The sequence below is a fragment of the Nostoc sp. genome (assembly GCF_036917615.1).
Taxonomy (GTDB): domain Bacteria; phylum Cyanobacteriota; class Cyanobacteriia; order Cyanobacteriales; family Nostocaceae; genus Nostoc.
Window position 1 is genome coordinate 1 of sequence record NZ_JBALCZ010000015.1, and the last position, 44,806, is coordinate 44,806.

35 protein-coding genes and 5 pseudogenes are annotated in these 44,806 nt (G+C 41.3%); 24 read left to right on the plus strand and 16 right to left on the minus strand.

What is annotated here, in order from left to right:
* From V7K85_RS04355 to V7K85_RS04375, 5 genes are all read right to left on the minus strand, one after another.
* On the minus strand, positions 1–320 hold a 320-nt coding region (locus tag V7K85_RS04355; RefSeq protein ID WP_334811428.1), incomplete at its 3' end, for a dihydroxy-acid dehydratase domain-containing protein.
* 440 nt (positions 321–760) lie between these two features.
* Positions 761–1,405, minus strand: coding sequence for a calcium-binding protein (locus V7K85_RS04360; protein ID WP_334811429.1), 645 nt, complete (start codon positions 1,403–1,405; stop codon positions 761–763).
* A 1,121-nt stretch (positions 1,406–2,526) separates the two neighbouring features.
* Complete coding sequence (locus V7K85_RS04365) at positions 2,527–3,330, minus strand: calcium-binding protein (RefSeq protein WP_334811430.1); 804 nt, start codon at positions 3,328–3,330, stop codon at positions 2,527–2,529.
* 1,244 nt (positions 3,331–4,574) lie between these two features.
* Positions 4,575–5,306: a M10 family metallopeptidase C-terminal domain-containing protein gene (locus tag V7K85_RS04370; protein WP_334811431.1), complete on the minus strand. Its 732-nt coding sequence runs from the start codon at positions 5,304–5,306 to the stop codon at positions 4,575–4,577.
* 819 nt (positions 5,307–6,125) lie between these two features.
* Entirely contained in the window at positions 6,126–9,266 is a 3,141-nt protein-coding gene (locus V7K85_RS04375; protein WP_334811432.1) for an MFS transporter, read from the minus strand.
* Between the two features lie 761 nt (positions 9,267–10,027).
* Here V7K85_RS04375 and V7K85_RS04380 point away from each other — a divergent pair.
* The 4 genes from V7K85_RS04380 to V7K85_RS04395 all read left to right on the plus strand — a co-directional run bounded on the left by V7K85_RS04380 (position 10,028) and on the right by V7K85_RS04395 (position 13,363).
* Complete coding sequence (locus V7K85_RS04380; RefSeq protein WP_334811433.1) at positions 10,028–11,338, plus strand: histidine kinase; 1,311 nt, start codon at positions 10,028–10,030, stop codon at positions 11,336–11,338.
* A gap of 143 nt (positions 11,339–11,481) precedes the next feature.
* Positions 11,482–11,943 (plus strand): BON domain-containing protein, encoded by a 462-nt coding sequence (locus tag V7K85_RS04385; RefSeq protein WP_334811434.1) that lies wholly within the window; start codon positions 11,482–11,484, stop codon positions 11,941–11,943.
* A 186-nt stretch (positions 11,944–12,129) separates the two neighbouring features.
* Positions 12,130–12,564 carry a CAAD domain-containing protein gene (locus V7K85_RS04390; RefSeq protein WP_334811435.1) on the plus strand — a complete coding sequence of 145 codons (435 nt, stop codon included), beginning with the start codon at positions 12,130–12,132 and terminating at the stop codon, positions 12,562–12,564.
* Between the two features lie 388 nt (positions 12,565–12,952).
* The gene (locus tag V7K85_RS04395) at positions 12,953–13,363 is read left to right on the plus strand and encodes a hypothetical protein (RefSeq protein ID WP_334811436.1); all 411 of its coding nucleotides are present in this window, start codon (positions 12,953–12,955) and stop codon (positions 13,361–13,363) included.
* A 117-nt stretch (positions 13,364–13,480) separates the two neighbouring features.
* Here V7K85_RS04395 and V7K85_RS04400 read toward each other — a convergent pair whose 3' ends face one another.
* Together V7K85_RS04400 and V7K85_RS04405 are read right to left on the minus strand one after the other, a co-directional pair.
* The gene (locus tag V7K85_RS04400) at positions 13,481–15,043 is read right to left on the minus strand and encodes a metallophosphoesterase family protein (protein WP_334811437.1); all 1,563 of its coding nucleotides are present in this window, start codon (positions 15,041–15,043) and stop codon (positions 13,481–13,483) included.
* A gap of 121 nt (positions 15,044–15,164) precedes the next feature.
* On the minus strand, positions 15,165–16,136 hold the full coding sequence (locus V7K85_RS04405; RefSeq protein WP_334811438.1) for a YegS/Rv2252/BmrU family lipid kinase: 972 nt from the start codon (positions 16,134–16,136) through the stop codon (positions 15,165–15,167).
* 190 nt (positions 16,137–16,326) lie between these two features.
* Here V7K85_RS04405 and V7K85_RS04410 point away from each other — a divergent pair, with 190 nt between their 5' ends.
* Complete coding sequence (locus V7K85_RS04410; RefSeq protein ID WP_334811439.1) at positions 16,327–16,746, plus strand: lysozyme inhibitor LprI family protein; 420 nt, start codon at positions 16,327–16,329, stop codon at positions 16,744–16,746.
* A 448-nt stretch (positions 16,747–17,194) separates the two neighbouring features.
* Here the strand turns inward: V7K85_RS04410 and V7K85_RS04415 are convergent, their stop codons facing one another.
* Positions 17,195–17,872 (minus strand): response regulator transcription factor, encoded by a 678-nt coding sequence (locus V7K85_RS04415; RefSeq protein WP_334811440.1) that lies wholly within the window; start codon positions 17,870–17,872, stop codon positions 17,195–17,197.
* 233 nt (positions 17,873–18,105) lie between these two features.
* Between V7K85_RS04415 and V7K85_RS04420 the strand changes: the two are divergent.
* Positions 18,106–18,546, plus strand: a pseudogene (locus tag V7K85_RS04420) (phycobilisome rod-core linker polypeptide); the annotation flags it as partial.
* Positions 18,547–18,696: 150 nt separating this feature from the next.
* Positions 18,697–20,760 (plus strand): annotated as a pseudogene (locus tag V7K85_RS04425) (PAS domain S-box protein); the annotation flags it as partial.
* 64 nt (positions 20,761–20,824) lie between these two features.
* On the opposite strand, the gene V7K85_RS04430 reads toward V7K85_RS04425, so the two are convergent.
* The 4 genes and pseudogenes from V7K85_RS04430 to V7K85_RS04445 all read right to left on the minus strand — a co-directional run bounded on the left by V7K85_RS04430 (position 20,825) and on the right by V7K85_RS04445 (position 23,071).
* A complete protein-coding gene (locus tag V7K85_RS04430; protein WP_334811442.1) occupies positions 20,825–21,241 on the minus strand; it encodes a hypothetical protein in 417 nt (138 codons plus the stop codon).
* Positions 21,242–21,305: 64 nt separating this feature from the next.
* A pseudogene (locus tag V7K85_RS04435) lies at positions 21,306–21,872 on the minus strand (Uma2 family endonuclease).
* Between the two features lie 246 nt (positions 21,873–22,118).
* Positions 22,119–22,355 carry a hypothetical protein gene (locus V7K85_RS04440; protein ID WP_334811443.1) on the minus strand — a complete coding sequence of 79 codons (237 nt, stop codon included), beginning with the start codon at positions 22,353–22,355 and terminating at the stop codon, positions 22,119–22,121.
* A gap of 5 nt (positions 22,356–22,360) precedes the next feature.
* Complete coding sequence (locus tag V7K85_RS04445) at positions 22,361–23,071, minus strand: AlbA family DNA-binding domain-containing protein (protein ID WP_334811444.1); 711 nt, start codon at positions 23,069–23,071, stop codon at positions 22,361–22,363.
* 106 nt (positions 23,072–23,177) lie between these two features.
* Between V7K85_RS04445 and V7K85_RS36355 the strand changes: the two genes are divergently transcribed.
* The 4 genes from V7K85_RS36355 to V7K85_RS04465 all read left to right on the plus strand — a co-directional run bounded on the left by V7K85_RS36355 (position 23,178) and on the right by V7K85_RS04465 (position 27,872).
* Positions 23,178–23,477 (plus strand): hypothetical protein, encoded by a 300-nt coding sequence (locus tag V7K85_RS36355; protein WP_442940540.1) that lies wholly within the window; start codon positions 23,178–23,180, stop codon positions 23,475–23,477.
* Between the two features lie 147 nt (positions 23,478–23,624).
* Entirely contained in the window at positions 23,625–24,596 is a 972-nt protein-coding gene (gene hemC, locus V7K85_RS04455; RefSeq protein WP_334811445.1) for a hydroxymethylbilane synthase, read from the plus strand.
* Between the two features lie 131 nt (positions 24,597–24,727).
* Positions 24,728–26,170, plus strand: coding sequence for a glycogen synthase GlgA (gene glgA / locus V7K85_RS04460; protein ID WP_334811446.1), 1,443 nt, complete (start codon positions 24,728–24,730; stop codon positions 26,168–26,170).
* 613 nt (positions 26,171–26,783) lie between these two features.
* On the plus strand, positions 26,784–27,872 hold the full coding sequence (locus V7K85_RS04465) for an acyltransferase family protein (RefSeq protein WP_334811447.1): 1,089 nt from the start codon (positions 26,784–26,786) through the stop codon (positions 27,870–27,872).
* A 317-nt stretch (positions 27,873–28,189) separates the two neighbouring features.
* Here V7K85_RS04465 and V7K85_RS04470 read toward each other — a convergent pair whose 3' ends face one another.
* The gene (locus V7K85_RS04470) at positions 28,190–29,461 is read right to left on the minus strand and encodes a HEAT repeat domain-containing protein (protein WP_334811448.1); all 1,272 of its coding nucleotides are present in this window, start codon (positions 29,459–29,461) and stop codon (positions 28,190–28,192) included.
* 441 nt (positions 29,462–29,902) lie between these two features.
* Here V7K85_RS04470 and V7K85_RS04475 point away from each other — a divergent pair, with 441 nt between their 5' ends.
* The 12 genes and pseudogenes from V7K85_RS04475 to V7K85_RS04540 all read left to right on the plus strand — a co-directional run bounded on the left by V7K85_RS04475 (position 29,903) and on the right by V7K85_RS04540 (position 42,581).
* Positions 29,903–30,166 carry a hypothetical protein gene (locus V7K85_RS04475; protein WP_334811449.1) on the plus strand — a complete coding sequence of 88 codons (264 nt, stop codon included), beginning with the start codon at positions 29,903–29,905 and terminating at the stop codon, positions 30,164–30,166.
* Positions 30,167–30,448: 282 nt separating this feature from the next.
* Positions 30,449–31,249, plus strand: a complete 801-nt coding sequence (locus tag V7K85_RS04480; RefSeq protein ID WP_334811450.1) for a DUF1838 family protein — start codon at positions 30,449–30,451, stop codon at positions 31,247–31,249.
* Positions 31,250–31,593: 344 nt separating this feature from the next.
* The gene (locus tag V7K85_RS04485; protein ID WP_334811451.1) at positions 31,594–31,833 is read left to right on the plus strand and encodes a hypothetical protein; all 240 of its coding nucleotides are present in this window, start codon (positions 31,594–31,596) and stop codon (positions 31,831–31,833) included.
* A gap of 33 nt (positions 31,834–31,866) precedes the next feature.
* Complete coding sequence (locus tag V7K85_RS04490; RefSeq protein ID WP_334811452.1) at positions 31,867–32,775, plus strand: HEAT repeat domain-containing protein; 909 nt, start codon at positions 31,867–31,869, stop codon at positions 32,773–32,775.
* Between the two features lie 1,195 nt (positions 32,776–33,970).
* Positions 33,971–35,059 (plus strand): TonB-dependent receptor plug domain-containing protein, encoded by a 1,089-nt coding sequence (locus V7K85_RS04495; protein ID WP_334811453.1) that lies wholly within the window; start codon positions 33,971–33,973, stop codon positions 35,057–35,059.
* A 10-nt stretch (positions 35,060–35,069) separates the two neighbouring features.
* Positions 35,070–35,618 (plus strand): annotated as a pseudogene (locus tag V7K85_RS04500) (transposase family protein).
* Between the two features lie 284 nt (positions 35,619–35,902).
* A complete protein-coding gene (locus tag V7K85_RS04505; protein ID WP_334811454.1) occupies positions 35,903–36,259 on the plus strand; it encodes a TonB-dependent receptor domain-containing protein in 357 nt (118 codons plus the stop codon).
* 962 nt (positions 36,260–37,221) lie between these two features.
* On the plus strand, positions 37,222–37,398 hold the full coding sequence (locus tag V7K85_RS04510) for a hypothetical protein (RefSeq protein ID WP_334811455.1): 177 nt from the start codon (positions 37,222–37,224) through the stop codon (positions 37,396–37,398).
* Between the two features lie 63 nt (positions 37,399–37,461).
* On the plus strand, positions 37,462–38,616 hold the full coding sequence (locus V7K85_RS04515; RefSeq protein WP_334811456.1) for a PepSY-associated TM helix domain-containing protein: 1,155 nt from the start codon (positions 37,462–37,464) through the stop codon (positions 38,614–38,616).
* 180 nt (positions 38,617–38,796) lie between these two features.
* A complete protein-coding gene (locus V7K85_RS04520) occupies positions 38,797–39,117 on the plus strand; it encodes a hypothetical protein (protein ID WP_334811457.1) in 321 nt (106 codons plus the stop codon).
* A 641-nt stretch (positions 39,118–39,758) separates the two neighbouring features.
* Positions 39,759–42,425, plus strand: a pseudogene (locus V7K85_RS36360) (TonB-dependent siderophore receptor).
* A 24-nt stretch (positions 42,426–42,449) separates the two neighbouring features.
* Complete coding sequence (locus V7K85_RS04540) at positions 42,450–42,581, plus strand: hypothetical protein (protein WP_334811460.1); 132 nt, start codon at positions 42,450–42,452, stop codon at positions 42,579–42,581.
* Here V7K85_RS04540 and V7K85_RS04545 read toward each other — a convergent pair.
* Positions 42,566–43,174, minus strand: coding sequence for a HEAT repeat domain-containing protein (locus V7K85_RS04545; RefSeq protein ID WP_334811461.1), 609 nt, complete (start codon positions 43,172–43,174; stop codon positions 42,566–42,568). The two genes, V7K85_RS04540 and V7K85_RS04545, sit on opposite strands and share 16 nt — an antisense overlap.
* A 17-nt stretch (positions 43,175–43,191) precedes the next feature.
* Between V7K85_RS04545 and V7K85_RS04550 the strand changes: the two genes are divergently transcribed.
* Positions 43,192–43,359, plus strand: coding sequence for a hypothetical protein (locus tag V7K85_RS04550; protein WP_334811462.1), 168 nt, complete (start codon positions 43,192–43,194; stop codon positions 43,357–43,359).
* Here the strand turns inward: V7K85_RS04550 and V7K85_RS04555 are convergent.
* Both V7K85_RS04555 and V7K85_RS04560 read right to left on the minus strand, forming a co-directional pair.
* A complete protein-coding gene (locus V7K85_RS04555) occupies positions 43,354–43,848 on the minus strand; it encodes a bleomycin hydrolase (RefSeq protein WP_334690180.1) in 495 nt (164 codons plus the stop codon). The genes V7K85_RS04550 and V7K85_RS04555 overlap by 6 nt on opposite strands.
* A gap of 78 nt (positions 43,849–43,926) precedes the next feature.
* Complete coding sequence (locus V7K85_RS04560) at positions 43,927–44,484, minus strand: bleomycin hydrolase (protein ID WP_273763924.1); 558 nt, start codon at positions 44,482–44,484, stop codon at positions 43,927–43,929.
* Positions 44,485–44,806 lie beyond the last annotated feature (322 nt).

Genomic DNA, 44,806 nt, shown 5'->3' on the forward strand with positions numbered 1-44,806 from the left:
GTTTCAATGGAATCAGCAATCACTTCCCGCGACACTAGGGAATATTTCATCCCTTCAGTTCCCATCGAAATCCCATCGCTAATGGTAATCGTGCCGAACACTTGCGGCATCGCCCCGGCGGTTTTAGTACCAACTTCTGCCCTTTGTGCCAGTTGATTTATCCCCATATTACAGGGAGTGATCGTACTGTAGCCATTGGCAATGCCCACAATCGCTTTGTTGAAATCTTCATCTTTAAAACCAACTGCACGCAGCATAGCTCGATTAGGCGATCGCTGCACCCCTTGCGTTACAATTTGGCTTCTCAAATTCTCTGACATCTTTTTTCCTTCCCTGGCATCATCGCTTGTATTGCGATTGTATTATCTGATTTTCTCATGTATAAGTGGCGCGATCAAACCTTAGCAAGCATTGGTAATTCTCTATTTCTCAGATGTGCTTCTGTTACTAATTAATAGAACAGTATTAAGGAGATTGGCAGCCTTAATACCTTAATATTGAGCGTGCAACCAATATAAGCGACTTTATTACTAAAATATGCTCTGTTGGTATTTAATGTGCTATTAACCTATGCTTAAACAGAAATACCATACTTGACTTATTTAAGCCGAGTGCATTTTGTCAATGCACCTCAGTACAAAAATCAATTTGCATAATAATCACTATAAAAGGGAGAGGCAAGTTAAGCTTACCTCTCCCCGCGACTGTTAAATTATCAGAATTTTACATCCTGCCTTATTTTAAAGGCAGCTCTATGAAATTAAAGGATAATATCGCTTGCCACTAGTTGTGGTGCTCCTAGAAGCGTAATCCCAACATTAGGCGCCAGATTATCATCAGTGTTAGCTTGGAGAATACCATTTGAATAACGAACCTGACCGGGTGCGGAGAATGGGGCAGCCCCAATGAAAGTGAAGGCTTGGTTGCCCTCTATAGTAAAATTAGCATCAATGTTAGATAGATCGATTTTATCACCTGCAAAGACACCGTTTCCAGCAAAGTCAGTGATAATATCCCGTAACAAACCAGTACGACTATCTGAAACTGAGTTGAAATCGAAAATATCGTTACCTAATCCTCCAGTGAGAGAATCAGTCCCAACACCACCAGTGAGGATATCGCTGCCAGCACCTCCATTTAGGCTATCGCTGCCAGCACCCCCATTCAGGACATCGTTACCGGCATTGCCGTTGAGGATATCGCTGCCAGCACCCCCATTTAGGATATCGTTGCCAGCACCCCCATTTAGGATATCGCTGCTACCACGCCCATTTAGGATATCGTCGCCGGCATTGCCATCTAGGATATCGCTGCCAGCACCCCCATTTAGTGCAGGGCGTAAAATAAGTGGAGAACCATTGACGGTATTGTTGTCATTGAAAATGGTACCATTGATAATTGCCATTAGTGAGTTTCTCCTGAATTTAGGGGGTAAAAAAACCAACTTTATCACTTCCCCGTTAGAAAACAGCCTTGCTGATTAAGAGTATGAATTTCGTTTCATACAAAGGAAACAGTTTCAAACATTGAATTTTTTAACTTCACACTTTTATTCATCAAGTCTGAGAAAACAGAATAGGGAAATAACACGTGGCATAAATATAACTGAACTAGACCTAATTAGAACAGGTTTTTACTGTTAAGCCTGAAGACTTGAGAAGATTTGATAAGCACTGGATGTATTGATCATGTTGGCATTAAAATTGTGCCAAGAGTGATGTCATCTTTTTATCTATTCGATAGTTACAGTACTAGGCTGCTAGGAAATAAGCAGATTTCCTCCTACGGAATTGCATAGATTTTAGGACGTTTTTACTGTTTTTATGAATCACAAGACTATGATATAGTCTTCAAGTCTACTTTTTTATATTCATAAGAAATAATAATTAACCCTCTCTTTTTACTTTTGTCAAAATAAAATCTGAAATCTATGTTCAGACAGGGTTAGTTTTGCTCATTGAGATTTATTTGATGGTTTTTTTAGTTATATATAACTAAGTAATTGCCAATAAGTTAAAAGCCTTGTTGAGCGGTGCGATCGCTGCACCCCTTGCGTCACAATTTAGCTTCTCAAATTCTCCGACATCTTTTTTCCTTCCCTGGCATCATCGCTTGTATTGCGATTGTATTATCTGATTTTCTCATGTATAAGTGGCGCGATCAAACCTTAGCAAGCATTGGTAATTCTCTATTTCTCAGATGTGCTTCTGTTACTAATTAATAGAACAGTATTAAGGAGATTGGCAGCCTTAATACCTTAATATTGAGCGTGCAACCAATATAAGCGACTTTATTACTAAAATATGCTCTGTTGGTATTTAATGTGCTATTAACCTATGCTTAAACAGAAATACCATACTTGACTTATTTAAGCCGAGTGCATTTTGTCAATGCACCTCAGTACAAAAATCAATTTGCATAATAATCACTATAAAAGGGAGAGGCAAGTTAAGCTTACCTCTCCCCGCGACTGTTAAATTATCAGAATTTTACATCCTGCCTTATTTTAAAGGCAGCTCTATGAAATTAAAGGATAATATCGCTTGCCACTAGTTGTGGTGCTCCTAGAAGCGTAATCCCAATATTAGTCGTTAGATTCTCATTAGTGGTAGCTTGGAGAACACCATTTGAATAACGAACCTGACCGGGTGCGGAGAATGGGGCAGCCCCAATGAAAGTGAAGGCTTGGTTGCCCGGGATAGTAGAGTTGGCGTCGATAGTATATAGATTGATTTGGTCACCTGGTAAGTCACCGTTTCCAACAAAGTCAGTGATAACATCTCCTGAAAAAACAGAAGGACTCTCATAAATTACCTTTACGAAGAAAGTATCGTTACCTGCTCCTCCAGTGAGAATATCTTTCCCTTTCTCGCCAACGAGTATGTCGTCGCCAGCACCGCCAATAAGGGTGTCGTTGTCTATACCACCAATCAGGGTATCGTTGCCATCACCACCAGTAACTAAATCCTCGCCACGACCAGCCCTAAGGAAATCGTTGCCAGTACCGCCAATAAGGGTGTCGTTGCCAATACCCGAAGTAATGACATCGTTGCCATCACCACCGTCAACGAGATTGTTGCCATTGCCGGCGTTAATCGTATCGTTGCCCAATCCGCCGTAAATGGTGTCGTTGCCACTACCAACAATCAGGCTACCCTTGTTAATACCAGCAGTAATGACATCGTTGCCATCACCACCGTCAACGAGATTGTTGCCATTGCCGACGTTAATCGTATCGTTGCCTAATCCGCCGTTAACCGTATAGTTGGTATAGGTGCCCAATCCGCCGTTAATGATGTCGTCGCTATCAGTGCCGTTAATAATTGGCATAATGAACTTCTCCTGAATTTAGAGGGTAAAAAATTACCTCGTCACTTACCCATCAGAAAAAGGCTTTCCTAATTAAGAGTATGAATTTAGTTTCCCCTAAAGACGCAAAGGAAATACTTTCAAACATTAAATTTTGGAATTTAATGCTTTCATTTAGCAAAGCCGAGAACATAAGATGGAGAAATAACGAGTGGGAAGAGATAACTGAAGCAGACCTGATTGGAATAAGTCTTTACTATTAAGTCTAAAGACTTGAGAAGCACTGGATATATTGATGATGTTGACATTAAAATTTTGCCAAGAATCATGTTATATCCTTGTGCCCTATGTATTCTTTGGTTTCAGTAGTGGGCTGCTAGGGAATAAGCAGATTTCCTCCTACAGAATTGCAATAGAATTGCATAGGTTTTAGGGCGTTTTTACTGTATTTAGAATCACAAGACCATGATATAACCCTCAAGCGTACTTTTTTCTATCTATAAGAAAGAATAATTAACCCTCTTTTTTACTCTCGCCAGAACAAAGTCTAAAACCTTTGTTTAGATAGGGTTGGTTTTACCTATTGAGATTTGTTCGATGATTTTTGTAGTTATGTATAACGAAGTAATTGCCAATGAGTTAAAAGCCTTATGGATCAATGCAATTGCTGTACCCCTTGCGTTACAATTTGGCTTTTTAAATTCTCCGATATCTTTTTTCCTTGCGTAGCATTATCGCTTGTATGGCGATTGTATTACCGAATTTTATCATGCATACGCGGTGCGATCGAGTCTTAGCAAGCATTGGTAATTCTCTATTTTTTAGATGTGCTTTTGTTGCTGATTAATAGTGTTAAAAAGATTACCAACCTTCATATTGAGTGTGCAGCTAATATAAGCCACTTTGTTGATAAAATATGCTCTATTGGTATTTAAAGTGCTATTTATAGAAATTCTCTATGAAAATGTGCCATATATGAAGAATGAACTGCATACTCCTACGCAGAAGCAAGCTATGCGTAGGGTCTGGTTCAAAAAAATTTAGCGCAGGATCACAAAGAAATGGTATTATTTGTGCTTGATTACAGCAACACCATGCTTGACTTGTTTAAGCCGAGTACATTTTATGAATGCGCTTAAGTATAGAAATCAATTTGCATAATAATCATTATAAAAGGGAGAGGTAAGCTAAACTTATCTCTCCCTGCGACTGTTGAATTGGCAGAATTCTGCCTCCTGCCTTATTTTGAAGGCAGGTCTATTAAATTAAAGGATGAAGTCGCTTGCCACTAGTTGTGGTGATCCTACAAGCCGAACCTCAAAGTCAGCCGACAGATTTTTATCAGTGTTAGCTTGAAGAATACCTCCAGAATAACGAACCTGACCAGGTGCGGAGAATGCGCTAGCCCCAATGAAAGTGAAGGCTTGGTTGCCCGCTATAGTGGAGTTGGCGTCGATGCTATGTAGATCGATTTGGTCACCTGCAAACTTACCGTTTCCATAAAAGTCAGTGATCAGATCCCGTCCATTAGGAGGACTATCTGAAACTGAGCTGAACTTGAAAACATCGTTACCTGCTCCTCCAGTGAGAATATCAGCCCCAGTACCACCAGCGAGTGTGTCGTTGCCATAACCGCCATTGAGGAAATCGTTACCACCACCACCGATAAGGACATCGTTGCCATTACCGCCAATGAGGGTATCCTTGCCATAGCCGGCGTTAAGGATATCGTTGCCATTACCACCGTCAAGGCTATTGTTGCCATTGCCGGCGTTAAGGACATCGTTGCCATTACCGCCAACAAGCTTATCGTTGCCATTACCAGTGTTAAAGACATCATTACCATTACCGCCGTAAATGGTTTGGTTACTACTACCACTAGCGTTCACGATCTTGCCGCCGCCATTAGAAACCACGACATTGCTGCCATTGACGTTCACGAGACTACCGACAGTATTCTTGACAAGACTATTTACGTCAACAGGTAAACTTACCATTAACTTCTCCTAAACTTAGAGGGTAAAAAAATTACCTCGCCACTTCTCCATCAGAAAACGACGTTGCTAATTAAGAGTATGAATTTCGTTTCCTTCAAAAGCGCAAAGGAAACCGTTTCAAACATTAAATTTTTGAATTTTCCACTTTTATTCAGCAACGCCGAGAAAACAAGATGGACAAATAACGAGTGGGAAGATATAACTGAACTAGATTTGATTGGAACAGGTCTTTGCTGTTAAGTCTGAAGACTTGAGAAAATTTGAGAAGCACTGGATGTATTGATGATGTTAGCATCAAAATTATGCCAAGAATCATGTTATATCCTTGTGCCTTATGTATTCTATGCTTCCAGTACTAGGCTGCTAGGGAACAAACAGACTTTCTCGTACGGAATTGCATACGTTTTAGGACGTTTTTATTGTATTCAGAATACTACAAGACTATGATATAACCCTGAAGCGTACTTTTTTCTATCTATAAGAAAGAATAATTAACCATAATATTTTACTCTGATGAGAGTAAAATCATAAACCCTTGATTTCGATAGAGTTTTTTAATCTCTATCGGAATAACAAGGTGATGATAGTGAGTAAGTTGGCGGGAAAAAACTAAACCATGTAAAAGTATTTAAACGAGCAAGTAACCTGAATTCAAGCAGATTTCAGAATTTTTATAAAACTTTACATAGTTCATTTTAATAGCACCAACCTACTTACTCTGAGGGGTAATTTGTTTTATTTATAAGAAAAAGTGGCATTCATTTGTAAAGATTGAATACCACTTTGTATTTTCTCAAAATTCCTGATGACGGAAATATTTTACCCAGGTAGAGTTATCCCAGTGACTGCGATCGCACCACCAATCGCACTGGCACAAAGGGAAGCAATAGCTGTTCCAAATATCCACCAGGCAGCATTTGCAACGGTTTTTTTGCTTTCTTCGGCTTGTTTTTTAGCTTGCTTTTGGATCGCTTTCAGGCGTTTTTGTGTTTCTTTCTGGATGCGTTCGGCTCGTTGCAGTACGCCATCACGCGCCGCTTCTATTTGGTCGATGATCCGGTTAGCATCTGCCTCAGAAATATCCTCACGAGAACTGATCACAGCAACTAAGGTGTCGCGATCAAATTCGCTGAGGCGATCGCGCAATGCTTCAAATCCGGCTTGCGGATCGTCGAACACTTTCGCAAAATCTTGCTTAATCCCTTCATAGTTAAGTTCCGAACGATCCAGCGAGTTGAGATAGTTGCGAACTTTTCCAAACACCCCATCCAGCACTGATTGCACCTTTTGCTGAATCTGCTGGAATTGTTCGACAATCGAACTCCGAACAGACTCAATTTGATCGACAATTCGGTTAGCTTCCTCTTCTGAGATATCTTCGCGTTGAGATAACAGCGCCACAATTGTCGAACGGTCAAATTTCGAGGCGCGATCGCTTAAATTCCCAATTCCAGCGCGGGGAGAAGACAGCAGCAATTGCAAATCGCGTTTGATTCCTTCTGGGTTGAGTTCTTCTTTGTTGGTATTACGCAGGTATTCTTCGAGATTGGCTTCAAAATCTTGAGCTACTTGAGTGGTACGTTTTGCTAAACGTCGTGGCGCTCTTACTATATCACCAATCGCATCTTGAGCGCGATCAATGATCTGATTAACCTGCTCTTGGCTCAAGTCTCCTCGCTGACTCACGAGTTTAACCAAGGTTTCTCGATCAACCTGAGACAAGCGATCGCGAAATGCTAAGGCTCCGGCTTTGGGATCATTGAGTAATTTTTCCAAATCGCTCTTGATACCTTCTGGATCAAGTTCTTCTAAGTTGGTATTGCGGAGATATTCTGCAAGCGCTTTTGTAGTTTTTTCGTACTGTTCTTTCGCCTGTTGCGGTGCTTGCAAAATACTGTCTCGGACTGCTTCGAGCTGATCGAGAGTTTGGTTTACCTGTTCTTCGCTCAAATCTTGACGCTGACTGAGCAATTGTACCAGTGTATCGCGGTCAAATTGCGATAAGCGCGATCGCAAAAGGCTAATTCCGGCTTGCGGATCGTCTAGCAAGACTTTAAACTCACGTTTAATACCTTCGGGATTGAGTTCGTCTTTGTTAGTATTCCGCAGATAGTCTTCAACTCTTTGGCGCACTTCATCAGCTTTTGCTTTTGCTTGTTCTTGCACTTCTTTAGCACGATTCAAGATATTATCGCGGGTGCTTTCGATTTGACTAACAATATTATTAGCTTCTTCTTCGCTGATATCTTGACGCTGCTGGAGCAATTGTACAAAAGTATCGCGGTCAAATTCCCCGAAGCGGCTACTTAAATCTTCAAACCCAGCTTCTGGATCTTCCACCAACTTGGCAAAGTCCCGTTCAATTCCTTCAGGATTGAGTTCTTCTTTCCCTGTCGAACGCAGATAATCTTCGATGCGGCCACGGAAATCTTGCCCTTTTTCTCGCCCTTGGGCCTGTTTTACAGTTTCTAAAACTTCCAGGCGATCGCTTTCCATTTGTTCGGCAATTTCTTTCACTCTGGCTTCACTAATATCACCGCGTTGCTTTAGCAAGTTGGTAAAATATTCTTGATTGAGTTCTTCCAACTCCCGTCTTACAGTTGTCGGATCTGCATTCACGTCATAGATGACTTCTTTAAATTCATCTACCAGGGTAATTCGGTTAAAATGCCAAGGAAACGAATTCAATATGTAGTCTTCTACATCTGCTTTAATCGTGTTTTCGGGTGATCTAGGCAATTTTGCAGTTACTTGTTCAGTTGCTTGTTGTGTAAGCTTTTGGAGTTGTTCTGTAATTTGATTAACATCGACATCTTGAACTTTCTCTTTCAGCTTTTGCAACTGAGCTGTAATTTTGTTCACATCTATATTGGAAAGGTTTACATTGGAAAGGTTTAACTGATCCAGCACTGCTGGTGCAGCGGCGCTCAAGCCATATCGAATGGCTTGCTTAATCACACCATTGCTTTGTTTACCATTACCACCTGCGAATGTAACCAGTTGTTGAAGCCGTTCACCTAATTGCTCTGAATTCAGTTCTTCGGGCGTAGCAGAATTGAGCAAATTAATTACTTGTTCTGTGGGATTTTGGCGATTCAAAGCTTGTTTCCAACCACCTTCAAATTCGTCAGCAATCCGATTGATATCTTCTTGAGAGAAGTCTGTGCGATTGCTGATTAAATCAACAAATGTTTGGCGATTAATGTTTTGCAATAGGTCACTATCAGCAACAGATTGCAAATCTGTATCTTTAATAAGCTGGTCAAATTGACTACGAATTTCTTTGATATCCAGCTTTGGTAATTGCAGAGAACCTAAGGAACTTTGGAGCGTATTTTTAATACCTTCAGGATCAAAACCTGAAGTTAATTCCCGCCGGACTGCGGCTGTAATATCTTCAGCGGTAGAAATTAACTCCTTTTTTGCAGTATTAGCACCGATACCAGCAGTTGCTGTACCCATCAGAGCCTGAAAACCAGAAGTTACAGTACTAGCAATTGAACCAATTAAAGAACCTACTGCCGATGAACCCAACCAAATTACCAGTGAGAAATAGGTAGACCAGATGACTACACCGATAATTGCTCCAAGAAATGCACTTTCGATTAAACTAAGTTTTACCGCTAGAAAACAAGCAATAAATAATGCAAAGCTAGCGGTAATCAACGCCCAAGCACCAACTTTGGCTTGAACTTCACGAATTTTACTACCCAAACTTTCATCATCAGAATCTGAGTCAACTTCCCAAGATGAAATTCCGACAGCGACTGAAAAGTTTGTGAATAACAATTGAAAGGCAAATGCCATTAAAACCCCAGCCAGCAATGCTACCAAGAATTTAGGGCCAGAAAAAAGAACTGATGCTTCTTCTGGAGTTAGTACTTCCTGAGCTAAAGTTATCGGCGCTAATCCAAAAGGCAGCCAGTTCCATCCCCAAATAGTTAAAAGACCTTGAAACATAGGATTTCCTCAGTTGCACTCAATTAAATATCCATTTATAAAATGGCTTACTGAGCATTTTAGTTATCAATTATATAAGCTGACACTTTCTTAGGTAATAAGTTTGTTTGCCAAAAGTCGTATTTTACAAAAAATAAATATTTTTATTACTTTTTAACTAAAGAAAATAATGTATGTAAAATTAGAAATTCTGTCACAATCTAATAAAATTAAAATTAAATCTTCTTAATAAAAGTAATTTTTATAAAAATGCATCCACAGATACGGCAGGTTTTAAATGAGCGAGGTAGAGTGCCAGACGGTAGGAAATAATGTTTATTAGTGTTAATCTAAGATAGAAGCCAACCCTGGCAAGCGTTCTCTACTTACCCTCACTTTCTCTACAAAATTGGGTGAGGGCAAAACATTTAAATTAAGCAGATTCTCCCTGAAGTTAAAATCGATATATAACTATGTGTCGCTAATAAAATTACATCTTATAGATTAGATAGTTTTTTTACAGAAATTTTGTTAACTTTAAAACTCCTATTTCAGACAAAACTTTGAAAAATAAAATAGTTAATATCTAAATTTTTTGAAAACATAATTTTTTTGAGATTTCTATTAACTTACTTTAGATAAAAGCACCTATATCTAATGACAGAGATAAAATTATTCCAAACGATTGACGAAAAATAAACATAAACATGTATTAATAATGGTGATTACGAGCTATAAATATAGTGAATAATTAAATTGATTTTTGATGAGGAGAAAAAATAATGGTTGTAGGTGTACATAAACGTGGTGTTGGTGTATTTTCTAATCGTCGAGATGTTGAACATGCCCTACATGAATTGAAAAACACCGGTTTTGACATGGACAGAGTGTCTGTCATTACGCAGGATGGAGACAAAGAAGATATTGCTGGCGCTGATGTGCGCGATCGCGTTGGCGATAAATCTGACGAAGGCGCTAAAGTTGGGGCAGTTACAGGCACTGCTTTGGGCGGATTGACTGGCTTATTAGTTGGTCTTGGGACTTTGGCAATTCCTGGAGTTGGGCCAATCATGCTGGCTGGAGCCGCAGCAACCACCCTAGCTACTACCCTGACTGGAGCTGGTATTGGTGCTGTAGCTGGTGGTTTACTTGGTGGATTGATTGGTTTAGGAATTCCCGAAGAACGAGCCAAAGTTTATGACGAACGCGTAAAGCGAGGACACTATTTAGTCATCCTAGATGGTACAGATGCAGAAATCCTTAGAGCGGAAGCAATTCTAGGTCAGCAGGGTGTGGAAGAGTTTGGCATTTACGATAATCCAGATGCTACAAATGCAACCACTGGTTATGTGACTCCAACCCCTACTGCCACTGATTATGGGACTCCAACTCCTACTAGGGCTGATAGTGGTGTTGCTAAACGGGCAATTGGGGTGTTTTCTCATCGTCGAGATGCAGAAGCAGCACTTACAGAATTACGAGATGGGGGTTTTCCTTTAAATACAGTTTCTATTATTGCCAAAGATACAAACGGTCAAGGGATCGCTGGTGTAGATGTAGATAGAAACGTCGGTGCAGGTAATAAAGCAGACGAGGGTGTAAAAACTGGAGCAGCTACAGGCGGTGTTCTAGGGGGCTTGACTGGCTTATTAGTTGGTCTTGGGACTTTAGCGATTCCTGGAATCGGGCCTGTGATAGCAGGTGGGGCAGTAGCCACAGCTTTGGCGACAACAGCGGCTGGGGGTGCGATCGGTGCAGCAGCTGGGGGTATTGTTGGCGGACTCGCTGGCTTGGGAATCCCTGAAGACAGAGCGCGAGTTTATGGCGATCGCTTCCAAAGAGGCGACTACTTAGTAATTATCGATGGTACGGAAGCTGAAATCCGCCAAGCTGAAGCAATTCTTAGACGTCGAGGTATTGAAGAATTTGCTATATATGATGGCACTGATCTCGGCGCACATCGCCCAGCTTTAGATCGAGCAACCGATTACGGCACACCAGTTGTTGATCCGATTCCCACCAATTACTCAACAGGGTCTGATAGAGACGCTCCTGCTGTAGTTATTGTTGACCGTCGTGATGAAACACTTTAAGCTAAGGTAGTTGTCACTCACACTAATTTCACAAAATTGTAGGAGTAAGAAGTTGAAAACTTTGCTCCTGACTAAAAAAAACTTGCTCCTCACTTGTGCCGTAAATATCAACAAATTTCACTTTCCGATTCCGAATTCAACATATGCAAAAGCTAACTCCTTTGTTAATTAGTGGTCTTTTAGTTTTTGGTGTTGCTGCTTGTGATAACGCTTCTAAAACAAGTGAATCTGCACCCAATAATCCTAATGAAACTCCCCAAACACCGAGCGCACAAACAACACAAGCTGCTCAACAAGACGCACAAAGTGATGTCCGCAGAAGACAACTAAATGAGGATATTCGCGCCCGCGAACAGCGCAATAATGCTGCTGGTGGTGATACACAAAGAGCTTCAGGTGACCTAAAAAGTGAAGTTCGCTCTAAGTTAGAGGCAAACATACCCAAAAGTCAACTAACAGTTGATGCCGCAGATGATGGAACTGTCACTGTTGGAGGAACTGTGAACAATCAGAAGGAGTTGGCCAAAATTGAACCTGAGGCTAAAAAAATTAAAGGTGTCAAAAAGGTAATTGTTAAAGCAACTGTTGCTGCACCAAAAAAATAAGGTAGCTAACAACAAATCCAACTGAGTAGGTAGGCAAAAATAAATTTAGATGCTCTTGCTCAGTCTTAGTGGTCAGTTAGATTTATTACTAACCACTAAGAATAGACAATTGACAACTTTAATAATTATATTTTTTGATGTTCAATTCTGTTATACAAGCTCTTGTAGTCGCCGAAAATAAAAACTATGGAAACCGATCAACAGCAACGTGAATCGATCAATGCTTCCTTATCACAAGGTACGCTAGCACTTGAAGGTACAGATACTGCAAACTTGCCAAAACTACCACCAGCACGTGAACCGGAATCTCAATGGCAGCAAATTAGTAGACAAGTTTCTCAATTTTTGGAGCAACTGCCCCAATACTTAAGTAGCTTTTTTAAGGATTACAAGCAGCCTCTAATAACCGTTGCTTTAATTTTGACGGCGATTGTTACAGCTAAGGTAGTACTAGCAGTACTAAATGCAATCACTAATATTCCACTACTATCACCACTCTTTGAGTTAGTTGGAATTGGTTACGTCAGTTGGTTTATTTTCCGTTATCTACTGAAGGCTTCAAATCGGCAAGAATTAGCCGATGAAATTCAATTACTGAAAAACCAATTTGTGGGCGAATAAATTTACCAACTATTAAACTAGCCTCAGCCCAGTAGTCGATATCGTTCGCTAATTAAAGATATGCAATTCAAAGATTCAGATTCCCGACTTATCTAAAAAGTCGGGAATTTTATAATTATTCTATTTTGGATGAAAAACGCAGTCTGGGCATAATAATGTTCATTGGTGTTAGTGTCAACTTTCAGCCAAAACCCTTGTTTTACGCAATGAACGGAAATTATAAGTATTTAACCGGACTTAATATTAGTCTTTTGAATACACCAAAAGATAGAGGACATAACATTATATTTAATTAAAAATCACTTCTAAAGATAGTAGAGCCAAGATGAAAAATAGCCTAATCTAGTTACTGAAGTTATTTAATACATTCTTTAACGAGGACAAATTTATGGCTAATCAAGAAGTTAACAAAGGTATAGATTCATCTGATAGAGCCGAAGTAAATACATATGATCGCGGCATTATCCCCGCTGAAATAGCTGCTCGAATGGAAAGGGAAGGAGATGAGTACAAAACACTCCCCACAGAAGAAAAGGAGGCAGATGCATCTACCGATGATCAAACTGATTCAGAAAGTATACGCACCACTGATGGCTATACCGTAGACCAAGAAGGTTTGTCTAACAACTATGCAATTGAACCGGAAATGTACTACGAAGAACCGGGTGATGCACGCCAACAAGCAGCAGAAGAAAAGGCAGCACGTATTCAAGAACTTGCAGAAGTTAGTCAAGATGACGAGGAAGGCAAATTGACCGAAAAGGGTGACAAACGCGGTAAAGGTCCAGGAGTAATTTAATTAACACTATCCTTTTTGCTGTGTGTAATTACACGTAATAAGGCTAAATAGGCGATAAGTAGAGACGCAATCATTGCGTCTCTACTTTTATGAGTTAATATTTTCAGAAGTATGTTACTAGATGATCAACGGCTCAAGTTCACGATTATGCCATTGCCGCTGATACCATTCGGCAACTAAAGGACGGACAATAAACTTAGGCTGTCCATCACCTTTAACGTCAATGCGTAAACCTGAGTAAGGTCGTCGCTTCTGAAAACCTTGACCGTTGCGACCAATGAACAGATGCGATCGCGCCACTAATCTATTTTCATTCCCAAAAGTCTCTATCAAATCTGCTCCCTCAACCCGCTGGCGTCGCAAACTAAACCCGCTACCTCCACAAATAATCCAGTGGATATGAGAATCAGCGTGTCCTGTATCCATTGTTTCAAGGTGTTCCAAGCAGTGCGCATGACCGTTTAATACCAAATCGACCAAAGGACGCCCCTGATTTAGGGAACCTATTTCTTTAGCTACCGCATCCAGCACACCACGGAGGCGATCGCGAATTATCAGAGTTTGTCCTTGTTGCCACTTTGTCGCCTCAGTTACATAAGGAGGATGATGGAAATAAATCACCCTTCCCCGAACTTCAGAATTATTCCAAGATTGAATTAATCTTTGCTTGAGCCACTCCAGTTGTTCAGTATCAGTCAGCAGTATTTTATCAGTAGCTAGTTGCTTATCGATATCAACAATAATTTCTTCAATTTGCGACAGCTTGGCGTGCAAGTCGTCTAATTGGTCGGCTTCGGTGGGGTTTTCTGGACGAAGCTTGGCTGAGGTTTCAACGATTTGCAGCTTTTCTTGCTCTAAATCTTCACGACGTTTTTCTAAGACTTTGCGATCGGCGTCACCTTGTTTGGTTTTAGGTAGCGGTGGTGGATCGTTAAATGTATTAGAATCCAAGGCAAAGAAATCTATACCACCATAGCGAAAAGTATAGTAGCGATTGGGAAGGCGGGTGAAGTGCCCAGGTTCATAGCAAAGACAACTACCTGTATCTGTCTTGGCTGTGTAGTACTGATCTAAATGATGATTTAACTCTCCTGGAAGCTGAAACGCCTTAAGATAGTCCAGAAATGCCCGTGCGTAAGCGTCACCGGTTCCTGAGCCATGCAAGCCCACATCTAGGTCTAACCGCGATCGCAACAAGCGACGAATGGGTAATGTTGTTAGGGATGCCAGGCTCAATAAAATCGGCAAGTTATAGTAATCGTGATTTCCTGGTACAGGTAAAATGGGCAGCTTAAAAATCATCTGGTCATAGGCAATCCGTCTGGGATGCTCTCCGCCCAAGATAAACTCTCGGTAAGGCTGGATGAAGTTCTGCTGGTAGTATTCACTCGACCCCACTAAATAGATCACGTCCCCCATGTGCAGCATAAAACGGGATTCGTTGTGATGGGGCAGCATGAGTTCAGCCACCTGTCGCTGGGGATTGTGTCCCCGGTGCTGACCGGAACCACTATCACCTACAACTAAAAATGAAAACTCAGGATTGTCTGTTTGACCATCCTCCAACACCAGCCGAGTTTGGTCGATGTTCCGTTCCACAATTAACGGATCTTGCCACCGTACCCGCTGATTCATTTGACGAATTTTGTTAGCGATCGCTGGATCAGATACAAGTTTCAATGCAACCTACTCCTGAATCTTCAATTGCAGGGGACAGGGGAGCAAGGTTGTAGCAAGTCTTTCCCCTTGTTCCATGCCCCATGCCCCATGCCCCATGCCCTATGCCCCATGCCCCATGCCCTTATTCTCCTACTGTGTCTTTCATCTCAATAGTCAGATTGGGGAGTCCCTCTAGTTTTTCAGTAGGCTCAACTTCTTCTACTAATGGCACAAAAATTCTCAAGCCTGCTGGAACACACTTAATTTCTACTGGTGTTGTGCCCACTAGTTCACCATCTAGAACAACCTTTTGTGGTGGGTTAGTCGTAATTTTAAATTGTTTAGCTCGCAGAAAACCAATATCATCCCGATCTACGGCGTTACCTGTAGAAGCCGTTTGAAATAGATGAAATGTAGCTGCGATCGCTCCTGCCTTATTAACTGGAGCTACAATCGTTAAATCTAGTAGCCCATCATCATAAATCAGACCTGCTGGACCCTGAGCTAAGACTGAAGTGGCAGGTGCAGCATTTGCGACTGTTACTGCACAGGCACTAGTTTTAATGATCTTGTCTTCAGTTTCAATTTCAACATCAAAGTTTTTTAAGTTTCTCAGTTGCTGAATTCCTGCTAAGACATAGGCCATCATCCCAAAGCGGTTCTTGGCGTCCCGGTCTGCCAATTCTACAGTTTCAGCTTCAAAGCCAATACCTGCTAGGAGTACCATTGGTTGATCGTTGCAATAGGCTACGTCTACACTGCGGATTCCTCCCTGCAAAATTGTGTGACACGCAGCTGCGATCGTGTCAGGAATTCCTAAAGCTGTGGCAAAAGCGTTTGCTGTTCCTCGAGAAATGATCCCAAATGGAATCTCAGTATTCACTAAAGCCGCTGCCGCCGCTGAGAGGGTGCCATCTCCTCCCGAAGCAATGATTGCATCTACTCCCCTCGCTACAGCTGCATAGGCCAGTTCGTCAGCGTCGATTTCTTCAGTTGTGAGATAAATATCTAGGTCAATGTCTGGCTCTAATATTGCCCGAATTTCTGCTAGTTCTAAATCTGGGTCACCCTGACCCGCAACTGGATTGAAAATAAGACAGGCGGAACGATTCATAAAATATAAAAGCTAAACTTAGATCACTAAAATACCAAATCCTTTTTAGCATTCTTGGGAAATTTCGACTTCCATCTGACGGCTGGTTTACTTTTTGTAAAAAGTTCAGAAGTATTCTGCGTCGGAATATACCAATTTTGATGTGTATTTTGGGATCTTTTGTCTACACTTAAACAATAAAAATTTTGCCATGCGTCAATTATTACTAGTTTTGGCAAGTATGCTAACTCTCAGCAGTTTAGATACCCCCACCATGACAATAGCAGGCACAACGCCTGATTTACCAATGCGCTTAGTTCAAAAGCTCAACTGCAATAATGCTCAAACTCAAGCAGCAATTAATGAATGCACGGGGTTATCTTATCAGAATGCAGATAAAAAACTGAATCGAGTTTATCAACAATTGCTACCTACCTTAGAAAGCTCTAGAAAACAGAAATTGATTGCTGCACAGGTAGCATGGATCAAGTTTAGAGATACCAACTGTGAGTTTGAGAGAAGCAGATATCAGGGAGGAAGTATTGCCCCTACCATTTATTTTGGTTGTCTAGAAAATATTACAAAACTGCGTACCCAACAATTACAGGAATATCTCAAATCCGACCCTTAAGTAGTGGGAGCATCCCACTTTTTTAAACGTCATTGCGAACGCAACGAAGTGGAGTGAAGCAATCGCAAAATCTCTCACTACGAACAAGTCCATGCGATTACTTGTCTGCGACACGCTACGCGAACGTCGTTCCTCCTCTCTAGGAGACGCTACGCGAACGCAATGACACTTATTCTCTGTTGCAAAATAAAAACTGGGATGCATTCTTAAGTAGTTTAGGAAATGTCTTATATAGCAGTTTTGAATTGTGTAAAGGGGCGTACATTTGTCATTGGTGTCAACTTAAGCCAAAACTCTTTTAAAACCTGGTTTCCAGCCAGACAAGTCAGAGACTGGGAACGAGGCAATCTCTCAAAGCTCTGTCTAGACTGGTTTTTACCTGAAGTTGACAAAAATAAACAGATGTGAATCCCTAGTTTGTATTTCATGGAAATGAGAAGCGCTATAATTAGTCGAGTTGTTTGAGACGGTAGCCAATACCGTGAACTGTTTCAATAAAATCTTCAAAAGCTCCGGCTGCTTTGAGCTTTTGACGCAGGCTTCTGAGATGAACTTTCACAGCATGTTCTTCTGGAGGAGACTCTAGCGACCAAATATGTTCAATAATCACGCTGCGACTAAGCACACGACGACCATTTCGCAGTAATAACTCTAATATCCCGTATTCTTTTGGGGTTAAATGTAGCATATTTTCTCCATAGTTCACTTCATAAGTGCTGGGATTGAGGTGCAGATTGCCCCATTCCAAAATCGGCGGCGATGAAACATTACCCCGACGAAGCAAGGCGCGAATTCGTGCAAATAGTTCTTGCAAATCCACTGGTTTAACGACATAATCATCTGCTCCCGCATCGAGTCCGGTGATTTTATCGCTAACGGTGTCACGGGCAGTGAGCATGAGAACAGGCATACTGTAGCTGTGCGATCGCAACCGATGACATAAACTAATTCCATCGAGTTCTGGTAACATCACATCCAGCAGCAGCAAATCATAATCCAGCATTTTGGCTTGATTCCATCCTGCCTCACCATCTGTCACCACATCAACCATATAACGCTGATCTGTAAGGACTTCTGCTAAAGTTTGGGCAAGGCGTACATCATCTTCAACTAAAAGAATTCGCATAATTTTTTTTTAAACCATACAAGTTATGTTTAAAACAATCTGCGAACTCTGATTGAGAAAATATTGCAAAAAGTAACAATTTCTATATTTTGCTGCTTCTTTCCGATTTCTTTACCATTTCCTGAGCGATTTCCTTACTTTTGGTATGCAATTCTCTATTCTATGTAGGTTTCTAATAACCTCCTTAAGACGTTCCAAAAGAACTCTATCTTTAGCCAGGAGATTTTCAGAAAATGGTTTTTGGACCAAGTTCACGTTTAGGTGTCAGCCTGTTTGAAGACACTGACTCAATTGTAAAAGTGCCTGGTTATTCGGCAGAAGAACTTGAAACTATCATTAGGGTTATATACAGACAGGTTTTAGGAAATGCCTATGTGATGGAAAGTGAGCGGCTCACTGTTCCTGAGTCGCAATTTAAGCGGGGTGAAATTAGCGTCCGCGAATTTGTGCGTTTGGTAGCGAAGTCAGAGTTGTATAGTTCCCGGTTTTTCAGCAATTGCCCTCGTTATCGGGCAATTGAGTTGAACTTTAGGCATTTCCTCGGTCGCGCTCCCATTGACCTAGAAGAAATGCGATCGCACAGTACTATTTTGGATGAAAAAGGCTTTGAGGCTGAAATTGATTCCTATCTCGACAGCGACGAGTACCAAGATACGTTCGGGGAAGATATTGTGCCTTATATTCGAGGCTACAAAACTGAAGGCTGTCAGAACATAGTGCAGTTTACCCATATATTCCAATTAGTCCGAGGTGCTTTTAGTAGCAGTCTCAAAGGCAACTTAGCAGGTAAACAACCTCGGTTGAATCAGATCGCTCAACATATCCATCAGTGCGATCGCACCCGCCTATGGGAATCTTGGGAAGTTGAGTTGATGAAGCAACTTGCAACCCAGGTTGCGATCGCTATTTAACAATCAGAACTTTACAAACAGCTACAAAAACTCAATGCTGAATTAGAACACCGCGTTCAACAACGGACTCAAGAGTTAGCTAAAGCCAATGTTTCTCTGCGAGCCGAAATTGCTGAACGTCAGCGCACGCAAGCCGCGCTGCAAGCTCTAATTACTGCCTCTCCTCGGGCCATCTTCACACTTGATTTAGAAGGTAAAGTGAAAATCTGGAATCCTGCTGCTGAACGGATGTTTGGCTGGACAGAGGCGGAGGTAATTGATCATCCTAACCCAATTTTTTTAGATGACCAATTAGAGGAATACAATATTCTCCAACAAAGTATATTACAAGGAACAACTTATACCAGAGTAGAATTGCGCCGTTCTAGAAAAGATGGCACTGCGATCGATATAGTTTTCTCCGCCGCTCCATTGCATGATAGTGACGATAGTATTAACGGCATGGTAGCAGTGATTGCTGATATCACCCACCAAAAGCAACAGGAAGAACAGGTACGGTTGCTGCAATCTGTAGTTGTAAATACAAATGATGCTGTAGTTATCACTGAAGCAAAACCGATTGGCGAACCTGGGCCGCATATTATTTATGTTAATGAAGCATTTACCCGAATCACAGGTTACAGCCTGGAAGAAGTTTTAGGTAAAACGCCTCGTATCCTTCAAGGAGCGAAAACAAGTCGGGCAGAACTGGATAAAGTCTGGACTGCGCTTTCTCGTTGGGAACCAGTCACTGTTCAGGTAATTAATTACCGCAAAGACGGCTCTGAATTCTGGAATGAATTCAGCATCGTACCCGTAGCTGATCAAATCGGCTGGTATACTCACTGGATATCAGTACAACGTGACATTACCGGGCGCAAGCAAGCTGAACAGGCGTTACGCCAGAGTGAAGAACGCTTCCGCTCGTTGATTGAAAATGCTCTAGATATCGTCAAAATTCTCGATGTAGATGGTTCTATTCGTTATGAAAGTCCTTCCGTTGAAAAGGTTTTGGGTTATCCGGCAGCAGAACTAATTGGCAAAAACTTATTAGATTACATTCACCAAGATGATTTTGCTAATACTTACCATAGCTTTATTGATGCTATCCAAAGTTCCGAAGTTACTGCCCCAATCGAGTTTCGTTGTCGGCACAAAGATGGTTCGTGGCGGATGCTAGAAGCTATTAGCCAGAAATTTCTAGATAATACAGCAGGCACTAGAATTATGGTTAACTGCCGCGACATTACAGAACGCAAGCGGTTAGATGAAATTCGGATGGCACTAGAGCGAGAAAGAGAACTCAGCGTCCTCAAAACACGCTTTTTCTCAATGGCATCTCACGAGTTTCGCACTCCTTTAAGTACTGCTTTAGCAGCGGCCCAATTGCTAGAGAACTGTCAGGATGAATGGGATAACTCTTCTAAGCGATTGAGGAACTTGCAGCGAATTCAACTCTCTGTAAAGAATATGGTTCAGATCCTAGACGATATTTTAACTATCAATCGAGCCGAAACTGGAAAACTAGAATTTAATCCTAAACTCATAGATTTAGAAGGGTTCTGCGGTTATTTTGTGGAAGAAATGCGCCTCAGTACAGATGAGAGGCACATACTTAGCTTTGTTTGTCGAGGAAAAGCTATTTCTGCCTGGGTGGATGAAAGGTTGTTGCGTTCCATTCTGTCTAATTTGCTGTTGAATGCGATTAAATATTCTCCTCAAGGGGGCAATGTTCATTTGGGTTTGGAGTTTAAATCAGATACGGTGATTCTCCAAGTTCAAGATCAGGGTATTGGGATTCCGCTAGCAGATCAAAAGCAGCTATTTGAACCGTTTCATCGTGGCAAGAATGTCAGAAGCATTCCTGGTACAGGGTTAGGATTGGTAGTGGTGAAAAAGTGTGTGGACTTACACCAAGGTGATATTAACATCACCACTGAAGTGAGAATTGGTACAACTTGTGCAGTCACTCTCCCATTAGAAGGTAAGTCTAAGTAGTATTATTTGAGATTCTCTCGTTTCCATGCAGAGTATGGGAATGGCTGATTAGGGGCTGCTGCCTCTAGTCAGATATTGAGTCAACAGCCCACATGAATGCATTCTCATGCAGAACATGGGAACGAGGAAAAGGAAGTCTAAGCAAAGTTTTGCGTAAAAGGGTAGGGTTTTTAATGTCAGGGGACGCATTGGCATTGTCAGCGAACGCATTGGCATTGTCAGGGGACGCATTGGCATTGTCAAGAGATGCATTGGCATTGTCAGGGGACGCATTGGCATTGTCAAGAGATGCATTGGCATTGTCAAGAGATGCATTGGCATTGTCAACGGACGCATTAGCATTGTCAACGGACGCATTAGCATTGTCAGCTGACGCATTGGCATTGGAGGGTATTGCCAAATTTAATTCGCTAAGTAGAGGTACAATTTCCCCACAAGCATTTCCAGATTTGGCTATATCAGTAAGTTCAATTGTTAACATTTAAAAATAGAAACTAAAAAATCTATTAATCCGATTATTTACAGATAACTTTAACAAAGTTTGCTCATTCTGCTTTCATCTTTAACCAGCCAAATACCTGTTCTACTGTCAACTCTAAATCAATACCATCTAGAACAGCCAAGCTATCTGCTTTATGACAAAATTCTGGTTGTTGATGTGGTTTAAATACCAGAACTGAGCGGTCATCAGGATCAATCAACTATCCAAGCTGAGAACCATATTTTAGGCAGTGCAAGATATTGCTTGTAACCCGATTGGAACTCTGATCTGGAGAGAGAATTTCAATTGTCCAGTTGGGAGCAATTAGCACATCATCTACAGGTTCTCCGTTATCGTCAAACTCAATTTGTTGCCAACGAATAACCGCCACATCTGGAACAATTGACCGACCACCAAAAGTACAACGTAACTCTGGAAAAGCATAAGCGATTTGCCTCTCCTCTGTGACTTCATTAATCCCATTAATCAACTTAGCCTGAAGTCGGGAGTGGCGGGTTTTCGGCATTGGTTTCTGGCTAATTTCACCATCAATATAAATACTTGCAGGTTTTGTTTCTGGTAACTTCAGAAACTCCTCTAGGGTTAGGGATGCGGATTTTGCAATACTCATGACTTCTGCTATTCCGAAAGTCCTATATCCAGTTTATCAACGTTCGCTACTAGCTGAATGCAACAAGGCGATCGCCTATAGAGCAATACGCTTGGATTTTTGATAAAAATTGTTAATTTGTTTGATGTTTACCTACTTTTATGGTTGGGTTTATGACGATCAAGTTGAGTGGTGGTAGTAAGCTTTGAATACCTCACCAATATCTTGCGATCATTCGCTACATTTGATCTATCAAGTTGCCCTTTATCAAACATCTAAAATTTTCGCTTGATTATTTGAGACAGTTAGAATAGCTCCTCTAAGCTTCTGCTGCATTCCAAGTGAATCAACTGACCAAGCCAAACCGTAAATCATATCGCCATTGACCTTTGGAATAGCTATTTGAAAGTGAGGATCACCAATTGTAAATCTGACTCCTTGCCAAATAGGCATAGTTCCAGGTATTGAATAGTTATTAGAATACGAATTTACAATAAATGCCATATTACCTATCTGTAAAGTTTGCTCTGAGTTGAACTAAAACCACCGCTGTTGATAATTGTAAGCTGTTTATCAAAGAATAAACGCACTATGTAGTACATTGCTGGAGCTATAGATTCATTTGTTATGGCTGTATACAAGGTAATTGGCTTTGAGAATTCTTTATCTTCTTCAAATTCAATATCAATTACATTACTTTCAAAGGAAAATTGAAGTGATAAGTCAGGAGCATCAGCACGATTCCCAATATCTCGAACTTCATACTCCTCCATTGGCATTGACTGATAGTTTAACCTCTTGTAGAAAATATGATCTTCTGCCATATGAGGGGCACGTTTGCTTTGTGGAATACTTACTACATAGATAACGTGCCCAGAGTTACTCTTCTTAAGCTCAATTTGTTTGATTCTGATATCATCAATACGACGTTGGATAGTTGAATTAATAACCTGTTCAAGCCATTCTCTTGTTATATCTTTGGGATCATAACCACTATCAATCCCTGTCGGCAGGTAATTAGTCTCAATCACGCCATATACAATTACGCCCCCAGCCGAGTTTGCGAACGCTGAAACATCTTTACTCAAATCTTTCTTGCGATTAGGATTGCGTTTATCTAGGGATTCACATCTTTTATAGTCTAGGGTAAGGCTTTCTTGCACTCCGTTTTGGATAAGTAACTCAATATCCTCCTCTTCCCAATCCCAAGCATCTTTCATACTAAATACTTTTGTAAGGATTCAAATTCACTTTAGCAGGCTGATTGCACGAGCAGCCCAACTAGATAGCAAAACACCTACTTTTACCCCTTATCTTTGGGATTTATTGATTGCTCATCAGTACGATCGCACCCGTATATGGAAATCTGGGGAAATTGAGTTGATGATGCAACTTGCAACCCAGGTTGCGATCGCCATCCAACACTCAGAACTTTATAAACAGCTACAAACACTCAACACTGAATTAGAACACCGCATTCAACAGCGGACTCAAGAGTTCGTTTTTAATGTCAAAAGACGCGTTGGCATTGTCAGTAGACACATTGGCATTGTCAAGGGACGCACTGGCATTGCAGAGTATTGCCGTTCTTTAATTCGCTACAAATCCAATCAAATGCTTTACTAAGTAGTAGTGTTGGAGATTCCTCAAACCAGCTTTTGGTAAAGAATTGTAATCCAAAATCCCAAATCCAAAACCCAAAATTAGTATGAGTCCCTGACTACGGTAGTCTAGATGAGAGTGAATTTATCGCCAGCGATATTATATTGTTTTATGACTTCAGTAGTTTATAGTCCCCCACGCACTATTCGGATTGGTTCCCGCAAAAGCCAACTTGCTCTGGTTCAGACCTACTGGGTACAAGAGCAACTCCAGAAAAGCTTTCCTGATATCACTTTTGAAGTCCACACCATGTCTACCCAAGGCGATAAAATCTTGGATGTAGCATTAGCTAAGATTGGCGATAAAGGACTTTTTACTAAAGAACTTGAAGTCGGAATGCTCAATCAGGAGATTGACTTTGCGGTTCATTCCCTCAAGGATCTGCCAACTCACTTACCAGAAGGGTTAACACTGGCAGCAATTACTGAACGGGAAAATCCAGCAGATGCATTAGTGGTGCATGAAAAGCACAAAGATAAACAAATCGATACTTTACCTGAAGGTGTAGTAATCGGTACATCTTCGCTGCGGCGGTTAGCACAGTTACGCCACCACTTCCCCCACTTTTCCTTTAAAGATGTGCGGGGAAACTTGATTACACGGTTGGCAAAACTGGATGCAGGCGAATACGATGCTTTGATTTTGGCAGCAGCAGGGTTAGAGAGATTGGGAATGAGCGATCGCGTTCATCAAATTCTCCCCGCAAGTATCTCTCTCCACGCTGTTGGACAAGGAGCCTTGGGTATAGAATGCCGGGCTGATGATAGTGAATTGCTATCTCTACTCAAAGCGATCGAACATCCCCAAACACGCGATCGTTGTCTCGCCGAACGCTCTTTTTTACGCTCTCTAGAAGGCGGCTGTCAAGTACCTATTGGTGTAAATACAGAAATATCTGGTGATAATTTGACCTTAACAGGGATAGTTGTCAGTGTAGATGGTCAAAAGCTGGTAAAAGATACTGTCACAGGCATTGCCAACAATGCCGAAGCGCTAGGCATAGAACTAGCAGAACTGTTGCGGCAACAGGGAGCGCAAGAAATTTTGTCAGAAATTTTTGCGGTGATTCAGCGTGGTTCCTAAGCAATTGGGCAAGCCGATGTGATTAGATAAGAATTGATCGCCGTTGCACTCTCATATGTGCCAGACGCGACAAATCGCGTTGGTGGGGATCATCGAGTTAATTTGACAATCTCAGGGAAGCAAAAATTACCATGCGGATTCTATTTGTTGCAGCAGAGGCAGCGCCCATTGCGAAAGTAGGAGGAATGGGTGATGTTGTCGGGGCATTACCCAAAGTCCTGAGAGAAATGGGGCATGATGTGCGGATATTCTTGCCTTACTACGGCTTCCTGCCAGACAAAATGGAAATTCCCTATGAACCCATCTGGTGGGGAGATGCCATGTTCCAGCACTTTGCAGTATACGAAAGTGTTCTGCCTGGTACTGATGTTCCTTTGTATTTATTCGGACATCCTGCCTTCATGCCCCGCCGCATTTATTCTGGAGACGATGAAGGTTGGCGGTTCACTTTGTTTGCAAATGGTGCAGCCGAGTTTGCCTGGAATTACTGGAAGCCAGAAATTATCCATTGCCACGATTGGCACACAGGGATGATTCCCGTGTGGATGCACCAAGATCCTGATATCAGCACAGTGTTTACCATTCATAATCTGGCTTATCAAGGGCCGTGGCGTTGGTATTTAGAGAGAATTACTTGGTGTCCCTGGTATATGCAAGGACACAATGTAATGGCAGCGGCGGTGCAATTTGCCAATAAGGTAAATACAGTTTCGCCCACCTATGCCGAACAAATTAAGACACCTACTTACGGTGAAACATTAGAAGGTTTACTGTCCTTTATTAGCGGTAACTTATCTGGGATTATCAACGGTATTGATACCGAAGTTTATAATCCAGAAAATGACAAATATATTGCCCAAACCTTCACTGCTGATAGTTTAGATAAACGCAAGGCCAACAAAATTGCTTTGCAAGAAGAACTAGGGTTAGAAGTCAACTCCAAAGCCTTTTTTATTGGGATTGTGACCCGATTAGTGGAACAAAAAGGCATTGATTTGATATTACAAATCCTCGATCGCTTCCTATCTTATACAGATGCACAGTTTGTGCTGTTAGGAACAGGCGATCGCTACTATGAAACTCAGATGTGGCAATTAGCATCCCGCTTTCCCGGACGCATGGCAACTTACTTACTGTATAACGATGCCCTGTCTCGCCGCATCTACGCTGGCACGGATGCCTTCTTAATGCCCAGTCGTTTTGAACCTTGCGGTATTAGCCAAATGATGGCTTTGCGCTACGGTTCTGTACCCATTGTTCGCCGCACAGGTGGATTAGTTGACACTGTAACCCATCACGACCCCGAAAATGCAGCAGGCACCGGTTATTGCTTTGACCGTTATGAACCGCTAGACCTTTTCACCTCTATGATTCGGGCTTGGGAAGGCTTCCGTTTCAAACCGCAATGGCAAGAACTACAAAAACGCGGTATGAGTCAAGATTTTAGTTGGTATCAATCTGCAAAGCAGTACGTGAAGCTGTATAGGTCAATTTACGGTTTGCCAGAAGAAGAGGAGAAGACACCAGAACCAGAGTTAGTTTTAAACGAAGCAGTTACTAGTAGCAAATCCTAAGCCGCCTAAATAAATACTTTTTGTGACTCGTGAGAGCATTGTTCAGATTAACCTGAAGATGCTACTCATGAGTTTTTTGTTTTAAAAACTTGCCAATTTGACCAAGTTTTAACAAGCTTGTAACTGCTTATAAATACCATACTTGTGGACTTATTTAGTTAATATTTTTAATCACCGTGTTAAATACAGCTACATTTGCTTTAACACAATCAGCAGCGATTCCCCAATTTAGCAAACTCCCATCTTTGCTTCTAACTTTATCTGGCCGACATATTCGCTCAAGCTGTTGATAATTATTTGTATATTTCCTGACGCAGCAACTGAGATACATGGTAGTATACCTCAGTCAGGTAATTGTAACCAAAGTGAATCGACTCAGCAAAGACAATTTAGATCAAATCATCCCGGACTACTTCCAATTTCTAGATTCGCAGAAGTTAGTGGAAGTTGCATAAAGCCTACATGGCTTTGCTGTCGAACGATATTATCTCCTCCTAATTCCTGCTACTTGTGAAGTTGCTGCTTGAGCCAAAAAGTGAACAGTCAGACTACCCTTTCGCATTTACTGATTTAAATCATTTTTTTAGTTACTACAACTAACCCTGCAAATGCTATGAACAAAAAATTAAATTTGCTACAAGTATACCGCGGTGTCGCTGCTGTACTGGTAGTTCTAACCCACGGGAATAGAATACTTTCTCGTGAACTGCACCAAGATGATTTATTGCAAATATTTCATTTTGGTTGGATAGGCGTAGATTTCTTTTTCGTACTCAGTGGATTTATTATATTTTATATTCATCAATTTGATCTAGGCAAACCGAATAAGTTTAAATCTTTCTTTTTTAAAAGATTTATTCGCGTATATCCATTATATTGGACCATCTTAGCCACCAAAATTCTAATTTCTTTATTTAATACTAATAAAGATAGCATTTATCAGCGAAGTGCAGACGAAATTGTCAAGGCTTTTTTGTTGCTCCCCCAAGACCGTTCTATTCTAGAGAGTACTTTTATTGGTGTTAGTTGGACACTTAGCTATGAAGTTTTTTTCTACTGTATATTCGGTCTACTAATATTGAAAAATACAAAAATCACGCAGTCGATAATTTGTGCTTGGATTATTGGCATAACTCTCAATTTATTCCATTTATTACCAATCGGCGAAAATTTTATACTAGGGTTTATATTTGACCAACATAATCTAGAGTTTGTGCTGGGTTGTTTAGCTGCTTATACAATATCTAAATACCAATTCAAGTTTGCATCATCATTAATTTACGCTTCAATTTTTATGTTGCTTATATCAGTTATCAATACAAAATATGGGGAATTTGATGTTTCAGGCGTTTACTCATTAATAGCTTATGGTATCCCATTTACGCTCCTGATTATCGGATCTGTTTATTTAGAAATATCAAAGATAATCAAGATCCCACCAATTCTAGTTTATATAGGGAATGCGTCTTATTCTATATACTTAACACACGGTTTTTTCTTAAGTAATACAAGCAAGATTTTCACTAAATTTACAGAAAAACTAAATATTCTACATCTAATTCAAAATCCCAGTATATATTACAATGTAAGTGCATTTATAATTGTTGTAATAGGAGTAGCTATGGGATGTGTAATTCATTCTTATGTTGAAAAGCCATTAATTACAAATTTAAGGAAAAAGGTATTTGCTCAAATGAACTGAGACTGCTAACTAAGGTTATCTGTTGAGGGTTTTAGATTTCTGCCTTACCAAAGCAATTTATCTTCATAGAACTAGCCCTTTCAAAGTGACTCGTAAAATCTCTTTTTTCTCTTTACGCCACGCACACTTTGACCTCAGGCATCTTAAGTATTTTAACCCGCCGACAGTGCTGTGTTTGGCTTGCTGCAAATCCATCTTTGGCAATCATTTTTAAAATTGGCATAACTCCTAACTCGTGACTCTGCCAATTTTAAATTTTGGATTTTGGATTTAAAGAAAAATATAAAATCCAAAGTTGAATAACTTTTAACTCCTAACTATTGAGTACTCGTCGCTTTCGCCCTAATTAACCAGTCACCATCATCAGCGGAAATTTCCCGACCGGACGAGTCTCCTAAGCGGTCTAGCGCCAATAAACAAGCGTATTTCAAGTCCCAAATCGGTGTATTTAAGCAAATTTTCAGTTCCGGAATTGCTCGTGAATCACCCAATTCACCAAGAGCGATCGCACAAGCCGCACGGGATTTCTGAAACTGGGGTTCGCGGTTGTACAGGTTTTCTACTAACAAATCATAGGCGGGAGCATATTTCAGCCAGCCGAAAAGTTTCATCACATGAAAATGACCGCCATAATCGTTATATGCCTTGTCCGAATAAGTTGCTAGAAGCGCTGCTGGTGCTTCTTGTGGATAGATATCTAGTAAGGTTTTTGTCGCTAAATAGCAGCGTCCAAAATCAGTTTCGTAGAGTTCATTAATTACAAAATCTAGTAGAGGGGTAAGGTCATACTCATGTACTAAATCAAGGTCATTGGGATGATCGTAGAGTACTTGCTCTAGATCAGGTTGAATTTCTCTAAAGGTAATTTCACCACTGGGAACGCCTGCATCCAAGAGCAAGCGTAATCCTCGCAACCGAAACACCAGAGATACAGGACAACGGGCAATTTCTGGGATGGCTTTGTAGTAGCGTGAATCAATTAGGTCTTGAATGCAACCGCGCCGGGCATTAACGCTGGAACTTTGTAGCAGTGCCATTACCTCAGTGATTTGGGAGTAATCACCTGTGAAACGACAAACTGTGGCGATCGCTGCACTACGGGTAGGTTCATCCTCAGCTTGGGTAAATTTCCGAACACGTTCTAGGGACGCCTGATAGTTAGCGTTAGCTAGGGTGTGAATAATCACCCGATAGATTTGACCTGGTTTATCGAGTAGTTGCGCCACCTCTTCGAGGATTTCTGGATCTTTAGTGCCGATTTCGCCGATCGCCCACACGCTATTTTCAACAGTATAAATATCATCATCTTTAAGGCACTGCCGAATTACAGGTAAAGCTGATTCGACCTGCAATCGCCCCAGACTTTCCACAGCCTTGCGTCGGACAATCCGGTGGTCTAACTCCTTGGGGTTACTGGTTTCAATCGCCCGTACCAAAGCCGCGATCGATTGCTCAGTCGGGAAGTTAATTAGATGGGAAACAGCAATATACTTATCAGAAGCGTCTTCGAGTTGTTCTAATGGTGTATCGATAATTGCGATCGCTTGATCTTCTGTTAGCCCAAACATTTTAAAAAAACGTTTATCCATTGATCTGTAAATGGCTTTTGGATAATTGCTCAAAGGTCACTTTTACTATCGTACTAGGGACTGGGTACTGGAAAATAGCGGTAAATAATGTTTATAAATTGAACTATCAAAAAATGTAGTTGCTTTTCACTGGAGTTTAGACCAAGTAGAACGGCTTGAAAAAACTAAACTATGTGAAGATAAGTAAGTGGGCGGGATAATTTATCAGTATGTAATGAAAAGTTAATCAGTTTGATTAGAGTTAAATTTAACACGTTGCGGACTGTAGTTTCCTCTTTCTCCCCTAGCTTGAACACCATATACACTTTGATGTGCAGTTTGTATCTATTGATTTAGAGCCGATAAACTGGTGCGATCGCCTGAAAGAAATATAAGTAATTTGGTTGTAGCATAATAAACATCGCTAACAGGATAATTTTTAAAATTTGTGGAGATAATAATATGAACAACGATCCAAATGACCGAGATTTGGAGTTAGAAGCTTTACGGTGTGAATTACGCGAATTAAAAGAAGAAATTAAGAATAAACAACAGATTACAAGTGGCGATATAGCCGTAGGTGTAGCTGGAGGTATTATGAAAGTAATCGGTACTTTTGTTATGCTGTACTTTGTTTTATTTTTTATTGCTCTCTTCTTTTCAGCATTTACAAGTATTGATAAAGACAATTCGCCTAGTCCAACAATTACCTTACCACCATCTTAATGGGGTGTAATTTAATAAAGGAATATTTCCGGTTTAAACGTTTTTCCGCTTGCTTCGTCGGTGCGCTCGATAAGTATCCGATTCATGGGATATTTGGCAAACAGTTGAAAGTGGAGATCATGCCACAGATGGATGCGTAATTGTTCTAACTTTGAGTCTAGTAAATATAATCGTCAAAATCAAATAAAATTCGCTCACTGAGCTACTGGGTGAGAGTTGCGATGTCTAACGACAAGCTGAAGAAGCGTTTACGCAGCCATTTTAGGATGATAGGAGTCCTATATGAATGATTATTTAGATGACTACGAATTTAATAACCTCGATTTTTACAGAAAAAATCATGGGTTACAGATTTATTACAACTGGTCTGGGGAAATTTGGTGGCAAGAAACACAAGACTTACCAAAGGAAAAATTGTTCTCTATTATTGGGATGAATGCTACCAAAGTATTTCTCAAACCCGATCCTGAACACGGTGAAGTTGGATATCGCATCAATAGAGAGTTAGGTTTATTTTGTGATCCGGATACGCAAGAGATTCTCCACTTTTGGAAATCACCAACAGCAAGTCAAGCAGTACCAGTAGTCCACATTGCTAACCGCATTGTCCAAGGCTCAGTCAAACCAAAGAAATTTGTCATACCCAAAGGCAGCGGATATATTACCTCTGTGATGGAAATTCCTTTAGAATACCCGCATCCCTTAGCAGGAGATAGTAAATATTTAGACTATTGCCCTGGAGAAAAGTTTAAGGGAGTTGAGTACTTTATATCAAATACTTGCCGACCCGATGCAACTGAAGTCCCTCCTGCTAAGTGGGCCAGGGACTGTCCTTGGTTGCCCTGGATGAAGTTAGGATATGCTCATCCAGCTAAATTAAGATTTGAAACAATAATATTTAGAGTAGATTCTTTTGAGGAGCTTCATCCTAGCTTGGTCAAGCTGGTGAGAGAAAAAGTACCAATTTATGAATTCACGCCAACAGAAAGCGATGAACCGAATGTGACCAGCATTCAATACTTTAAGAAAAACTTTGAGTCCTACTTGCGGGGAGATATTTTCCCACTAGAGGAAACCTCTTGAGCAGTTTTTGCAGGATGCTAGACCATGCTAGCGCGATGTCTACGACGGGCGTAGCTGCGGCACTTTCAATCAAAAAAGCCTAAAAGACTTATCATAACTTGGATCGAAAGCTGTAGTTTGGTTCGACTTTTGAAGATTTCCGTCAAAAAGCTTTACCAGTGGTTACCCGATCTGAGAAGATCGGAATATATGCATTTGTCAGCTATTAGTCAGTTGCCTCTTGCCAATTGCTCAATTGTATGTAACAGCTAAGTGCTGGTTTTTAGCGAGTAACCAAATACAAACGATAGTCGAACACTGACCAGATATCATTCATATAAACACACATTTAGGAAACAAAAGTTATGGATGAAGCTTCAGAACTCACAACAACCGATAACATAAACGCTCAAGAAGTAGCAGAAGTTATTGCAGAACTTGAGCAGTATCGGGAACGTCTAGTTCAAGAAACTACGGAAACAGCAAAACGGGCTAAGTTGATGAGAGTAAATGTTATGGCAAAACTAGAGCCTGAGCTTGCCAAGATTGATTCTGCCCTCCAGGAACTCCGTAATCAGCAAGCTGCCCTGAGCGTCAGCAACTAGTAATTCATCTTGATAATTTAAGCTATAAGTCATATGCTCAAATCCGAAACTCAATCCGGGGAGGATTCGTTAAATCTGTCTCAGGCAGAAACAGATGCTTTATTTGCAGCGGTGAGTGAGCAATTAGGCTTAAACACCTTTAACCCTGATGACCAAGACCTACTCAAGCAGATGATTGAGAGTATGGGAGACTCACGGGGGATGGTTAGGTTGAGCTTTGCAGAGGCATTGGGTAAAATCGGTAAACCAGCGACCCCTTTATTGATGGAAGCTGTAGCAAATCACCCAAACCCAGTTGTGCGGCGAGCCAGCACCAAAACCCTGACACTGATCGCTGACCCGATCGCAATTCCAACCTTGGTCAAGGCTCTGTTAAATGATGAAGATACGGTGGTCAAAGCCTCGTCGGTGGGAGCGCTGGCCAAGATAGGTAAGGCCGCTGTGCCAGCATTACTAAAAATCTTAGCGTCAAGCGAGTATCCAGAAAGTTCCAAAGGATTTGCAGTATGGGCGTTGGGATTTATTGGAGCAGAGGCGAAGGAATATTTATATCAAGAGATTAACTCTGACTCGGCTGAGGTTCGCGCTGCGGTAGTGGGAGCGATCGCTAAAATTGCTGAAGAAGATACCCAAGAAGGAGCATTTAATATTTTAGTTAACGCCCTCACCGATTCATCTGAAATTGTGCGGTGTGAAGCAGCAGCTGCTTTGGGCAGCCTGACCTATCGACCAGCGATTCCTAACCTCATTGAGTTACTGGATCATGCCGATTGGGAAACTCGAAAAGCGGCGGCTCTGGCATTGATGAAGATTGGCGATGGGGCTGCCTTAGAACCCCTGCAAGCCGCATTGACCAAGGAAGGGGATGCAGGCGTTCAGGCAGTGTTCAAGTTGGCGATTTCTCAAATTGAGAGACAGTTAGAGGAAGATGCTTGGGAATAGAGCGATGCACATTTACTATCACTAATTTTTGGACTGATTCCTGTAAAATTATTGCTAACTAATAGCATTAATCAGATTATCAGTCGCCAACTATGACTATTTCCCTGGCATTAAAAGATGATTTAGAACTGTGGACAGAAGTTGTTGATTAAGGTTCCAACTTGGGATGACCCAGTTGATTTTGGTGTTCTCCTTTCTGGCTCCATAAGAGATAGTTAGGGACAATATTTTAATGAAAGTTACACATTGATTTATGGTAGTGGTGTGCAACGCTTATGGACAATATAATTTCAAAAAAACGACAGAATTTTGGGATTGAACATCTAAATCTCTCCTAATTTGTAAGCAAGGTTTTTTCTAAGAACAGATGAAGCTATGAAGCAAGATTTAAGTTTTTTAGTCAAGGGTAATGACTGGTAGACGCTGCTTTATTTAAAAATCAACCCAGCATTGCAATTAGTGGCAAGACAAATTATCAACTGTTCTGATTAAGGCACTACAAAGCAAATTTATTTGCAGCGCAAAGCAATTAAATTAATCACATTGCAACTAGCACCCATTTTAATAGAACAAAGTAACTTACAGCGATCGCTAAACTGAAAACTTCAAGCATTAACCGAATTCATCAAGCTAGAGAAATTCTAGAGTCTTGTTAAAAAAATCCGCCGTTATCACTGGAGTTAGCATACATGATAAGGGTTATCCAATTTTGGATTTTGGATTTTAGATTTTGGATTGACCCTCACGGATTAATCTGGGGGCTTAAGAGCTAATTTGTAAACTAGAGTAAAGTCTTTTATATGTTAATTCCCTTTGTCCATAATATCTGATAATTACTTACAATTGCTGAGTCATCTACTGTAAGATTTATTCTCAAGTAGCTCTGATTACTAATCTCAATAAAAAAATAGCAAATAGCTGGTTTTTGAGAGTAATGGTCAGTGGGGATGTAGGTGTTAGGGTGTAGGGGTGAAAAATGGTATTGAAGCAAATATTAAAGATTCTTTTGGTCACAAGCTCTATTTGGTTCGGCCTTACAATCAGTGCAACTGCTCAACAAGTACAAGATAAATCTGCGATGCCTGCGGCAACCCGAAACAGGAACGCAAAAGTACTACGCAATTCCAGGGTGATTAGAGAAATTCCAAGACTTAGTGAAATAGAACTGACTAACACCAGCGCTCAATAATTACTAGTGCAGTCACCAGCACCACCAAATACGCCAACTCCTGAAGTAGTGCAAGTCACAGCAGTTAAGGCAAATCCCACCACCAAAGGTGTGGAGGTGATTTTACAAACAACCAAAGGGGAACAGTTACAAGTTACTAATCGCACTACTGGTAATAACTTTATTGCTGATATTCCCAACGCTCAACTGCGTTTACCTAATGGCGATGGGTTTACGTTCCGTTCTGAAAAGCCACTTACGGGAATTACTGAGATAACAGTTACTAACTTAGATGCCAATACAATCCGAGTGACGGTGACGGGAGAAGCTCTTGTACCAGTTGTCGAGTTGTATGACAGTGCGAACGAGGGTTTAATTTTCAGCGTAGCGAGTACTGCACCAACGCAACAGGCGCAACCTCAAACACAACAGCCCCAAACACAGCAGCCAGAAAACCCGACACAGCCTAGTCTTCCATCAGCATCGGGTGATGAACCGATTGAGTTGGTGGTTACAGGTGAGCAAGATGGATACAATTCATCCGATGCCTCAACTGCAACCAAAACCGATACCCCTTTACGCGACATTCCCCAGTCGATTCAAGTCATCCCCCGCGAAGTGATTCAAGATCAAAATGCGGTTCGTTTGACTGACATTGTACGTAATGTGAGCGGTGTGGCACTCTCACAAACTGCTGGCGATCGCGGAGAAAATTACACAATTCGGGGATTTGATGCCAACGTTTACAAAAATGGTTTTCTTGATGATTACTCCGCTAGTCGCGGCTTTCGAGACAGCGCCAATATCGAGCGAGTTGAAGTCCTTAAAGGGCCAGCATCGGTGTTGTTTGGACGCTTAGAACCTTCGGGTATCATCAACTTGGTAACCAAGAAGCCATTAGCCGATCCATATTACAATTTAAGTTTTACCGCAGGCAGCTATAGTTTTTCTCGTCCCACCTTAGATTTTTCCAGTCCTCTAACCCAAGACGGAAAGTTGGGTTATCGTCTCAATATTGCCTACGAAAATTCTGGAAGTTTCCGCGACTTTGTCCACAAGGAAAGATTTAGGGATCTGCCTATGTCTAATTTACCTCCGACAAAAACCAAATTTTGAGATTTTAGGTTTGTTATTTGATATATCAAAAACTAAAGCTAATTATGCATTTAACTATTGGGTGAAAGTTTTGAGAGATATCTTACCAGCTTCTCAAATGGAAGAGGTAGAAAAAGATAGTCAGAAATATCAAGAACTACGTAAGATTCTGTGTGAACATGAATTGATTGTAGATAGCGCAGAACAAGCTATAGAAAGGCCTGTAGACTATCAAGAACAAAAACAGTACTACTCCGGCAAGAAAAAGATGCATACTCTGAAAAACCAGTTTATTGTGTTACCCAAAGGAGAAGATATTGTTGACATTTATATTGGTCAATTAGGAAAAAAAAGTGATATTAATTGATTCCGAGAAACACGAGGTAAATTTGATTCCGAACAGAAGTTTATTGGGGATAAAGCTTATATAGGAGAGTCAGCAAATACTACACCTTACAAAAAACTGAGAAAAAAAGAAATTTCGGAATTCCAAAAAAAAGAAACCCAGCAGTTATCGTCTAGAAGAATAGGTGTTGAACAAATGATTAAGGAAAGTAAAAATATTTCGAGTTGCCAGTGATAAATTTCGTTTAGCTCGTCAGAAATATAGCCAGGTCATTATGACAATTTGTGGGTTAGTAAGACTACGGCTTAATTGTTTGGTTTTACGAACCATTAATATTTAAATTGTTCGGGAAAAAATAAATTTTATTCACACCAATATTTTACCCCTAAAGTGATAATTGTAGCCATATTTTATGCTCAAAGCCCTATTCTTGCGTATACCTAGTCTAGCGATGTCTACGACGAGTTACGCTAACGCAGATTCCCCTATAATCACTGAAATCCTTTTACTGTATACATTTGCCATTTACGGATAAGTCTAATACATATCCAGTCGGAAATACTCTGGGTGGTATACCCCTACACAGTGGCTCATTGTGGACAACCTATACCTTTCAAAACGGGCCATTAGATGGGTTTGGTTTTGGTGGAGGCATCTTTGCAGCTACCGAAGCTTATGGATATCTGGATGACTTGTACACCGTACCTGGTTTTGTCCGGACTGATGCGGTTATTTTCTACAAAAAGGATCGCTTAAGAGCATCTGTTAACTTCAAAAACTTATTTGATGTCAGATCTTTCGATGGCTCAACTGGGGGTGTAGTTGATCCGGCCGATCCGTTTACAGTTCAAGGAACGATTTCTTGGGAGTTATAAAATCTCTCGGTAACTAACAGCTATTTGTTGCAATGTTTAGAGTTAATGGCAAGTGAGGATGTAAGTGTAGGGATGACACATGGTGTTAAGGCAGATATTGAAGATTGTTTTGCTTACAAGCTGTGTTTATTTGTGCGTTCGATTTTTCCTCCCCTAACTTCACCCAAAGCGTGCAAGCTCCCCAGGGGCATCTACTTGCAATAAATCATTGCTGCTGTACTCTACAGTACATCGGTTTGATTTTGTGAAATTGAGCGATCGCGTTGCTCCTGTCAAAACGCAACTTATAATGTTTGACTCAACCAAAGTTGATCAGAACAATTATGGCTGGAGTAAATTGAAAATACTATCATTAATAGTTTGAGATTTTGAAGATAGCTTTCAATTAACTTAGTACAGTTTTGCGTAAAAGCGTAGCGTTTTTCATGCAGGAGAACGCATTAACATTCTAAGGGAACGCATTGGCATTGCATTAAAATGCATTAACAAGGCGGCCGACGCATTGGCATTGCAGGGTATTGCCTTTCATTAATTCCCTACGAATTAATGAAATGCTGTACTTAGTCCATCAATTGACTGAAATCGCTGTATTTTAATTAAAAACCTATTATCTCTCAATTCTCCTTGTTAAAGAAAGTTGATAATTATTTGCAATTAACTACTCATTTCCTGTAATATTATTCTCAAGTAGCTGATTATTAATCTCAGCAACTAACAGCTATTTACTGCAATGTTTAGAGAAAGTGGTAAGTGGAGGGAGAGTAAGTGTAGGGGTGGCAAATGGTATTAATAAAGCAGATATTGGAGATTGTTTTGCTCATAAGCTCTGTTTGGTTGTGCGTTGCGACAAGCGTAACAGCTATTGAAGTAAATAAACAAGCACAAGCTAAATTTGTTGTATCAGTATTACCAAAGTATTTTTTGTCGATTCACGAGCAAGCGATCTAGACAACTCCTTTGAAGTGTCAAGCTATGCCCGTGTTGATGCGGCTCTCTACTGCACCGCTGACAAATTCAGAGCCGCAATCAATTTCAAGAATTTATTTGACACCACGTATTATGAAGGCGTACAAAACCGCTTTCAAGTGTATCCTGGTGCGCCCTTTATAGTGCAGGGAACGATTTCTTGGCAGTTGTGATCCCACTCTCCACCGCTGACTCACCTCTGGCTTGGCAAACAAGAATATTTTAAGGAACCTGCTATGAACTCTAAAAAACTACGCGACTTGGTATTTACTCTACACCGCTACATCGGTTTAGCGGTGGGACTGATTACAATTATTGTCGGTTTAACCGGTACTTTATTAGTCTTCCACTCCGAAATTAGCAACTTCGATCAGCAGCGCCGAATTGGCACAATTACTCCTCAAGGTGAACCACTACCTATTGAAGTTGTTCTTAACACTGTCAAAAAAACCTCTGCCGATCAACCAGACGCACCAGTGCAAAGAATTTACCTGCCTTCAAAGCCAAATGAGCCGATGAATGTTATTCTGAAAACCAAACAAAACGAATGGACAGAAAACTACGTTAACCCTTACACAGGAAAGATTCTCGGCAATAACTTAAAGCCAACCTTCATCCAAAAGTTTTATGAAATTGTCTACCCACTCCACTATGAGCTTTTAGGCGGTAATATTGGCAATAAGTTTGTGGGCATTATTGGTTTACTGATGTCGTTTATGAGTATTACAGGTATTATCCTTTGGCCTGGTTGGCGCAAGTTAATATCTGGATTCAAAATCAAATGGAATGCCCATATCAAGCGAGTGAACTTTGATGTTCACAAAGGTGCTGGTGTTATTGCAGCAGTATTTCTGATATTTACATTTTTCACGGGATTTTGCTGGAACTTCTCTGATGTAGCCAACCCGATGATCTACACACTCACCTTCTCCAAGCAGCAAGCAGATCCTGTTTCTGTTGTCGTTGCTGGTAAGTCTCCACTCGGACTAAAAGAACAATTAAAAACGGCCCAAACCACTTTACCAGATGGAACACTCAGGAGGATTTATTTTCCAACTAAGCCAGAAGAAGCTTTAACAGTTGCCTTTAAACTTCCCCAAGAAACTGAAGACTATGGTCAAAGCAGTGTTTATCTTGACCAATACAGTGGTAAAGTTTTGCGAGTCGATAATTCTTTGAAGCAGTCATTGGGCGATCGCGTCCTCAATTCTTTTAGTCCTCTACACTATGGTACATTTGGTGGCTGGACTACTCGCATTTTCTACCTATTTGTTGGACTTGCACCGTTAATCTTATCTGTTACTGGCTTTGTGATGTGGTGGTATCGCTACAAAGGAAAAAATCGCTCCCCACAGATTATGGAAATGGTTAAATTAAGAGCAAAAAATTGATTGTAAATCTATATTTCGACTTAGTAGAAATTATCAGTGTTGATACCGCGTTAACTTTTATGCTTGTTCTTCTGGTGTCAAATAGCAATGTCTGATGACAAGCCAATACAGCGTGTACGCCTGACACCAAAATTTGATGAGAAACTATTGCAAATAGTGCAATGATCCCTCAATCCCAAAATGACCATTACCATTTCGCGGAATTCCTTCTGGGAAATCTTTTTTGAAGATGAACCAAGCAAGCAATGCTACGATCCTTCAGACAAATTTGATATTCTTTGGCAGTATCCATCTCAGTTTGGTGAAGGATATAGTCGGGATATTCAATTGCCAGAAGGATTGGGGTTACTAATCAGCAATTATCAACTCCATGAGCGCCTAATTATTAAAGTCCCTGAACGTGAAGGCTATATAACTCCTGGCTTCTGTGTTTCAGCAGGTGGTGAAGGTTGGGATGTGCATACAAAGAATCATTTCACTTGGAACGGGGGACAATACTGATTATCAGGAAATGGCGCATGTCCCAGTGGAGTTAATGCAATTTCGGCAGGGGAACGGTATCTGCGGGTAGATATTTGGATGTCACCAGAGCTATTTCGTTCCTTTACAGGCAATGTAGAAGGAGAAGTTTCCCCACAGCTAAAACATCTAGTCAGGAAATTAACGTAAGAAAGATATATCCGTAGTGGAGCGATCGCACCAGCAATGCAAGAAATTGTACAGCAAATACTGCGCTGTCCTTACTACGGAATGACTAAGCGGATGTATTTGGGAGTAACTTCTCTAGCTTGGGCTGTACCCTAAGTGTAGCTATGCCGCAGGCTCGCATCACGTCAAAAGAGCATAGACGCTGACATCGCTTTTTCAAGATGAAGTGAAGTAGCGATCGCACCTATTTAGAAACTTGCACTAACACCACGATTTCCTCTGGCAGTTAGAAGACAGGCTCCCAAATGTAGTATGACCTGAAACCCTTATCCAGTCTCAAACCTGAACTGTAAATATTTTTGTCCCATTACTTAACAAAAACTCTATCCAAGATAAAATTTTTGAGAAATATTTTTGATTACTCAAATTTTTCTCAATTTCTTGGATGTTAGCTGTGTGGAATGATAACAAATAAATTGCAACAAGTGGTGTTGATGGTAGGCATCCTGTTCGTGTTGGGCATTCAGGCTGGGTTAGCACAAACGCAAACGCAAAAATCTGCTGCTAATATCCCTAGTATCTGCGAAATTAAACTTCCGCTCACTAGCGCCGAAATGTTAGTACAGTCGCTAACATCAGAAGTTGTACAAGTGACTCAAGTTAAAGCAAATCCCACCGATAAAGGTGTATAGTTGATTTTACAGACACTTCAAGGGCAACAGTTATAACTGGTAAATCGTAGCACTGGCAATAACTTTGTCGCTGACATCCCTAAGGCGCAACTGTGTTTACGTTCGGGCGAGGGATTCACGTTCCCGCTCGCAAAAACCAACTGCGGGAATTACTGAAATAACAGTAACAAACTTTGATGCCAATACTATCCGGGTGACGGTAACGGGTGAGGCGGGTATACCAACTGTTGAGTTGTTTGACAGTCCGGAGGAGGGTCTGATCTTCTCTGTTGCAAGTACTGCACCAAGAGGGCAACAGGCGCAACCGCAAACACAACAACCCCAAACTATTCAGCCGCCAAGTCAGACACAGCCAACTCAACCATCAGCACAGGGTGATGAGCCAATTGAGTTAGTGGTGACAGGTGAGCAAGATGGCTATAGCGCATCTAATGCGACAACAGCTACCAGAACCGACACTCCATTGCGCGACATTCCCCAGTCGATTCAGGTAATACCTCAACAGGTAATCAAAGACCAGCAAACTTTCCGTCTCACGGATGCTCTGCGAAATGTATAGCAGTGGACAAAGCCGTTAGGACAAGTTGGCGGTAGATGCTTTCAACAAGCGTACATTGTGAATTGATTTTTGTCCTAAGCTTCCTGTCCGTTGCTATATCTGGGGTTCAATCATGAAGCTCGTTTGGAGGCACACGGGACGTTTTTTCCGTTCGAGGTTTTGGGGCCGTTATTTTCCAAGATGGCTTCAGGCAGAATCGTGATCGAACAATAATCAATGAAACTGCCAATCTGGAGAGAATTGAGGTACTGTTTGGTATCGTCGAACCAGGTGGGATCATTAATCTGGTGACGAAGTAACCCTTATCAGAACCTTTTTATTCTGCTGAACTGCAAGCAGGAAGCTTTGGTCTTGTTTGACCGAGCATTGATTTTTCTAGTCCGTTGAATAGTGATCGAACTTTGCTGTATCGATTGAATGGCGTTTATGAAAGTGGTGGGAACTTTCGCGACTTTGACCAAGGCGTTGATCGGTTTTTTGTCTCGCCTGTATTAAGCTGGAAGATTAGCGATCGCACCGATTTGACGTTTGAATTTTCCTATTTGGATGATACGCGACCGTTCGACATCACAGGAATCCCACCAATTGGTCGAAAGATTGCAGACATTCCATATAGTCGCGTTGTGGATGAGCCAGACAATATCTCTTTCAGGAATGAGTTGAGCGCCAGTTATCGACTAGAACACCGCTTTAGCGAAAATTGGACACTTCGCAATGCTTTCCGCTTCTCTTCGAGCGATCAGAGGTTTATTGGAGCAAGGTATGACACCCTTGATGAAACAACTGGCAACTTGAGCAGGAGTTGGAGCGATAATAGTGGAAATAACCAGAGCTATGGTCTCCAAACCAACTTGATTGGTAAGTTTGCCACAGGCTCAGTCAAACATACCCTCTTATTCGGTGTCGATCTCAATCGCGATATTAACGACTTACATAACTACTTTGCATTTGGTGGTGCTCCCAGCATTAATATTTTCAACCCAGTTTACCGTGTCGCCCCAAGATTTAGACGAGAGGATCTTCCATTTAACGTTACCTTCAATAATAGGCTAGACTTTCTAGGTATTTATCTACAAGATCAGATCGCCCTAGTTGATAATTTGAAACTGTTAATGGGTGGGCGCTTCGACATTGTAGATCAAGAAACCAGCTTTACAAGCAGTGCAGGGGCTAACACTAATACTCAGCTACAACAGAATGCTTTCACACCGAGAATTGGCATTGTCTACCAACCCGTACCGCCACTGTCACTTTATGCCAGTTATAGCCAGTCATTTGCTCCAAATTCTGCCACAACAGTTGATGGTTCACTCTTGGAGCCTGAGCGCGGCACTCAGTACGAGGTGGGGATTAGAGGAGAATTTCTCAACGGTAGACTCTGGGCCAACTTAGCTGCCTATCACTTGACCAAGAGTAATGTTGCCACAACCGATCCAAATAATACAGACTTCAGTATCCCAGTTGGAGAACAAACAAGTCAGGGTATTGAATTGGATGTTGCTGGAGAAATTCTTCCGGGCTGGAATGTTATTGCCAACTACGCCTACACCGATGCTAAAGTCTCAAAAGACAATAGTCCCCTAGAAGGAAATCGATTTGAAGATGTGCCCTATAATGGGGCAAGTCTGTGGACAAGCTACCAAATCCAGCGGGGTGATTTGCAGGGGTTAGGCTTTGGCTTGGGGTTATTTTACGTTGGTGAAAGGGAAGGCGACTTGGAGAACACGTATGAACTAAGCAGCTATCTGCGTACCGATGCCAGCATCTTTTATAAGATAAATAACTGGCGGGCAGGAATTAACTTCAAAAATATTTTCAATGTGGACTACATTGAAAATACCTACAGCAGACAACAAATCACTCCTGGCGCTCCTTTTACTGTTCTGGGGACATTTTCAATTGAATTTTGATTTTCCTGACTAGAAATAATTGTGATGCTTCAGCGTAGCCAGCTTAAACATCGCTATTCTTCGGTTGAGGTGAGCGTTTGTTCATTTTATGTATCTGCCCTACTGGGATTGCTCAAGGTAGTTGTATTTAAGAGCGATCGCTACCCTCTGTTATAATTAATCACCTGATCTAATCGCGGCAAGGCACTCACTGCTGACTCTCGAACATATGGATCGATAGATTCATCATTGGTCAATCCTGTCAGCACTTCTACTCCCCGGATATCACCCATCGAACCGAGTGCATTGACAATCGCCACAGCCACCGCAACATTATCCGTTGTTTTCAGAGCTTCAGTTAAAATTTCAAAGGCAGGGGAACCAATTTCACCCAGAGCCATCACAGATGCAATATAAACAACACCATTTTTGTCACTGAGCGCTGTTTTTAATCCCTGTAAGCCCTCAGTTGGGAAGGGTACGTCTGGATGGTTGGCGGCGACTTGTGCTAGGGCTTTGGCACAGCTGCCCCGAATAGTCCCATTATCGCTGTTCAGCAAAGACTCTACTAGTGGCGGTACAGCATCTATACCAATGGCACCCAGTGCCTTTACCGCAGCTCGACGGTAGGTTACATCTTCTTCATCCAAAATACTCATTAGCCGAGGAATAGTATTTTCATCACGGACATCAGCCAGTTCCCACATGGCTCGTTCCCGCAGATTGGGGTTGGGGTGTTTCAATTGTTCAAATAGAGAATCTATTGTCATAAGAGAAAATTTCGCTGTTGAAATTTCTTGAGTTCAAGATAGAGATAAATGATAAATATCAATCACAACTGAAGGACTCTAAGCCAATTACTCAACCTAATTTAGGCAAAGCAACAGACCGAGAGTCCCTAGTTTTAGAGTATGACGATCGCTCGTCTACGTCTAGTCAATCCCTATTACTATGAAAGGGAGTTGATTACGTAGTCGAGGAGATTGCGGAACTCAACCAACGCTTGAGGAGACAAATCACGAGGAGCGCAAGCGCGATCGCGGGTGTAAGTCATTGCGGTAACGTAGGGAGCAGTGGGCAGATTTAAAGAGCGATACACTTCACGAGCACCTGCAATACCCCACTCATCCAGAGGACCAGTACCACCCACAACTAAGCTGTAGTTGATTAGGCGCAGGTAGTGCTTGATGTCGCGGAGGCACTTGTCTTTCTTACCTTGGGTGTCGCCAGCTTCACCGTCTTGGTTCAAGTAAGGATACTTCTTGAAGGCAGCATCATAACCTTCTTTAGCTACAGCATCGATCCCAGAAGCCAGCTTTTCAGCAGCTTCTAGACGAGCGTTAGCACGTTGAATGCTACCTTGGACGGATTCTAAATCAGAGGTGCTTGGGAAACGACCTGCTGCATCAGCAGATGTAATAACCGTGGTGATAACTGATTTCATTACTTTTTATACTCCAGATGGGATTTGATCGGGTTTAAATTTCAGTTCGTTTGGCTAATAGCCGTTAGCCATGAGCTATTAGCTCAGAGCAGAAATAATGCGATCAAAGTAGCTAGCAGCTTCAGCAGCTAAAGCAGAGCAGTCGCCTTGAATTACTTCTTGCTTGCGGAACCTTTTACCAGCGTTAGCTTCAGTGTTGGTGTTGGTGATGTGAGCGACGCTGATAGCCTTCAGTAGCTGTACAGCACGTACAGAAGAGCCAGTAGGGACGCCCAAAGCTGTGTAGGTTTCTTTCAGCCCATTCAGAGCACGATCATCCAAAACAGAAGAATCACCAGCCAATAGCGCATAGGTCACGTAGCGCAGCATGATTTCGGCATCACGTAGGCAAGCAGCATGGCGACGAGTTGGGTACAGGTTACCACCAGCTTGAATTAAACCTTGGTTTTCACAGGCAATCCCAGCAATGGCATCAGAAACAGCACAGCTAGAGTTGCTAGCGATCGCGTTTACAGCATCAAGGCGCTTGTTGCCATCAGCAATGAAAGACTTGAGGGCTGCTAAATCAGCACCACCGATAGGAGCAGTTTTGGCATCTGCTGTAATTACAGCTTTTGAAAAAGCGTCAAGAACCATGAGTTCTCCTTAATATTCACAAATGGCGGATATTATTTCTGGCGTCTTCTCGATCAGATTAACTGCGAGTAGCCAAACAAAAACATAGGGGATCAATAGTACCCTAGTCTTTACTATGAGAGACAAAGTAATAATCTGTAATATTTCTCTTGGGCATGGGGACAAGAGAATAAGCAGGGAGCAGGGAGCTCTTAGCAGGGAGCAAAGGGGAAAGAGGTAATTTTAATTCTCACTGGAGTTTAGACTAAAAGCGATATGAGAGAACGCAAATCAAAAGGAATTAGAGGTTAAAAATATTATCTTGTCAGCCTTAAAGCATCCT

What these genes read in the sequence shown, in the direction of transcription:
- V7K85_RS04360 (WP_334811429.1), bottom strand. Translation starts at nt 1,405, where the DNA reads ATGGCAATTATCAATGGTACCATTTTCAATGACAACAATACCGTCAAT.
- V7K85_RS04365 (WP_334811430.1), bottom strand. Translation starts at nt 3,330, where the DNA reads ATGCCAATTATTAACGGCACTGATAGCGACGACATCATTAACGGCGGA.
- V7K85_RS04370 (WP_334811431.1), bottom strand. Translation starts at nt 5,306, where the DNA reads ATGGTAAGTTTACCTGTTGACGTAAATAGTCTTGTCAAGAATACTGTC.
- V7K85_RS04375 (WP_334811432.1), bottom strand. Translation starts at nt 9,266, where the DNA reads ATGTTTCAAGGTCTTTTAACTATTTGGGGATGGAACTGGCTGCCTTTT.
- V7K85_RS04380 (WP_334811433.1), top strand. Translation starts at nt 10,028, where the DNA reads ATGGTTGTAGGTGTACATAAACGTGGTGTTGGTGTATTTTCTAATCGT.
- V7K85_RS04385 (WP_334811434.1), top strand. Translation starts at nt 11,482, where the DNA reads ATGCAAAAGCTAACTCCTTTGTTAATTAGTGGTCTTTTAGTTTTTGGT.
- V7K85_RS04390 (WP_334811435.1), top strand. Translation starts at nt 12,130, where the DNA reads ATGGAAACCGATCAACAGCAACGTGAATCGATCAATGCTTCCTTATCA.
- V7K85_RS04395 (WP_334811436.1), top strand. Translation starts at nt 12,953, where the DNA reads ATGGCTAATCAAGAAGTTAACAAAGGTATAGATTCATCTGATAGAGCC.
- V7K85_RS04405 (WP_334811438.1), bottom strand. Translation starts at nt 16,136, where the DNA reads ATGAATCGTTCCGCCTGTCTTATTTTCAATCCAGTTGCGGGTCAGGGT.
- V7K85_RS04410 (WP_334811439.1), top strand. Translation starts at nt 16,327, where the DNA reads ATGCGTCAATTATTACTAGTTTTGGCAAGTATGCTAACTCTCAGCAGT.
- V7K85_RS04415 (WP_334811440.1), bottom strand. Translation starts at nt 17,872, where the DNA reads ATGCGAATTCTTTTAGTTGAAGATGATGTACGCCTTGCCCAAACTTTA.
- V7K85_RS04430 (WP_334811442.1), bottom strand. Translation starts at nt 21,241, where the DNA reads ATGTTAACAATTGAACTTACTGATATAGCCAAATCTGGAAATGCTTGT.
- V7K85_RS04440 (WP_334811443.1), bottom strand. Translation starts at nt 22,355, where the DNA reads ATGGCATTTATTGTAAATTCGTATTCTAATAACTATTCAATACCTGGA.
- V7K85_RS04445 (WP_334811444.1), bottom strand. Translation starts at nt 23,071, where the DNA reads ATGAAAGATGCTTGGGATTGGGAAGAGGAGGATATTGAGTTACTTATC.
- hemC (WP_334811445.1), top strand. Translation starts at nt 23,625, where the DNA reads ATGACTTCAGTAGTTTATAGTCCCCCACGCACTATTCGGATTGGTTCC.
- glgA (WP_334811446.1), top strand. Translation starts at nt 24,728, where the DNA reads ATGCGGATTCTATTTGTTGCAGCAGAGGCAGCGCCCATTGCGAAAGTA.
- V7K85_RS04465 (WP_334811447.1), top strand. Translation starts at nt 26,784, where the DNA reads ATGAACAAAAAATTAAATTTGCTACAAGTATACCGCGGTGTCGCTGCT.
- V7K85_RS04470 (WP_334811448.1), bottom strand. Translation starts at nt 29,461, where the DNA reads ATGGATAAACGTTTTTTTAAAATGTTTGGGCTAACAGAAGATCAAGCG.
- V7K85_RS04475 (WP_334811449.1), top strand. Translation starts at nt 29,903, where the DNA reads ATGAACAACGATCCAAATGACCGAGATTTGGAGTTAGAAGCTTTACGG.
- V7K85_RS04480 (WP_334811450.1), top strand. Translation starts at nt 30,449, where the DNA reads ATGAATGATTATTTAGATGACTACGAATTTAATAACCTCGATTTTTAC.
- V7K85_RS04485 (WP_334811451.1), top strand. Translation starts at nt 31,594, where the DNA reads ATGGATGAAGCTTCAGAACTCACAACAACCGATAACATAAACGCTCAA.
- V7K85_RS04490 (WP_334811452.1), top strand. Translation starts at nt 31,867, where the DNA reads ATGCTCAAATCCGAAACTCAATCCGGGGAGGATTCGTTAAATCTGTCT.
- V7K85_RS04515 (WP_334811456.1), top strand. Translation starts at nt 37,462, where the DNA reads ATGAACTCTAAAAAACTACGCGACTTGGTATTTACTCTACACCGCTAC.
- V7K85_RS04520 (WP_334811457.1), top strand. Translation starts at nt 38,797, where the DNA reads ATGACCATTACCATTTCGCGGAATTCCTTCTGGGAAATCTTTTTTGAA.
- V7K85_RS04540 (WP_334811460.1), top strand. Translation starts at nt 42,450, where the DNA reads ATGCTTCAGCGTAGCCAGCTTAAACATCGCTATTCTTCGGTTGAGGTG.
- V7K85_RS04545 (WP_334811461.1), bottom strand. Translation starts at nt 43,174, where the DNA reads ATGACAATAGATTCTCTATTTGAACAATTGAAACACCCCAACCCCAAT.
- V7K85_RS04555 (WP_334690180.1), bottom strand. Translation starts at nt 43,848, where the DNA reads ATGAAATCAGTTATCACCACGGTTATTACATCTGCTGATGCAGCAGGT.
- V7K85_RS04560 (WP_273763924.1), bottom strand. Translation starts at nt 44,484, where the DNA reads ATGGTTCTTGACGCTTTTTCAAAAGCTGTAATTACAGCAGATGCCAAA.